The organism is Janthinobacterium sp. CG_23.3, from assembly GCF_046115965.1.
Classification (GTDB): Bacteria; Pseudomonadota; Gammaproteobacteria; order Burkholderiales; family Burkholderiaceae_D; genus Janthinobacterium.
The window spans coordinates 1-53,413 of sequence record NZ_JBJXIB010000020.1; the positions used below are offsets into that span (position 1 = coordinate 1).

The 53,413-nt window shown below is 65.7% G+C and carries 47 protein-coding genes and 1 pseudogene; 19 read left to right on the forward strand and 29 right to left on the reverse strand.

All coding sequences use genetic code 11. The annotated features are described in order from the left end of the window. Positions 1–226: 226 nt before the first annotated feature. Both ACFDR9_RS07475 and ACFDR9_RS07480 read right to left on the reverse strand, forming a co-directional pair. Positions 227–679: a hypothetical protein gene (locus tag ACFDR9_RS07475; protein WP_409030583.1), complete on the reverse strand. Its 453-nt coding sequence runs from the start codon at positions 677–679 to the stop codon at positions 227–229. Positions 680–924: 245 nt separating this feature from the next. Next, on the reverse strand, positions 925–2,307 hold the full coding sequence (locus ACFDR9_RS07480; protein WP_409030584.1) for an AAA family ATPase: 1,383 nt from the start codon (positions 2,305–2,307) through the stop codon (positions 925–927). Positions 2,308–2,657: 350 nt separating this feature from the next. Between ACFDR9_RS07480 and ACFDR9_RS07485 the strand changes: the two genes are divergently transcribed. From ACFDR9_RS07485 to ACFDR9_RS07495, 3 genes are read left to right on the forward strand one after another with little or no spacing between them, the layout of a single operon-like run. Next, positions 2,658–4,709: a ribonucleoside triphosphate reductase gene (locus tag ACFDR9_RS07485; protein ID WP_409030585.1), complete on the forward strand. Its 2,052-nt coding sequence runs from the start codon at positions 2,658–2,660 to the stop codon at positions 4,707–4,709. Beyond that, a complete protein-coding gene (gene nrdD / locus ACFDR9_RS07490; RefSeq protein WP_409030586.1) occupies positions 4,706–4,900 on the forward strand; it encodes an anaerobic ribonucleoside-triphosphate reductase in 195 nt (64 codons plus the stop codon). The genes ACFDR9_RS07485 and nrdD overlap by 4 nt, the downstream gene beginning before the upstream one ends. A 1-nt stretch (position 4,901) precedes the next feature. Further along, on the forward strand, positions 4,902–5,609 hold the full coding sequence (locus tag ACFDR9_RS07495; protein WP_409030587.1) for an anaerobic ribonucleoside-triphosphate reductase activating protein: 708 nt from the start codon (positions 4,902–4,904) through the stop codon (positions 5,607–5,609). Positions 5,610–5,716: 107 nt separating this feature from the next. Here ACFDR9_RS07495 and ACFDR9_RS07500 read toward each other — a convergent pair whose 3' ends face one another. Continuing rightward, on the reverse strand, positions 5,717–9,490 hold the full coding sequence (locus ACFDR9_RS07500; RefSeq protein ID WP_409030588.1) for a response regulator: 3,774 nt from the start codon (positions 9,488–9,490) through the stop codon (positions 5,717–5,719). Between the two features lie 320 nt (positions 9,491–9,810). Here ACFDR9_RS07500 and nirK point away from each other — a divergent pair, with 320 nt between their 5' ends. The 3 genes from nirK to ACFDR9_RS07515 are packed head-to-tail and all read left to right on the forward strand — an operon-like array spanning position 9,811 to position 12,826. Next, entirely contained in the window at positions 9,811–11,301 is a 1,491-nt protein-coding gene (gene nirK, locus ACFDR9_RS07505) for a copper-containing nitrite reductase (protein WP_409030589.1), read from the forward strand. Between the two features lie 14 nt (positions 11,302–11,315). Continuing rightward, positions 11,316–12,104 carry a formylglycine-generating enzyme family protein gene (locus ACFDR9_RS07510; protein ID WP_409030590.1) on the forward strand — a complete coding sequence of 263 codons (789 nt, stop codon included), beginning with the start codon at positions 11,316–11,318 and terminating at the stop codon, positions 12,102–12,104. Further along, the gene (locus ACFDR9_RS07515; protein WP_409030591.1) at positions 12,101–12,826 is read left to right on the forward strand and encodes an SCO family protein; all 726 of its coding nucleotides are present in this window, start codon (positions 12,101–12,103) and stop codon (positions 12,824–12,826) included. Before ACFDR9_RS07510 ends, ACFDR9_RS07515 begins: the two co-directional genes overlap by 4 nt. 7 nt (positions 12,827–12,833) lie before the next feature. Here the strand turns inward: ACFDR9_RS07515 and ACFDR9_RS07520 are convergent, their stop codons facing one another. Further along, positions 12,834–13,541 carry a histidine phosphatase family protein gene (locus tag ACFDR9_RS07520; protein ID WP_409030592.1) on the reverse strand — a complete coding sequence of 236 codons (708 nt, stop codon included), beginning with the start codon at positions 13,539–13,541 and terminating at the stop codon, positions 12,834–12,836. Positions 13,542–13,664: 123 nt separating this feature from the next. Here ACFDR9_RS07520 and ACFDR9_RS07525 point away from each other — a divergent pair, with 123 nt between their 5' ends. Continuing rightward, the gene (locus tag ACFDR9_RS07525) at positions 13,665–14,585 is read left to right on the forward strand and encodes a LysR family transcriptional regulator (RefSeq protein WP_409030593.1); all 921 of its coding nucleotides are present in this window, start codon (positions 13,665–13,667) and stop codon (positions 14,583–14,585) included. 36 nt (positions 14,586–14,621) lie between these two features. Here ACFDR9_RS07525 and ACFDR9_RS07530 read toward each other — a convergent pair whose 3' ends face one another. Then, the gene (locus ACFDR9_RS07530; RefSeq protein WP_409030594.1) at positions 14,622–16,310 is read right to left on the reverse strand and encodes an AMP-binding protein; all 1,689 of its coding nucleotides are present in this window, start codon (positions 16,308–16,310) and stop codon (positions 14,622–14,624) included. Between the two features lie 370 nt (positions 16,311–16,680). Between ACFDR9_RS07530 and ACFDR9_RS07535 the strand changes: the two genes are divergently transcribed. Then, a complete protein-coding gene (locus ACFDR9_RS07535; protein ID WP_409030595.1) occupies positions 16,681–17,277 on the forward strand; it encodes a hypothetical protein in 597 nt (198 codons plus the stop codon). 10 nt (positions 17,278–17,287) lie between these two features. Here ACFDR9_RS07535 and ACFDR9_RS07540 read toward each other — a convergent pair whose 3' ends face one another. Then, positions 17,288–17,761, reverse strand: a complete 474-nt coding sequence (locus ACFDR9_RS07540) for a hypothetical protein (protein WP_409030596.1) — start codon at positions 17,759–17,761, stop codon at positions 17,288–17,290. Between the two features lie 89 nt (positions 17,762–17,850). Between ACFDR9_RS07540 and ACFDR9_RS07545 the strand changes: the two genes are divergently transcribed. Next, complete coding sequence (locus tag ACFDR9_RS07545) at positions 17,851–18,213, forward strand: DUF4870 family protein (RefSeq protein WP_409030597.1); 363 nt, start codon at positions 17,851–17,853, stop codon at positions 18,211–18,213. Between the two features lie 155 nt (positions 18,214–18,368). Here ACFDR9_RS07545 and ACFDR9_RS07550 read toward each other — a convergent pair whose 3' ends face one another. The 4 genes from ACFDR9_RS07550 to phaC all read right to left on the reverse strand — a co-directional run bounded on the left by ACFDR9_RS07550 (position 18,369) and on the right by phaC (position 23,810). Next, positions 18,369–19,538, reverse strand: coding sequence for a cystathionine beta-lyase (locus tag ACFDR9_RS07550; protein ID WP_409030598.1), 1,170 nt, complete (start codon positions 19,536–19,538; stop codon positions 18,369–18,371). A gap of 148 nt (positions 19,539–19,686) precedes the next feature. Beyond that, complete coding sequence (gene rimO / locus ACFDR9_RS07555) at positions 19,687–21,042, reverse strand: 30S ribosomal protein S12 methylthiotransferase RimO (protein WP_409030599.1); 1,356 nt, start codon at positions 21,040–21,042, stop codon at positions 19,687–19,689. A 245-nt stretch (positions 21,043–21,287) separates the two neighbouring features. Next, positions 21,288–21,842 carry a polyhydroxyalkanoate synthesis repressor PhaR gene (phaR, locus tag ACFDR9_RS07560; protein WP_017875269.1) on the reverse strand — a complete coding sequence of 185 codons (555 nt, stop codon included), beginning with the start codon at positions 21,840–21,842 and terminating at the stop codon, positions 21,288–21,290. A 216-nt stretch (positions 21,843–22,058) separates the two neighbouring features. Next, on the reverse strand, positions 22,059–23,810 hold the full coding sequence (gene phaC, locus ACFDR9_RS07565) for a class I poly(R)-hydroxyalkanoic acid synthase (RefSeq protein WP_409030600.1): 1,752 nt from the start codon (positions 23,808–23,810) through the stop codon (positions 22,059–22,061). A 51-nt stretch (positions 23,811–23,861) separates the two neighbouring features. Between phaC and ACFDR9_RS07570 the strand changes: the two genes are divergently transcribed. Beyond that, the gene (locus tag ACFDR9_RS07570; protein ID WP_017875267.1) at positions 23,862–24,053 is read left to right on the forward strand and encodes a hypothetical protein; all 192 of its coding nucleotides are present in this window, start codon (positions 23,862–23,864) and stop codon (positions 24,051–24,053) included. 121 nt (positions 24,054–24,174) lie between these two features. Here ACFDR9_RS07570 and pgeF read toward each other — a convergent pair whose 3' ends face one another. Then, positions 24,175–24,960, reverse strand: coding sequence for a peptidoglycan editing factor PgeF (gene pgeF / locus ACFDR9_RS07575; protein ID WP_409030601.1), 786 nt, complete (start codon positions 24,958–24,960; stop codon positions 24,175–24,177). Between the two features lie 2 nt (positions 24,961–24,962). Next, positions 24,963–25,985: an RluA family pseudouridine synthase gene (locus tag ACFDR9_RS07580; RefSeq protein ID WP_017875265.1), complete on the reverse strand. Its 1,023-nt coding sequence runs from the start codon at positions 25,983–25,985 to the stop codon at positions 24,963–24,965. 89 nt (positions 25,986–26,074) lie between these two features. On the opposite strand from ACFDR9_RS07580, the gene ACFDR9_RS07585 reads away from it, so the two are divergent. Further along, positions 26,075–26,878, forward strand: coding sequence for an outer membrane protein assembly factor BamD (locus ACFDR9_RS07585; protein WP_026132535.1), 804 nt, complete (start codon positions 26,075–26,077; stop codon positions 26,876–26,878). A gap of 134 nt (positions 26,879–27,012) precedes the next feature. Here ACFDR9_RS07585 and yaaA read toward each other — a convergent pair whose 3' ends face one another. Beyond that, a complete protein-coding gene (yaaA, locus tag ACFDR9_RS07590) occupies positions 27,013–27,783 on the reverse strand; it encodes a peroxide stress protein YaaA (RefSeq protein WP_409030602.1) in 771 nt (256 codons plus the stop codon). Between the two features lie 38 nt (positions 27,784–27,821). On the opposite strand from yaaA, the gene ACFDR9_RS07595 reads away from it, so the two are divergent. The 4 genes from ACFDR9_RS07595 (at position 27,822) to ACFDR9_RS07610 (ending at position 31,556) form a co-directional block, all read left to right on the forward strand. Continuing rightward, positions 27,822–28,256: a putative toxin-antitoxin system toxin component, PIN family gene (locus ACFDR9_RS07595; protein WP_409030603.1), complete on the forward strand. Its 435-nt coding sequence runs from the start codon at positions 27,822–27,824 to the stop codon at positions 28,254–28,256. Positions 28,257–28,337: 81 nt separating this feature from the next. Next, complete coding sequence (locus tag ACFDR9_RS07600; protein ID WP_409030604.1) at positions 28,338–29,516, forward strand: pyridoxal phosphate-dependent aminotransferase; 1,179 nt, start codon at positions 28,338–28,340, stop codon at positions 29,514–29,516. Positions 29,517–29,553: 37 nt separating this feature from the next. Beyond that, positions 29,554–30,657, forward strand: a complete 1,104-nt coding sequence (locus tag ACFDR9_RS07605; RefSeq protein WP_409030605.1) for an HD-GYP domain-containing protein — start codon at positions 29,554–29,556, stop codon at positions 30,655–30,657. Between the two features lie 158 nt (positions 30,658–30,815). Then, entirely contained in the window at positions 30,816–31,556 is a 741-nt protein-coding gene (locus ACFDR9_RS07610; protein WP_409030606.1) for a hypothetical protein, read from the forward strand. A gap of 260 nt (positions 31,557–31,816) precedes the next feature. On the opposite strand, the gene ACFDR9_RS07615 is transcribed toward ACFDR9_RS07610, so the two are convergent. The 16 genes from ACFDR9_RS07615 to ACFDR9_RS07690 form a co-directional block, all read right to left on the reverse strand. Next, complete coding sequence (locus tag ACFDR9_RS07615) at positions 31,817–32,929, reverse strand: tetratricopeptide repeat protein (RefSeq protein WP_409030607.1); 1,113 nt, start codon at positions 32,927–32,929, stop codon at positions 31,817–31,819. Beyond that, complete coding sequence (locus ACFDR9_RS07620; RefSeq protein ID WP_017875257.1) at positions 32,926–33,819, reverse strand: ExeA family protein; 894 nt, start codon at positions 33,817–33,819, stop codon at positions 32,926–32,928. Before ACFDR9_RS07620 ends, ACFDR9_RS07615 begins: the two co-directional genes overlap by 4 nt. A gap of 1 nt (position 33,820) precedes the next feature. Next, the gene (mshL, locus tag ACFDR9_RS07625; protein WP_409030608.1) at positions 33,821–35,617 is read right to left on the reverse strand and encodes a pilus (MSHA type) biogenesis protein MshL; all 1,797 of its coding nucleotides are present in this window, start codon (positions 35,615–35,617) and stop codon (positions 33,821–33,823) included. A gap of 32 nt (positions 35,618–35,649) precedes the next feature. Next, on the reverse strand, positions 35,650–36,036 hold the full coding sequence (locus ACFDR9_RS07630) for an MSHA biogenesis protein MshK (protein ID WP_409030609.1): 387 nt from the start codon (positions 36,034–36,036) through the stop codon (positions 35,650–35,652). Next, positions 36,021–36,776 (reverse strand): type II secretion system protein GspM, encoded by a 756-nt coding sequence (gspM, locus tag ACFDR9_RS07635; RefSeq protein WP_409030610.1) that lies wholly within the window; start codon positions 36,774–36,776, stop codon positions 36,021–36,023. Before gspM ends, ACFDR9_RS07630 begins: the two co-directional genes overlap by 16 nt. Beyond that, positions 36,773–37,459, reverse strand: coding sequence for an MSHA biogenesis protein MshA (locus ACFDR9_RS07640; protein WP_409030611.1), 687 nt, complete (start codon positions 37,457–37,459; stop codon positions 36,773–36,775). The genes gspM and ACFDR9_RS07640 overlap by 4 nt, the downstream gene beginning before the upstream one ends. Further along, positions 37,456–38,400, reverse strand: a complete 945-nt coding sequence (gene pilM, locus ACFDR9_RS07645; protein ID WP_017875252.1) for a type IV pilus biogenesis protein PilM — start codon at positions 38,398–38,400, stop codon at positions 37,456–37,458. The genes ACFDR9_RS07640 and pilM overlap by 4 nt, the downstream gene beginning before the upstream one ends. Positions 38,401–38,555: 155 nt before the next feature. Next, entirely contained in the window at positions 38,556–41,708 is a 3,153-nt protein-coding gene (locus ACFDR9_RS07650) for a DUF6701 domain-containing protein (RefSeq protein WP_409030612.1), read from the reverse strand. After that, on the reverse strand, positions 41,695–42,180 hold the full coding sequence (locus ACFDR9_RS07655) for a hypothetical protein (protein WP_017875250.1): 486 nt from the start codon (positions 42,178–42,180) through the stop codon (positions 41,695–41,697). The genes ACFDR9_RS07650 and ACFDR9_RS07655 overlap by 14 nt, the downstream gene beginning before the upstream one ends. Next, the gene (locus tag ACFDR9_RS07660) at positions 42,177–43,055 is read right to left on the reverse strand and encodes a prepilin-type N-terminal cleavage/methylation domain-containing protein (RefSeq protein WP_409030613.1); all 879 of its coding nucleotides are present in this window, start codon (positions 43,053–43,055) and stop codon (positions 42,177–42,179) included. Before ACFDR9_RS07660 ends, ACFDR9_RS07655 begins: the two co-directional genes overlap by 4 nt. Further along, positions 43,052–43,651, reverse strand: coding sequence for a prepilin-type N-terminal cleavage/methylation domain-containing protein (locus ACFDR9_RS07665; RefSeq protein ID WP_017875248.1), 600 nt, complete (start codon positions 43,649–43,651; stop codon positions 43,052–43,054). Before ACFDR9_RS07665 ends, ACFDR9_RS07660 begins: the two co-directional genes overlap by 4 nt. Next, on the reverse strand, positions 43,641–44,225 hold the full coding sequence (locus ACFDR9_RS07670; RefSeq protein WP_327075776.1) for a type II secretion system protein: 585 nt from the start codon (positions 44,223–44,225) through the stop codon (positions 43,641–43,643). Before ACFDR9_RS07670 ends, ACFDR9_RS07665 begins: the two co-directional genes overlap by 11 nt. A 104-nt stretch (positions 44,226–44,329) precedes the next feature. Then, on the reverse strand, positions 44,330–44,803 hold the full coding sequence (locus ACFDR9_RS07675) for a prepilin-type N-terminal cleavage/methylation domain-containing protein (protein ID WP_026132531.1): 474 nt from the start codon (positions 44,801–44,803) through the stop codon (positions 44,330–44,332). Positions 44,804–44,873: 70 nt separating this feature from the next. Next, the gene (locus tag ACFDR9_RS07680; protein WP_327075775.1) at positions 44,874–45,398 is read right to left on the reverse strand and encodes a type II secretion system protein; all 525 of its coding nucleotides are present in this window, start codon (positions 45,396–45,398) and stop codon (positions 44,874–44,876) included. Continuing rightward, positions 45,395–46,630, reverse strand: coding sequence for a type II secretion system F family protein (locus ACFDR9_RS07685; protein ID WP_327075774.1), 1,236 nt, complete (start codon positions 46,628–46,630; stop codon positions 45,395–45,397). The genes ACFDR9_RS07680 and ACFDR9_RS07685 overlap by 4 nt, the downstream gene beginning before the upstream one ends. Before the next feature lies 1 nt (position 46,631). Next, entirely contained in the window at positions 46,632–48,335 is a 1,704-nt protein-coding gene (locus ACFDR9_RS07690; protein ID WP_026132530.1) for a GspE/PulE family protein, read from the reverse strand. Between the two features lie 301 nt (positions 48,336–48,636). Between ACFDR9_RS07690 and ACFDR9_RS07695 the strand changes: the two genes are divergently transcribed. The 4 genes and pseudogenes from ACFDR9_RS07695 to ACFDR9_RS07710 all read left to right on the forward strand — a co-directional run. After that, complete coding sequence (locus ACFDR9_RS07695) at positions 48,637–49,353, forward strand: ABC transporter ATP-binding protein (protein ID WP_026132529.1); 717 nt, start codon at positions 48,637–48,639, stop codon at positions 49,351–49,353. A gap of 14 nt (positions 49,354–49,367) precedes the next feature. Next, positions 49,368–50,645, forward strand: coding sequence for an AAA family ATPase (locus tag ACFDR9_RS07700; protein ID WP_409030614.1), 1,278 nt, complete (start codon positions 49,368–49,370; stop codon positions 50,643–50,645). 139 nt (positions 50,646–50,784) lie between these two features. Then, positions 50,785–52,740: a type II secretion system protein GspD gene (locus ACFDR9_RS07705; protein ID WP_409030615.1), complete on the forward strand. Its 1,956-nt coding sequence runs from the start codon at positions 50,785–50,787 to the stop codon at positions 52,738–52,740. Beyond that, positions 52,737–53,413, forward strand: a pseudogene (locus tag ACFDR9_RS07710) (tetratricopeptide repeat protein); the annotation flags it as partial. The gene ACFDR9_RS07705 and the pseudogene ACFDR9_RS07710, both read left to right, overlap by 4 nt.

Genomic DNA, 53,413 nt, shown 5'->3' on the forward strand with positions numbered 1-53,413 from the left:
CTATCCAAAACACGCAAAGCCAGGCCGAAGCCGCACAAGCACATGGCCCAAAAACCATGTTAAAAGGTTGGAAAATCCTTAACTTGGGTGGATTGCAGGCAGCCCCCGCGCCACCATGCCGTCGCTGGTGCGGCGCGCCATCGCAACGAACTGGCTGGCCAGACGCGGTCTTTCGGCGACTTCTACGTCGCCCTCTGATGACGGCGTCCTAAATGCAGACAACTAACTAAGCCAAGCCGGCAAACACATGCTCGATATAAATGTATAAAATATTTAGCTTTCGCTTGGAAAATATTTTTATGTTTTCCCTGAAATGTTTATATGAATTTAACTGGCAGACAGGACCATTTGGATCAAGATCAACCGTTAAACGAGCGCGCATTTCAGGGAACCGGCTCTTAAATTTCTTCAGTCGCCCGCCTTGTGTTTGACTTGCTTCACAAAGGGCTTCGAGTAAAACTTGTTTACTATCCGGAATTTTTTCCAATTGACGCATTCCTGGAACACACTCCAAATTTTCTTTATATCCAACATTTCCTGCAACACGTTTAATTGCCTGTGAATCCGCTAACAGCCAGGTTTCCAACATTTTTAACGGCACTATTGGAATAATTCGTTCCGCATTGACAATATTTAATGCTGAGTACGAAATTTCCTGTTCTCTGACGAGTATTCCCATAGCATCGGCATCTCGGTGCACAAATATTACATCGGAGTGAGGGAAATATTTCTCTAAAACAATGAGCTTATCTCTAACGGAACGACCAACTGCGGACCTAAACAAGCTTAAATCAGGCGCTTCTCCTCTAACCTCAGAAAATCCTTCTTCTATTAAAAGACTTTCGATGTGAGTTACTAAACGCAGGTCCTAAGAGCCTTCGCCTATAATAAGAAAATTTATTTTCATGTTATACAGATCTTTGTTCAATCATCTAAATCAAGCAATATTTGACTACCCTGTGGCAGAGCAAGATAAGCAATAACAGAACCCTTATCTATACACTCAGTACCGGCTCTAGATCGCCAGCTATCTCTTAAACTTTTGCAACGAATGGTTGAGGCTGGCTTTCCATCCAATCCGCGAACCTTAACAATATCGGCATAAATCAGATCGTCTTGCGTTTCCAAGTTTACCAATACAGGAGAATGAGTTGCAATAAGAATTTGCCGCATCGGATTGTCTTCGCCTGCTGATAAAGTTGTATCAACAGCCAATTCTTTGAGCAAAGATAGCATGGCCCCCATTTTAGCTGGATGAATACCATTTTCAGGCTCTTCAAAGCACAAGAGACCTCTGAAATCTGGATCCTCAGCCATAATGCACAAAGCAAGAAAGCGTAACGTCCCATCTGAAAGTGCGCGGGCTGGTAAAAAAGCACCGGAACGTTCTTTGACTTCTACAGTTAACAACTGCCGAACTTGATCAACATCAACTCGAACATCGGAAGTCGGCACAATTTCTGATAGTCGACTCGCCACCCGTGAGTAGACATTTTCGTCGCGGCGATATAACTTGTGAAGAGCTGCGGCTAATCTACCTCCATCTGAGCCGACGCTACCATCTTCATGCATTCGATTTGATCGGCGCATGGCGCTAGGTTCAAGAGAAAGAAAACGCCACGACTGCATCTCCCGTCGTGCAGCTAAAATGGTTGGCCAAACAGCGCTATTTGTATTGGCGATTACAGTCTTAGGGATATTGCGAGCAGGGATTTTTTGAGGTTGGCCGCTGCTACCGCCATCTTGATGCATGTGAATTTCTATAACACCATCATCTAGCACTTGTGTAGAAATAAAACCTGCACCCTTTCGTTTATTTACCACCGCTTGATCGCGAAACAATGCCGCACTAAGTGGGAAATGCAAATAATTTACCGCATCACCTTTTTTTATATGAGTAAGGGTCTGGCGGACAAGATAAAGTCCCATAGAACCAGAGGCCTCTTCCTCCGGATCACGCTTGAGTTCCACTTCATAACGCAGAAAGGTAGAGGTAGCCTGCGATTTTCGACCAAAATCATCAATAATATCTAATGGCACGATCATCTCAACCGCGAGTTTCATGTGTTCTGCCCTATAACTGCCATTGGCCCAAAAAATATCCAACGGCTCAGAAGATACGGAATCGCGCACGGCTAAAGCGGCCTCTACAATAGATTTATCACTAAGCAGCGACAAAAATTTTATAGCATCAAAAATATTTGACTTCCCCACTCCATTCAGACCTGCAATGCAGTTAAAGGCACCAAATGAAACTGAGAAATTAAGGAGATTCTTAAAGCCATGGGCTTCTAATTTGGTTAGCATGTTTACCTTCTATAGAGCCAATTCGTAAGATTATAGTGTAGTTTCCCAAGTAAAATGTCTTATTCTTTCAAGCGACGCCACTATTTTTCATCTGTAAGTTCTATCATAAATACTTTGATGCACGTCAAAGTATTTATTGTCATCCATGAGAGCTGACCTTGAAGGGATGTAATGATGGTGACACAATCTACTGAGATCAGTTCGACGTTCCACTACAATCTATCGTCACCCTCCCCTCAAATTAACCCAAGTCAAGGATTTTAAAAACAAGCCGCGCTTCCGTTGACGACACTACATCTAGTGGCTATTCTCCACCTCAACACCACATCTTGTGTTCATACGGAGCCACAATGTCAGCCACAGCAGCAATTTCCACCCTCAGCAGCATCATCAAGCGCGACGGCAGCTTGCAGCCTTTCGACGCCGGCAAAATCGAGTCGGCGCTGCTGCGCGCCGGCCTGGCCAGCGGCGAGTACGACATCCACGAAGCGGTTTGCCTGGGCGCCAGCGTGCTGCTGCAGCAGGTCGCCGGCCACGGCCGCGACACCGCGCAGATCGAGCAGATCCAGGACGCGGTCGAGGCCGTGCTGTACGACGCCGGCTACCGCCAGACGCTGCGCGCCTTCATCCTCTACCGCGAGCAGCACCACGCGCTGCGGCGCGAGCGCCAGAGCCAGATCGACGTCGAATCGTCGATGAACGAATACCTGAACCAGCTCGACTGGCGCGTCAACGCCAACGCCAACCAGGGTTATTCGCTGGGCGGCCTGATCCTCAACGTCTCGGGCAAGGTCATCGCCAATTACTGGCTGAACCACGTCTATCCGCCGGAAGTCGGCGCCGCCCACCGCAACGCCGACCTGCACATCCACGACCTCGACATGCTGTCGGGCTATTGCGCCGGCTGGTCGCTGCGCACCTTGCTGCACGAGGGTTTGAACGGCGTGCCCGGTAAGATCGAATCGAGCCCGCCGAAGCACATGTCGAGCGCCATCGGGCAGATCGTCAATTTCCTCGGCACGCTGCAAAACGAGTGGGCCGGCGCGCAGGCCTTCAGTTCCTTCGACACCTACATGGCGCCTTATATCCGCAAGGACAATCTGTGCTACGCCGACGTCAAGCAGTACATCCAGGAACTGATCTACAACCTCAACGTGCCGTCGCGCTGGGGCACGCAGACGCCGTTCACCAACCTGACCTTCGACTGGGTCTGCCCGGAGGATTTGCGCGAGCAGGTGCCGCTGATCGGCGGCGTCGAGATGCCGTTCACCTACGGCGACCTGCGCCCCGAGATGGACATGATCAACCGCGCCTATATCGAGATCATGATGGCCGGCGACGCCAAGGGCCGCGTGTTCACCTTCCCCATTCCGACCTACAACATCACCGAGGATTTCGACTGGCACAGCGCCAACGCCGACCTGCTGTTCGAGATGACGGCGCGCTACGGCCTGCCCTACTTCCAAAACTTCATCAACTCGGAGTTGAAGCCGAACATGATCCGCTCGATGTGCTGCCGCCTGCAACTGGACCTGCGCGAATTGCTCAAGCGCGGCAACGGCCTGTTCGGCTCGGCCGAGCAAACCGGCTCGCTCGGCGTGGTGACGATCAACTGCGCCCGCCTGGGCCACCTGTGCCAGGGCGACGAGGCGGCGCTGCTGGCACGCCTGGACGTGCTGCTGGACCTAGGCAAGACCAGCCTGGAGATCAAGCGCAAGGTGATCCAGCGCCACATGGACGACGGCCTGTTCCCCTACACCAAGCGCTACCTCGGCACGCTGCGCAACCATTTTTCGACCTTGGGCGTGAACGGCGTCAACGAGATGGTGCGCAACTTCACCGACGACGCGCACGACATCACCAGCGAGTTCGGCCACGCGCTGGCGATCCGCCTGCTCGACCATGTGCGCGCGCGCATGCTGGCGTTCCAGGATGAAACCGGCCACATGTACAACCTGGAGGCGACGCCGGCCGAGGGCACCACCTACCGTTTCGCCAAGGAGGACCGCAAGCGCTACCCGGGCATCCTGCAGGCGGGGACCAAAGACATGCCGTACTACACCAACTCGTCGCAGTTGCCGGTCGGCTTCACCGACGACCCGTTCGAGGCGCTGGAGCGCCAAGACGATTTGCAGCGCAAGTACACCGGCGGCACCGTGCTGCATTTATACATGACGGAGCCGCTGTCGAGCGCCGACGCCTGCCGCACGCTGGTCAAGCGCGCGCTGAGCCGCTTCCGCCTGCCCTACATCACGGTGACGCCGACGTTTTCGATTTGCCCGCGCCACGGCTACCTGGGCGGCAAGCACGAGTTTTGTCCGAAATGCGATGAGAAAATCATCGCCCGCAAGCGGCGCGAAGGCGCGTCGCCAACCTTAACCACCAAGAAGGAAACAGCATGAACAACCCGAGCCATCCCGTTTTTATCGCGCCGCAAAGCACCACCCTGGCCGATTCCGAGCGCCAGCCGTGCGAAATCTGGACCCGCGTCATGGGGTATCACCGGCCGCTGTCGTCGTTCAACATCGGCAAGAAGGGCGAGTTCCACGAGCGCACCTACTTCGATGAGCAATGTTCGGGCATGATCAGCTAGCATGGGCGCGCGCTTGCTGAAGGTGGGCGGCGTGACCGCGTTCACCGCAACGGACTATCCCGGCCAGTTGGCCGCGGTGGTCTTCGTGCAGGGGTGCCCGTGGCGCTGCGCTTATTGCCACAACCCGCATTTGCAGGCGCGCCCGCCGCGGGGCGCGCTGCATTGGCCGGCGCTGCTGGCCAAGCTGGCGCGCCGCGTCGGCCTGGTCGACGCCGTGGTGTTCAGCGGCGGCGAGCCGACCATGGACCCGGCGCTGCCCGACGCTATCGCCGAGGTGAAGGCGCTGGGGTTCAAGATTGGCTTGCACACGGCCTGCGTTTACCCAAAACGGTTGGCGGCGGTGCTGCCGCTGGTCGATTGGGTGGGCTTTGATATCAAGGCGCCGTTTGACCGCTATGCCCGCATTACCGGCGTGGCCGACAGCGGCGCGCAGGCGCGCGCCTGCGCCGAGGCAATCATCGCCAGTGGCGTCGAGTACGAGTGCCGCACGACGATTCATCCAAGCTTGCTGGCCGAGGCGGAGGTGCTGGAGCTGGCCGATACCCTGGCCGGCATGGGCGTCGACAATTACGCCTTGCAGATTTTCCGGCCGCAGGGCTGCGGCGACGGCGCCTTGAACGCGGTGGCGACGGCGGGCTATCCGAGCCAGGCCGCGCTGGCGCGCATCGGCGCGCGGTTCGCCCGCTTTACGCTGCGCCGCAACGGCTAGTCGCGTATTTCCGCAGGTCGGATCGGCGCAACGCCTCATCCGGCGCCGGGCCGCCGCCGGCGCCAGTCGGGTTACGCGTTGCGCTACCCCGGCCTACCAATGCCCATTCACCCGGAAATGCCGCTGACGCGCTTTGCCGCGTCCTGGAAGTCGAGGCTGTCCATGGCGCGGTCGAGGGCGGCGGCGTCCGCCGCGTCCAGGCGGACGTGCAGCGCCAGCCGCAGTCCCGCGTACAGCTCGCACGCGGCCAGGTCGCGCTCGGCCAACAGGCGCCGGAAGCGTTGCAGTTGCGCCTCGTCCGCCGTCACGGCGGCATACGCCTGCCCTTCAACCCCTTGTTCGTTCAACCACGCGCGCGCCGCGCTCAGCGTCGCGGCGAATTCCTGCTCGACGCTGAACAGCAGCGCGGCCAGCGCGGCCGGTTCGGCATGGCCATCGCTTAACGCCTCCTCCAGCGCCAGGGCCACGTGCACGAAGCGTTGCGCGCCCAGCGTGCCGATCACGCCGCGCATGGTGTGCAGCAGGCGAACGGCGTCCTCGCTCCGCCCGGCGTTCCACGCCTGGCGCACTTGCGCCAGCCGGTCGGCGCCGTTGTCGGTAACCCGGCGCACCAAATCGGCGGTGTCGCGCAGGTGGGTGGGCTTTCCCTCCGATACCGACAGCAGCGTCGCAACGTTGAACACGCCGCTGCGTTCCACGCCGGCGCGCATCGGCGCCGGCGGCGCCTCGGGCGAACTGTCCGGCAAATGCCGCAGTATCGTGTCGAGCAATTGTTCGACGTCGATCGGCTTGCCGATAAAATCGTTCATGCCCGCCGCGATGCACTGCTCGCGCTCGTATTCCAGGACGCCGGCCGTCATCGCCAGTATCGGCACGCTCAGCCGCAGTTCCTGGCGGATCAGCCGGGTCGCGCTGAAGCCGTCCATGACCGGCATCTGCACGTCCATCAGCACCAGGTCGTAGGCCGCCCCGTTGGCGCGCAACAGCTCCAGCGCGATCTGGCCGTTGTCGGCGACGTCGACGGTGGCGCCGGCGTGCTCCAAAATGCCTTTCGCCACCATTTGGTTGATCGGATTGTCCTCCACCAGCAGCAGGCGCGCGGCCATGCGCCTGTCCATCAGCGGCGTCGGCCTGCGCTCGGTCGCCGTGCCGCCGCGCTGCGTTAGCGCTTCGTGCACGGTGTCGAACAGGCTCGAGGCCGTGACGGGCTTGGTCAGCAGCACGAACGGGTCGTCCGTCGCCTGCTCCTGCAGCAGTTTGCCGCGGCCGAAGGCGCTCGCCATGATCACCACCGGCATCGCCGACGACGGCAGCAGGGTGCGGATCGCCTGCATCGTGGCCGCGCCGTCCATGCCCGGCATGCGCCAGTCGACCAGCACGACGTCGTAGCCGGCGCCGTCCGCTTGCAGCCGGCGGATGCTGTCGAGCGCCTCCGGCCCCGAGGCCACGCTGTCGACGTCCCAGTTCCACGCCCGGATGGTCATGCCCAGATAGGCGCGGCTGGTCGGGTTGTCGTCCACCACCAGCACGCGCAGGCGCCCCAGGTCGGACGACGGCGCGCGCGCGACCCCGCCGGCGGCCAGCGCAAACGGCAGCGTGACGCAAAATTCGCTGCCCTCGCCCGGCGCGCTGCGCAAGGCGACGGTGCCCTGCAACAAGTCGATCAAGCCCTTCGAGATCGTCAGGCCCAGCCCGGTGCCGCCATAGCGGCGCGTGGTCGACGAGTCCGCCTGCGTGAAGGGCGAGAACAGGCGTTCCTGTTGCTCGGCGCTGATGCCGATGCCGGTGTCGCGCACGATGAAGCGCAGCGTGGCGCCGCCGTCGCCCTGCCCGGCCAGTTCCACCAGCACCGACACTTCGCCCTCGTGGGTGAATTTGACGGCGTTGCCGGTCAGGTTGACCAGCACTTGTTGCAGGCGCATGGCGTCGCCCACCAGGGCGTCGGGCACGTCCGGCTGCACGCCGATGGCCAGTTCCAGGTCCCTGTCGCCGGCGCTCACGCTCATGATCGCCGCCACCTCGTGCAGCACCTCGCTCAACTGGAACGGCGCCGGCGACAGTTCCACCTTGCCCGCTTCGATTTTAGAGAAGTCGAGGATGTCGTTGAGTATCACCAGCAGCGAATTGCCGGAGCTGCGGATCATGTCGAGGTAGCGCCGCTGTTCCATCGACAGCCGCGTCGTCCCCATCAGGTGCGCCATGCCCAGCACCGCGTTCATCGGCGTGCGCAGCTCGTGGCTCATGTGCGCCACGAAAGCGCTCTTGGCGCTGTTGGCCAGTTGCGCCTGTTCCATGGCGACCCGCACGTCCTGTTCGGCGCGCTTTTTCTCGGTAACGTCGCGCACGATGCCGACGAACAGGCCGCGCCCCTGGATTTCAATGGCGTTGACGGCCAGCTCCAGCAGGAAGGTGCTGCCGTCCTTGTGCAAGCCCGGCAACTCGACGCGCTCGCGCCCGACCACCCGCGGCGCGCCGCCGGCCAGGTAGCGCGCCATGCCGTCCCGGTGCATGGGGCGCATCGCCGGCGGCATCAGGCGCTGGATGTTGGCGCCGATGATTTCCTGCGCCGCGTAGCCGAAAATGCGCGACGCGGCGCGGTTGAACGACTCGATGTCGCCATGTTCGTCAAGCGTGATGATGCCTTCGCCGACGTTTTCAACGACCGTGCGTATGCGCAATTCGTTGTCGGTTGCCTCGCGTTCGGAGTCGAGCAGCTTGCGGTTGCTGTCCTCGGCGGTGTCGCGCGCCGCCTGCATTTGCTCGTTGGCCTCCTTCAGTTGCAAGGTGCGCTCGGCGATCTGGCTTTCCAGGTGGTTGCGGTGGCGCAGCAATTCCGCCTCGACGTTGAGCAAGGTCGCCGCCGCCTGGTCCGCCTCCAGGAACACCGAGTTTTCAATGCTCAGCGGGCGGCCGGACCCCAGCGCCGCGGCCGAGGTCGACAGCGCGCGCACCGAGCGGCTGATTTTTCCGCCGAGGAACCAGGCCATGCCGAAGCCGGCCGCGAACAGCAACAGCACCGTCCAGCCGATCCATTCCAGCGACGCCAGCATGCCCGTCAGCACGGCGCTGCGCGGCACGCCGACGACGACGGTCCAGCCCGATGTCGGCGAGCGGCTGAACATCGAGTACACCGGAATGCCTTCCAGCGTGGTCGCTTCGATGGTGTCCTCGCCGGCGTGGCGCAAGCGCTCCAGCAGCGCGGGCGCGGCTTTTTTGCCGACGAACTTCTGCGGGTCGTGCGTGCGCGCCACGATCACCCCGCGGCTGTCGAGAATGGCGACGACGCGGTTGGCGGCAAGGCGCTGCTCGGAGATCGCCTGTCCCAGGCGTTCCGGCACCAGAGCGATCGACAGGCAATACACCACCGCGCCGTTGCGCACCACCGGCACGTGCACGGCGACCAGGGGCCGGCGCAGGGCGGCGCCGATGAACAGGTCGGAAATGACCGGTTTGCCGGTCTGGAACACGCGGCGGATGCGTTCGAGGCTGCCGGGATCGGGCATGGTCTCGCCGAACGGGCGCACGGTGTTGAGCAGTTGCAGTGCATCGCGGTCGCTGAGCACCACGTTGAAACCGGGGAATTGCGGGCGCAAGGCGCTTCGGGCTTGCGCGTAAAAGGCGCCCAGGTCGTTGGCGTCGAGGCTGGGCGAACCGGCGAGCGCGAACGCCACGCTGATGCCGGCGTTCAAGTCGCGGTCGACCGCTTGCACCAGCGCGCGGGCGGTGATCAGCGAGCCGGCCTGTATTTGCGCCCGTTCCCGCCCATAAAAATGATGGGTGAGCAGCGCGAATCCCACCGCCGCCGGCAACGCGCACACCAGTACCACGACCGCCAGTTTTTTGCGTATCGTCGGAAGCCGGTGCTGAAAACGAACTCGCAAAATAGTTCCTAAAATGGTCAACTGTCTTAATAGCCCGTAGTGTATCTGTTTCTGCGGCAAGATGGCTGACAGTTCAACCGTCCCCGCAAGCGCCGCCTTGCGCCGCCCCGCCGCGCCCGCTACTCCTTTCTGCCTAAGCACCTAGCCACCCTGCGTGGGCCGGCAAGCCGGTAGGCGAATGGTGCGTTTCCAACAAACAACATAATCTGATAACACGACGGTCGGTTTGGCAAAACGCCATCCGAGCAACCCGCGCGGGGCGGCCACCAGAACTGCGCCGGCGGCGTTCGCAGCGGTTTTTTTCACCACCAGGGGCATTTATGACACTGTTACCCAAATCCATCGCCGCGCTGTTTGCGGCTTGCACCATGCTGCTCGGCGCCAGCGCCGGCGCCGCCGCCGTGTCCGCCAAGGCCGGGACCGGCGGCGACTTCGGCCCGCCGCAGGGCATGCCGATCCAGGCGATACTCACCAGCCCGCCAATGGTACCGCCGCCGATCACGCGCAAGTATCCGGCCAAGGTCGTGGTCGAACTCGAAGTCATCGAGAAGGAGATGCCGATTTCCGAAGGCGTCGGCTATACCTTCTGGACCTTCGGCGGCACGGTGCCGGGCAGCTTCATCCGCGTGCGCCAGGGCGACACGGTCGAGTTCCACCTGAAGAACCACCCCAGCAGCAAGATGCCGCACAATATCGACCTGCACGGCGTTACCGGCCCGGGCGGCGGCGCGGCGTCCAGTTTCACCGCGCCGGGCCACCAGTCGCAGTTCACCTTCAAGGCGCTCAACGAGGGCATCTACGTCTACCACTGCGCCACCGCGCCGGTCGGCATGCACATCGCCAACGGCATGTACGGCCTGATCCTGGTCGAGCCGCCGGGGGGCCTGGCGAAGGTCGACCACGAATACTATGTGATGCAGGGCGATTTCTACACCGAGGGCAGATACCGCGAAAAAGGCCTGCAGGGCTTCGACATGGCCAAAGCCATCGACGAACGGCCTAGTTACGTGCTGTTCAACGGCGCCGAGGGCGCGCTCACCGGCGACAAGGCACTAAAGGCCAAAGTCAACGAATCGGTGCGCCTGTTCGTCGGCAACGGCGGCCCGAACCTGGTGTCGAGCTTCCACGTCATCGGCGCCATCTTCGACAAGGTGCGCTACGAGGGCGGCAGCAACTTCCAGAAAAACGTCCAGACCACGCTGATTCCGGCCGGCGGCGCGGCCGTCGTCGAGTACCGCACCCGCGTGCCGGGCAGTTATGTGATCGTCGACCATTCGATTTTCCGCGCCTTTAACAAGGGCGCGCTGGCCATCATGAAAGTGGAAGGCAAGGAGGACAAGGCCATCTATTCCGGCAAGGAAGTCGATTCGGTGTACCTGGGCGACCGCGCCGCGCCGGACATGAAGTCGATCGCCACCGCCACCGCCAACGCCGCCAGCGGCAAGCTGACCCTGCAAGACCAGATGGCCGCGGGCAAGTCGCTGTTCAACGGCACCTGCTCGGTGTGCCACCAGTCGAACGGCGCCGGCATGGCGGGCGTGTTCCCGCCGCTGGCCAAGTCCGACTATTTGAACGCCGATCCGAAGCGCGCCGCCAGCCTGGTGCTGCACGGCCTGTCCGGCAAGGTCAGCGTCAACGGCAAGGAGTACGACTCGGTCATGCCGCCGATGAACCAGCTGAACGACGACGCCGTGGCCAATATCATCACCTACGTGCTGAACAGCTGGGACAACAAGGGCGGCAAGGTCTCGACCGAGGAAGTGAAGGCGATCCGCGCCAAGGGCGGCCCGAAATCGACCGCTGAACACTGAGCCGGGAGCATGCCGTGACCCTCTACGCGATATGCGCGGCGGCGCTCGCCGCCACCCTGCTGGCGCCGGCCGCGCCGGCGTCGGCGGCGACCGGCGGCGACTATGTGCCGGTGGCCGCCGGCCGCTTCGCCAGCGTGCTGTCCGGCGGCGGCAACGCCAACGCCCCGGTCGACGTGGCGGCGTTCGCGCTGCGCGCCGCGCCGGTCAGCACCGGCGAATTCATCGCCTTCACCGCGCGACACCCCGAATGGCAGCGCGGCCGGGCGCCGGCGATCTTCGCCGACGCCAGTTACCTGCATGCCCTGGACACCGCGCCCGCCGCGGCGCGGCAAGCCGTCACCAGCGTCAGCTGGTTCGCCGCGCAGGCGTTTTGCGCCAGCGAGGGCGCGCGCCTGCCAAGCTGGTACGAGTGGGAATATGTCGCCGCCGCCGACGCCAACAACGCCGACGCGCGCGGCAACCCGGCCTGGCGCGCGGCGATTTTGGCGTGGTATGCGCAGTCGTCCAGCGTGGCGCGGCCGGGCGTGGGCGGCGCCGCCAATTTTTACGGCGTGCGCGACATGCACGGCCTGATCTGGGAATGGGTCGACGACTTCAACGCCCTGCTGGTCGCCGCCGACAGCCGCAACCAGGGCGACCCGGAGCAGTTGCAATTTTGCGGCGCCGGCGCCATCAGCCTGCAGGACCGCGACAACTACGCGATTTTGATGCGCATCGCGCTGCTATCGGCGCTCAACGGCGCCGACACCACCAACAACCTGAGCTTTCGTTGCGCCCGCAACCTTATCAAGGAACTACCATGAACGCTACGATGACGACGCGCCGACGGCCCACCCTGCCGCTACTGCCGCTGCTGATGCTGGCCGCGCTGGGATGCTCGGCGCCGGCCACGGCGCAGGCCGACGCCGCCGCCGCGCATGCCGACCATGCGGCGCATATGGCGCATATGGCGCATATGGCGCAGGCCGACGCGGCCGAGTCCGCCGCCGACGCCAAGCCGGCGGCCGTGCCGGGCGCCTCGCTTTACCATTTGAAGGGAGCGCTGGTCGACCAGGACGGCCGCTCGTTCAAGCTGGAACAGCGGCGCGGCCAACCCATGTTGGTGAGCATGTTCTACAACTCGTGCAAATTCGTCTGTCCGATGTTGATCGACACGCTGCGCGCCACCGAGCAGACGCTGACGGCCGAGGAACGGGCCAAGGTGTCGGTGCTGCTCATTACGTTTGATCCGGCGCGCGACGACGTCAAGGCGCTGAAGGCGGTGGCGCGGCAGCGCGGCCTGGCGCCGGGACATTGGACGCTGGCGCGCACCGACGCCGGCAACGTGCGGCAGATCGCCGCCGCGCTCGACATTCAGTACCGCCAGTTGGCCGACGGCGAATACAACCACACCACGGTGCTGCTGTTGCTGGACGGCGAGGGGCGCATTGTCGGGCGCACCAAAAAGCTGGGCGCGGTCGATCCCGCGTTCCAGAAGCTGCTGCGGCAAACCATCCGGGCCGCGGGCAACGCCAAAGCCGGCTAACCCGCGCCTAGCGGTAAGTGACGGCGTCGGCCTCCCCCAGCCACTCCAAATGCGAGAAGTTGTTCAGGTAGCTCAGGCCGACCTTGCCCGGTTGGTACTGCAGCTTGGTCACCGAGCAGTTGGCCAGCGAACTGGTCAGCTCGAACAGGCCGTCGTCCGGCAGGCCCAGCAGGTGATGGCACAGGGTCGCGATGGTGCCGCCCGAGGTGAACACGACAATGGTCTGCGACGGCGCGGCGCTTTCCGCCAGCCGCGTCAGCGCGCCAACGCAGCGGGCGCGGAACGCCGGCCACGATTCGCTGTAGTCGGCGTCGTGGGCGCCGCCCATCCAGCGCGCCATCGCCGCCTCGAAAATGCCGCGAAAGACGCGCTCGCCGTCGCCCTGCCGCGCCAGGAAGGGCTGGTAGCCGGCCGGATCGGCGAAGTCCGGGTGGTGCCGCACCAGCACCTGCTGGTGGTCGAACTCGTCGAACCCGGCGTCAGTCTGCCAGTCGGTCTCGGTCAGCAGCGCCTTCGGCAACTGCGCCAGGCAGGCGTCGGCGGTCTGCCGGTGCCGCTTCATGGCGCCGGTAACGACGCGGTGGAACACCTGGCGCGAGTTGGCGAACCACTGCCCCAGCAGGCGCGCCTGTTCGACGCCCAACGTCGAGAGCTGGTCATAATCGGCGCTGCCAAAGGAGGCTTGGCCGTGCCGTACCAGGTAAATTTGTCCCATGGCGGGTATGCTTTCGTCTAGGTACTGGAGAGGAGGCGCCGCGCGGCGCCCATTTGTACAAAGCTTAGCGCACACGGGTACAATTCATCAAATGAATAGTATTTATCCACTAATATCAATCCCGTGCATATATCCAGAGTCGACCTGAACCTCTTCATTGTCTTCGAGGCGATTTACGACGAGGGTAGCATTACCCGCGCCAGCCAGAAGATGAACCTGACACAGCCGGCCATCAGCCACGCGCTGGGGCGCCTGCGCGAGCTGTTCGGCGATCCGCTGTTCGTGCGGCGCGACAAGACGATGGTGCCAACGCCGCTGGCGCGCAGCATCATCGAGCCGGTGCGGCAGTCGCTGCGCGGCTTCGAGCTGACCTTGACCGGCCTCGACCGCTTCGACCCGGCCAGCGCCAAGCGCCAGTTCACGCTGGCGCTGCGGCCGGTGCTGGAGCCGAGCCTGCTGCCGCCGCTGATGGCGCGCCTGGCCGCCAACGCGCCGCAGGTCGACCTGGCGGTGCTGCAAAGCGAACGGGGCGCGCTCGAAAGCGAACTGGCCGCCGGCACCCTCGACGCCGCCATCGACGTGCTGGTGCCGCTGTCGGGCGACATCCGGCACAGCCGCATCGGCACCGACAACACCGTGGTGCTGGCGCGCCAAGAGCACCCGCGGGTCGGCGCCGGGCTCGACCTGTACACGTATCTGCAACAGGAACATATATTAGTCAGTTCGCGCCGGCGCGGGCCGGGCTTCGAGGATTTCGAGCTCAGCCGCCTGGGGCTACAGCGCCGCGTGCGCCTGCGCTGCCGGCATTACTTCGCCGCCTGCCGCGTGGTCAGCCAGACCGACCTGGTGCTGGCGATGCCGGAGCGCTACGCGCGCGTCGTCAACCAGCAATTCGGCAACCAGATCCTGGCGTTCCCCTTGCCGATGCCGGCGATCGACAACCACCTGTACTGGCATGCCAACGTCGAGCACGATCCCGCCAATATTTGGCTCAGGGAGCAGGTGCTGGCGGCCATGCAAGGGCTGGGGCCGGCCTTGACATAAGCCACACCAAGGGCCTAGCCCCGGGGTCTAAGGAACTCAAGCGCCGGCCTCCTCGCGGTATTCGACGACGGCGATGCCGCCGGCGTGGTTCGCCGCCTCCTGCTTGCGCAGTTCGACCCGGCGTATCTTGCCCGAGATGGTCTTCGGCAGCTCGGTGAATTCAATGCAGCGGATGCGTTTGTATGGCGCCAGCTTGCCGCGCGCGAAGCGGAAGATGGCGGCGGCCGTCTCGGCGTTCGGCGCGTAGCCGGCGCGCAGGCTGACGTAGGCTTTCGGCACATACAGCCGCAACGCGTCCGGGCTCGGCACGACGGCCGCCTCCAGCACCGCCTCGTGCTCGATCAGCACGCTTTCCAGTTCGAACGGACTGATCCGATAGTCCGAGCTTTTAAAGACGTCGTCGTTGCGTCCGACATAAAAATAATAACCGTCGGCGTCGCGCGTGGCGGTGTCGCCGGTGTGGTAGTGGCCGGCGCGCATGGCCTCGCCGGTCTTGGCGGCGTCGCCCTCGTAGGCCAGCATCAGCCCGAGCGGGCGCTGGTCGAGGGCGATGGCGATTTCGCCGCCGACCCCGCCGCCCGCCTGCGCCAGCGGCGCGTCGTCGGCGTCGAGCAGCACGATGCGGTAGCCCGGCAGCGGCCGCCCCATCGAACCCGGCTTGAGCAACTGGCCCGGCGTATTGCCGATCTGCGCCGTCGTCTCGGACTGGCCGAAGCCGTCACGGATGCGGATGCCCCAGGCCCGCTCGACCTGGTCGATCACCTCCGGGTTGAGCGGTTCGCCGGCGCCAACCAGCTCGCGCAGCGGCACTTTGTACGCCGCCAAGTCTTCCTGGATCATCATGCGCCACACGGTCGGCGGCGCGCACAGCGAGGTGACGGCGCAGCGGCAGATGACTGCGAGCGCGCTCTTGGCGCTGAAGCGGGCGTAGTTGTAGACGAACACGGTGGCGCCGGCGTTGAACGGCGCGAAGAAGCAGCTCCACGCGTGCTTGGCCCAGCCGGGCGAGCTGATGTTCCAGTGCACGTCGCCGGGCTGCAGGCCGATCCAATACATCGTCGACAGGTGGCCGACCGGGTAGCTCTGGTGGCTGTGCAGCACCAGCTTGGGCGCCGACGTGGTGCCGGAGGTAAAGTAAATCAGTAGCGGATCGCTGGCCAGCGTCACGCCGTCGGGCGCGAAGTCGGCAGGGGCGGCGGCGCCGTCCTCCAGCGCCAGCCAGCCGTCGACGCGGCCGCCGACGGCGATACGGGTGTAGTCGCCGGCCACGCTGGCGAACTTGCCGGTCTCCGAGGCCAGCGCGACGACGTGGCGCGCCGAGCCGCGGGCGATGCGGTCGGCCAGGTCCTCCGGCGTCACCAGGGTCGTGGTCGGCACCATCACGGCGCCCAGCTTGATACAGGCCAGCATGACGTCCCACAGCTCGACCCGGTTCGGTAGCATCAGCAGCAGGTGGTCGCCACGCGCCACGCCGAGCGCGCGCAGGTGGTTGGCCATGCGGTTCGAGCGCGCCGACAGCTCGGCGTAGCTGATTTTCTGCTCGGCGCCGCCCTCGTCGACGACCCACAGCGCGGCCACCGCGTTGTCTTTGGCGTGGACGTCGAAGTAGTCGAGCGCCCAGTTGAAGCGATCCAGCACCGGCGCGCAGTAGTCGCGGTAGGCGGTGTCGTAGTCTTCCCGGTGACGCTGCAAGAAGTCGCGGGCTTGGATGAACGCTGCACTCATAAAGTTTACCTTGTCTCGGAGGGGGAAAGCCCGGTCGCTGCGCCGCGGCGGCTTTCACGGGCGCCGAATGGATTATAACGTTGAGGGAAATGCAAGCAAAACCCTTTCAGCATAAACACATCCGGCACCGCGAGCGTCGCCCGGCTCAGCCTTCGGTGCTGACGCGACGAGGACGGGCCGCGCCGGCTACCTCGCCGCCGTGCCGCCAAGCAGCGCAAGCCCACGCTAGCGCAAAGAGTGATATTATTGCAATGTTTGGCGGCGCTAGACGCGCCGGACAGATGACGACTTTTTGAATCCAGAGTGCCACATTCCCATGCATAGCTACAGCCCGGATTACCCAGCGCACGGCGGCCGCCCTCAAGTTGTTTTGCTGGGCGCCGCCCTGTCGCTGATGCTGCACGCCGGCCTGCTCCACTACTTCGGTGCGCCGGCCGCGCGCGTGCCGGTACCGGACAACGGTCCGGGCACGCCCTACTCGATCATTTGGATGGCGCCGCCGAAAGCGGTCGAGCCTTTGCCGGCGCGCCCGCCCATGCCTGCGCAGATGGCCAGCGCGGCGCCGAAGCGGGAGGCGGCAAAACGTGCCGCCGGCCGGTCGGCGCGGCCGGACCATGCGGCCGCGGCGCTGTTGCCGGAGCCGATTTCGGCGCCGGTGGCGCCAGGGCCGCAGCAGGCCACGGCCAGCTCCGATGTCGGCGCGCAACCCAAGTTCGACGTGAACGCCGCCTTGAAATCGGCCCGCAAACTTGCGACCGAGCGCGCCCATCCGGGCGATCCGCCTGTCGCGCAACTACAGGACAAGCCGATTAACGAGCCGCAAAGCGAGAGCCGGCTGGCGCGCAACATCCAACGCGCCAGCCGCGCCGATTGCAAAGACGTGGCCAGCGGCAGCGGCTTGCTGGCGCTGCTGGTGGTCCCCTATGTCGTTCTTACCGACAAGAAGGATTCCGGCTGCAAGTGGTAGTTGCGATGCGCTACCCGCCGTCATTCTTCATGATGCCGCGCACGTTGGTCGCGGCCAAGCAACAATTCAAGATGATCAGCGCCCACGCGCCATCGTTCCAGCCCCACATCACCCACAAAACGTTGCTGAACAAAAAAACCCAGAAGCCGAGCAGCCTCCGCCTGGCGCTGCGCGAACCCACCAGCCACGCCGCCAGCAGCGACGCCCCCATTCCCGGCCATTGCAATAGTTCGATCAAGTCCCTCATGCGCGTTCCCCCCTGTTGCGAGGAGTGCAGCAATGCCGGCGTTTTCGCAGCGCGCAGCTTGGCGATTCGGCCCTGCATCGCTTGACGCACATCTTTATCGGAATACAAGATGTAGCTGCGCACCGCGCGCGCCACCCGGTTCACGCTGCCCTCCATTTTGGTCGACGCGGCGATCCTGGCGTTATTTTGGTTGACGATCAGGTCGACCTCGGCTTTCGTATATATGCGTGGAAACACCGCCCCGCGCCGACGCCCGCTGTGCGCGCGATGGCGCGTCTTATTGCTATAATTGAAATTCGAATAAACGGGCAAGGACAGGACTATATATGTCGCAAGAAATCGTAGTGGACACCAATCTGCAGTCGGCGAAAACCGTGGCCTGGTGGTTGTATCTTTTCCACGCCGCCAGCTTTATCTTCACGCTCGGCGCCATTTCCTTCATCCCGCTGATCGTCAACTACATCAAGCGCGACGAGACCAGCGGCACCTTCGTCTACAGCCACCACACCTGGCAAATCCGCTCGTTCTGGTGGTACGTGTTCTGGGTGGTGCTGGGCGCGGTGTTGTTCCTGACCTTCATCGGCATTCCGCTGGCGTGGCTGATCTGGGGCGGCGCCTGGCTGTGGAAGGCCTACCGCCTGATCCGCGGCTTCCTCGACTTGAACAACAACAAGCCAATGCCGGTGTAACACACAATCCGCTGCCCAATCCGCCTGTTGAAATCGCTTAACCCGTATCTGTAACGCCGGCGGGCACCGTCGAACCGGGCAACCATGCCGGGCCGATGACGTGCTTGACCGCCACCGGCTCCTTGCCCCGGGTTTGTACCAGCGTTGCCGACCCGTTACGACATCGCGGCAAACGCCCTTTCGATGTCGGCAATGAGGTCGGCCGGGTCTTCCAGGCCGATATTGAAACGCACCAGTTCGCCCGGCGCCTGCCAGCCCTTGCGCATCGCGCCGATGCGGTACGGTACGCACAGGCTGTTGGCGCCGCCCCAGCTGTAACCGATTTTGAACAGGGTCAGCGCGTCGACGAAGCGGTCGGTCTGGGCCTCGCTGTAGCGGGCGTCGAACAGCACTGAAAACAGGCCGCCGGCGCCGCTGAAGTCGCGTTTCCATATCGCGTGGCCGGGACAATCCTCGAAAGCCGGATGCAACACCGTGGCGATCTCCGCTCGCCCCTTGAGCCAGGTCGCGACCGTGCGCGCGGCCGCGTCGTGGGCGTCGAAGCGCAGCTTCATCGACGCCAGGCTGCGCAACACCAGGTAGGCATCGTCGGCGCCCACGCCCATGCCCAGGCGCATGTGCGCCATCGCCAGGCGCTCGTGCAGCTGCCGCTCGCGCGTGATGAGCGCGCCCATCAACACGTCCGAGCCGCCCGACTGGTACTTGGTCAGCGCCTGCATGATGACGTCGACGCCGAGGTCGAAGCCGCGCAGCGCCAGGCCGGCCGACCAGGTGTTGTCGAGCGCGACCAGCACGCCGCGCGCGCGCGCCGCCTGGCAGATCGCCGGCAGGTCCGGCACTTCCATCGACACCGAACCCGGCGCCTCGGTCCAGATCAGCTTGGTGTTCGGCTGGATCAACGCGGCGATGCCGGCGCCGATCAGCGGATCGTAATAGCGCGCGGTGATGCCGAAGTCTTGCGCCAGCCACTTGCCCAGTTCGCGGTTCGGGTTATAAACGTTTTCCGGCAGCAGCACGTCGTCGCCGGTGTTGAGCAGCGCGAAGTCGACCATGGCAATCGCCGCCAGGCCGCTGGGCGCCAGCAGGCAATATTTGCCGTCTTCGATCTCGGCCAGGCGCGCCTCCAGCGTGAAGGTGGTCGGGGTGCCGTGCAGGCCGTAGGTGTAGCCGTTCTTTTCCTTCCAATCGCCCGAACGCATGGCCGCGACGTCCTTGAACAGGATCGTCGAGGCGTGGTGGATCGCGGCGGGAAAGGCGGCGAAGCCCTCCGGCGCCTTGTAGTCGGTGTGGACCAGGGCGGTTTGAAGCGATTTTTTGATGCTCATGGCAGCCTATAAAAAAAGGCGGATACCGCTTACGCCGATCCGCCTTGTTATCAATGACATGTTTCGCGGCCCCGGTCAACACCACATGCGTGGGGCGGCGGCCAGCCCCCCGGGGTCTGACCCCGGGTGCCCGCCGCGAGGCCGCTTTTTACGCGGCGGCCCACAGGTCGTGCGCGTCGGCGGAGGTGACTTCGACGTCGTAGAACTCGCCGACCACCAGTTTGCGGTGCGGTTCGAACGGGCGCTTGACGTAGACCACGCCGTCGATTTCCGGCGCGTCGGCGCTGGAGCGGCCGATGGCGGCGCCGCTCGCTTCGACTTCGTCGATCAGCACGCGCACGGTCTTGCCGACCTTGGCCTGCAGGCGCTTCTTCGAAATCTCTTCTTGCAGCAGCATGACGCGGCCGCGGCGCTCTTCGCGCAGCTCTTCCGGCACCGGGTTGGCGATGGCGTTGGCGGTCGCGCCGTCCACCGGCGAGTAGGCGAAGCAACCCAGGCGGTCGATTTGCGCCTCCTTCAGGAACTCCAGCAGGTACTCGAATTCCGCCTCGGTCTCGCCGGGGAAGCCGGCGATGAAGGTCGAGCGGATCGTCAGCTCGGGGTTCATCGCGCGCCAGGCCTGGATGCGGTCGAGGTTTTTCTCGCCGCTGGCCGGGCGCTTCATGCGCTTGAGCACGTCCGGGTGCGCGTGTTGCAGCGGCACGTCGAGGTAGGGCAGGATGTGGCCGCCGCTCATCATCGGGATGATTTCGTTGACGTGCGGGTAAGGATAAACGTAGTGCAAGCGCACCCAGGCGCCGTATTGCGCGGCCAGTTCACCCAGCGCGCCGACCAGCTGCGTCATGTGGGTCTTGACCGGGCGGCCATTCCAGAAGCCGGAGCGGAACTTGACGTCGACGCCGTAGGCGCTGGTGTCTTGCGAAATGACCAGCAATTCCCTGACGCCGGCCTTGAACAGGTTTTCCGCCTCCAGCATCAGTTCGGCGATCGGACGCGAGACCAGGTCGCCGCGCATCGACGGGATAATGCAGAAGCTGCAACGGTGGTTGCAACCTTCGGAGATTTTCAGGTAGGCATAGTGCTTCGGCGTCAACTTGACGCCCTGCGGCGGCACCAGGTCGAAGAACGGCGCGTGCGGCTTGGGCAAAAATTTGTGGACCGAGTCCATCACCTCGCCCAGCGCGTGCGGGCCGGTCACGGCCAGCACCTTCGGGTGGATCTTCATGATGATGTCGTCGCCCGCGGCGTCTTTTTTCGCGCCCAGGCAACCGGTGACGATGACCTTGCCGTTTTCGGCCAGCGCTTCGCCGATGGCGTCGAGCGACTCCTGCACGGCGGCGTCGATGAAGCCGCAAGTGTTGACGATCACCAGATCGGCCCCGTCATACGATTTCGCCGTCTCGTAGCCTTCGGCGCGCAGCTGGGTCAGAATTTGTTCGGAGTCGACCAGGGCTTTCGGGCAGCCGAGGGACACAAACCCTACTTTCGGCGCCGCGCCGGTCATGGCCAGAACGTTTTCTGGCTGGGCGGATACTACGGGAATACGGGAAATTGAGGACATAGGTAGATGCGAGGAAAAATATGAGGCGAATCTGCTATTGTACCTCGTCCGCCGCATGCCTTGCCGAACTAGTGTGACAAACAGCGCCGGTTGACTGCCAAGGCGCCGCTAGCGTCAAAAGAACCACCGGCCTGGACCGGCGTCAGGCCGCGGGGGTGCGACCGCGGATCGCAGCCGCGGGCATCCATTTACTTCTTGTCCGTCGGGACCGGGAACGGGAAGGTGCCAAACAGGTTCTTGCTCTGGCTCTGCATTTGCTCTTGCATCTGCACGAACAGGCTTTTGCTCTGGTCGATGTAGTTGTTCATCATTCCCTGCATCATCGGCCCTTGCACGCTCATGAACTGGGTCCACATTTCGGGGCTGAACGGCTTACCTTCGAAGGTGCCGGCCGAATTGCCGGTGAATTTGTGCTGGATGTCGGTGAAGGCCTGGACGTTTTTCTCCAGATAGGAACCCATCATGCCCTGCATGGCGTGGCCGTAGTAGCGGATGATTTGCGACAGCACGACGCTGGAGAACATCGGCGCGCCGTTTGCCTCTTCCTCAAGAATGATTTGCAGCAGGATGCTGCGCGTCAGGTCTTCGTTCGACTTGGCGTCGACGACGGCGAACTCCTCGCTGTCGAGCACCAGTTGTTTGACGTCGGTGAGCGTGATATACGAACTGGTTTGCGTATCGTACAGACGGCGGTTCGGGTATTTCTTGATCAGGCGTTCAATGTTTTTTTTTGCACTACTCATCTCAAGTCCACTTATTGCGCCGCAGCGCGTACTGATATATTCCTAAAAAAAGCGCACTTCGGTCCGCTTTCGCACATACCTACAAATTCTATTATAGAGTGGAAGACAAGGGTTTTGCACATCCCACCATAAGTTTCCCACTTTTATTGCAACGCAACCTAAATGACCGAAAAGCAAGGCGCCGGACCGCGCGCCCCGCCCCGGCCACCGGCTAGCCTACGCCTTTTCGGCGCGCACCTTGACGTAACGCCCCGGCGCCGGCTCGATCGCCTTGTAGCGACGGCTGCCCGGCTTGGCCGGCGCCTTGACGTCGTCGCCGCCGTGCTCGGCCAGGAAACCGGCCCATTCGGGCCACCAGCTGCCCGGGTGCTCGGTGGCGCCGCTGAACCAGTCGTCGGCGCTCAGCGTCTTGGCCTTGGCGCCTTTGGCCGGCTTGGCCGCGACGTTGCTCCAATAGCTGCGTTTTTTCTTCGACGCCGGGTTGATCACGCCGGCGATGTGGCCCGACGCGCCCAGGATGAAGCGGTTTTGCTGCGGTTTTTTGGTATTCAGCAAAGCGGTCGACGCGTAGGCCGCGCCCCACGGCACGATGTGGTCTTCGCGCGAACCGAAGACGAAGGTCGGCACGTCAATGCTGGACAGGTCGACCTTCGCGCCGGCGACGGTCAGCTTGCCGGGCACGCACAGGCTGTTTTCCAGGTAGGTGTTGCGCAGATACCAGCAAAACATCGGGCCGGGCAAACCGGTGCTGTCGGCGTTCCAGTACAGCAGGTCGAAGGCCGGCGGCTCGTTGCCCTTCAGGTAGTTCGACTGCACGTAATTCCAGATCAGGTCGTTCGGCCGCAGGCTGGAAAAGGTGCTGGCAAGGTCGCTGCCGGGAAGCAGGCCACCCTTGGCCAGCGCCTTTTCGCGGCGGCCGACCTGCTCTTCGTCGATAAAGACGTCGAGCACGCCGGTGTCGGAAAAATCGAGCAAGGTGGTCAGCAACGTCAGGCTGGCCGCCGGGCTCTCGCCGCGCGCTTTCAAGACCGCCAGCGCGGTCGCGGCGATGGTGCCGCCGACGCAAAAGCCGAAGACGTTGAGCTTGTCCTGACCGGAAATTTCCCGCGTCACGCGGACCGCCTCAATGGCGCCCTGCTCGATGTAGTCGTCCCAGGTAAGCTGGCCCATCGACTTGTCGGGATTGCGCCACGACATGAGAAATACCGTGTTGCCCTGCTCCACCGCGTAGCGCACCAGCGAGTTCTCCGGCTGCAGGTCGAGGATGTAGAATTTGTTGATGCACGGCGGCATCATCAGCAGCGGCCGCTGGTGCACCGCCGGCGTGGTCGGCGTGTATTGGATCAGCTGGAACAAATTGTTTTCAAACACCACCGTGCCGGGCGTGGTGGCGACGTTGCTGCCGACCTCGAACGCCGATTCGTCGGACTGCGAGATGCGGCCTTTTTGCATGTCGGCGAGCATGTTGGACAGCCCCTTGGTCAGGCTTTCGCCCTTGCTTTCGATGACTTTTTGCTGCGCCTCCGGATTCGTTGCCAGGAAATTGGCAGGCGACATCGCGTCAATCAGTTGCTGCACGGCGAAGCGGATTTTCTGCTTCTGGCGCGCGGTGGCCTCGACCGACTCGGCCAGCGCCATGAGAAATTCGCCGTTAAGCAGGTATGATGCGGCATTGTAGGCCGACAGCGGATTCTCGCGCCACGCCGGCGCCGCGAAGCGGCGGTCCGCCAGCTGCGGGGTTTTGCCCGCCAGGAAGTCGGCCCAGAGCGCGCCCAGCTTGCCCATGTACTCGCTTTTGAGCCGGTCCAGCACCTCCGGCTTGATGTTGGCGCCGGCATCTTGAAGCACGGCCGCGATCGGGTTTACCGGCGCTTCGGGTACCGCGTTAAACCAGGCTTTCCACAGGTTCGGGTCGTTCATCTGCGCTATCCACGCGTTGGTCATCACTTGAGGATCGGGCATATTCATATGTTTGAGTCCATTTAGAAATTAGAAATCTATCTTTACCAAGGCCGTTTTATGCTGATCGTCGCAGTTGCATGGATTTACGTGGTCGGGCTGATGGCCCTGACCGAACCGTCCATCGTCGCCGGGATGATGACCTTCCTCATCTACTGTGTGGTCCCTCTGTCAATACTATATTACCTGACCGGTTCGCGGCGGCGCAAAAGCAAACGCGACGCGGCTGAAAAAAAGATTCCCGAGGAGTGAAGGCGCAGCCCCGCGGGTCGGCTGAACGAACGCGTCATCCGACGCCGAGCCGTCGCCGACGCCATCAGACCATCGAAGAGTGAGACAGAAGCCCGGCACAATAGTCCGCTTTTCCGCCGGACTATTTGCGCCAGATCAAACTTGCTTGCCTTCCCGTCACGCCGTCGCGGCGATACGAGTAAAAACGCGCCGTTTCCGACGCGGTGCAGCAATCGCCGCCGGCGACGCGCTCGACGCCGACGCCGCGCAGCACGTTGCGCGCCAGCGCGTAGATGTCGGCCAGGTATTTGCCCGGCCGCGCCGCCAGCGGCGCGAACGCGGCGTCGACCCGCTCCAGCGCGGCCGCGTCGGCGGCGCCGTCGCGGAACGCTTGTAGCACATCGGCGCCAACCTCGAACTGGCCCGGCCCGATCGCCGGCCCCAACCAGGCCAGCACGTCGCCGGCGCCGGCGCCGCGCATCGCTTGCACGGTGCGCTCCAGCACGCCGCCGGCCAGGCCGCGCCAGCCGGCATGCGCCGCCGCCACCACCTTGCCGCCGGCGTCACAGAACAGCACCGGCAGGCAATCGGCGGTCAGGACCGCGCAGACGGCGCCGCGCGCGGCCGCGAAACTGGCGTCCGCCACGGGCGCCGCGGCGTCCGCGACCACCCGCGCCGCGTCCAGCACCACGCTGCCGTGCACCTGCGTCAGCCAGGCCGGCGACGCCGGCAACACGCCCTGCAACAAATAGCGGTTGCGCTGCACCAGCTCGGCCTGGTCGCCGACGTGCACGCCCAGGTTCAGTCCACCGCCACCCCGGCCGTCGCCGTACGGGGCCGGGCTGACGCCGCCGCCGCGCATGGTCGTCAGCGCGCCGATGTTGGCGGGCGCGTCCGGCCAGTGCGGCAACAGGAACGGCGTCGCCACCGTTACACCAGCGCCGGTTCGTCGATGCCGGCCTGGGCGATCAAGCCGGCGAAGTCGGCGGCCAGCGGCACCAGCCACTCGACCGCCTCGCCGCTGCCCGGATGCACCAGGCCCAGGCGGCGCGCCTGCAAGGCCTGGCGCGGGAACACGCCGACCAGATGTTGTTTGCCGTACAGCGCGTCGCCGACCAGCGAAAAGCCGAGCGACTGCATGTGCACGCGGATCTGGTGGGTACGGCCCGTTTCCAGGCGGCACTGCACCAGACTGACCGGACGGCGGTCGAGCAGGCCCGACTGCAGCAATTCGTAGTGGGTGATCGCCGGCTTCGCCGAGAAGTTCTCCGACACGGCCATTTTGATGCGGTCGCGCGGGTGGCGCGCCATCGACGCGTCGATGGTGCCGCTCTGCTTCGGCGTGCCCCACACCAGCGCGAAGTACTCGCGGCGCACGGTGCGCGCGGCCAGCTGGCGCACCAGGTCGGTCTGCGACGCCAGCGTCTTGCCCACCACCATCAGGCCGCTGGTGTCCTTGTCGAGCCGGTGCACGATGCCCGCGCGCGGCACGCCGGCCAGTTGCGGGCAGTGGAACAGCAGGCCGTTGAGCAAGGTGCCCGACCAGTTGCCGGCGCCGGGATGCACCACCAGTCCGGCCGGTTTGTTGACGACGATGATATGCTCGTCCTCGTGCACGATGTTCAGTTCGATCTGCTCGGGCTTAAAAGCCTCGTCTTCCGGCGCGCTTTGCGGCAGAATGACAACCTTTTCGTCGCCATAGGCGGTGCCCTTGCTTTTCGCGACCTTGCCGTCGACGGTGACGAAGCCGGCGTCCATCCACAGTTGCAGGCGGCTGCGGGAGAATTGGGGAACCAGTTTTGAAATGACTTTATCGAGGCGTTGGCCGCAAGCGTCCGGCGTCAATTCCAGTTCAATCGGCGCCATCGAGTCGGTGACGTCGTCGGCGTCGTCGGCAGTAAAATCGACATCGAACTCGTCGTCGAGTTCGGGGTGAGACAGGGGGTCAGCCAAATTCGGCTTCGGAGTTAATATCACAGCATTCCCATCGGCTATAATCAGCCTATTGTAAAAACTTGGTTAAAACCTTCTTGCAAAACGTCATGCAAAAAAAATTATCGTTGGTTGTCGCTTCATTCGTTCTGCTCGGTTTGTCCGCTTGCAGCTTGTTGCCCGAAAAAGTCGATGAGACCAAAAACTGGTCAGTGTCGAAATTATACTCGGAGGCGCGCGAAGAAATGGCTGGACAGCACTATGAACGTGCCATCCAGCTGTTTGAAAAGCTCGAATCGAGCTATCCGTTCGGCACCTACGCCCAGCAAGCGCAGATGGAAATCGCCTACGCGCACTACAAGGCCGGCGACCAGGCCCAGGCGCTGGCGGCGGTCGAGCGCTTCATCAAGTTGCATCCGAACCACGCCAACGTCGACTACATGTACTACCTGCGCGGGCTGATCAACTTCAACGACCAGATCGGCTTCCTGAACTTCATCTACGAACAGGACCCGACCGAGCGCGACCCGAAGGCGACGCGCGAAGCCTTCGCGGCGTTCAAGCAACTGGTCGAGAAGTTCCCGAACAGCCAGTATACGCCGGACGCGCTGCAGCGCATGAACTACCTGATCAACGCGATGGCGCAGTACGAAGTGCACGTGGCGCGCTACTACTACCGCCGCGAGGCCTACCTGGCCTCGGTGAACCGCGCGCAAGGCGCCATTAACGACTTCCGCGACTCGCCGGCCGTCGAGGAAGCGCTGTTCATCATGTCGCGCGGCTACGACAAGATGGGCATGACCGACCTGCGCGACGACACCCTGCGCGTGTTCAACAAGAACTATCCGAACAGCCGCTTCCTGACCGCCGGCGGCGGCAAGGCCGAGCGGAAATGGTGGAAGTTCTGGCAATAACGACAAACCGGGGCGCGCCCCGGTTTTTTGTTGCAATAAAACCGGGGACAGACCACGATTTCCGGGAAATACTTTCCCGGAAATCGTGGTCTGTCCCCGAAGCCGTGGTCTGTCCCCGAAGCCGCCTATGCCGCTCAGTCGGCGACGCGGCGGCGGAAGATCCAGGACTTGTCGGTCGAGTCTTTTTTGTCGAAGGCGTAGCCGTCCACCGTGAAGCCCTTCAGCTTTTCCGGGTCGCGGATGCCCTTGACCGCGGCGTAGCGCGCCAGCATGCCGCGGGCCCGCTTGGCGTAGAAGGAAATGATTTTGTATTTGCCGTTTTTCCAGTCCTCGAACACCGGCGAGATCACCGGCACCGACAGCTGGCGCGGCTTGACCGACTTGAAGTATTCCTCCGAGGCCAGGTTGACCAGCACCTTGGCGCCCTGCTCCTCGGCGCTGCGGTTGAGCGCCTCGGTGATGGTGTCGCCCCAGAACGCGTACAAGTCCTTGCCGCGCGCGTTGGACAGGCGGGTGCCCATTTCCAGCCGGTGCGGGTGGATCATGTCGAGCGGGCGCAGCAGGCCGTACAGGCCCGACAGGATGCGCACGCGCGCCTGCGCGTAGTCGAGCTGGGCCGGCTTGAGCGTGCGCGCGTCGAGACTGGCGTAGACGTCGCCGTTAAAGGCCATGACGGCCTGGCGCGCCTGGTCCAGGTTCGGCGTCCACGACGCGTAGCGCGCCACGTTGAGCGCCGACAAGGCGTCGGAGATGCCCATCAGACTGCCGACCTCGGCCGGCGTGAACTGGCGCATGCGGTCGATCAACACGGCCGAATGCTCGAGGAAGTCGGGCTTGCTGTGCAGCTTGGTGGTCGGGGGCGTCTCCAAATCGAGACTTTTGGCGGGCGAAAGCACAATCAACATAAGATTCCAATACACATCCATAGAATAGAATTGCCGACATGATACCCGCTCCGAAACGCATCGTCCTCGATACCAATGTTTGCCTCGACCTGTTCGTCTTCCACGACCCGCGCTGGGCCGCCCTGCTGGCCGCCATCGAAAGCGGCGCGGTGCTGGCGATCACGCGCGAAGACTGCCGCGCCGAGTACCTGGTGGTGCTGCACTACAAGCACCTGCCGCTCGACGAGGCCAGCCGCGCCGTCAGCGCGGCCCGCTTCGACGCCCTCATCAGCGTGGTGGCGCCGCCGGTGTCGGGCGTGCGCCTGCCGGTGTGCACCGACAAGGACGACCAGAAATTCCTCGAACTGGCGCGCGACGCCAACGCCGACATCCTGATCACCAAGGACAAGGCCTTGCTCAAGCTGGGGCGCAAAACCGCCAAGGCCGGCATGTTCCAGATCATGGTGCCGGAAGCCTGGGCGTTGACGCCGTAATACACGCGGCGGGAATGCCACACCGAACCCGGCCGGCTGCGCTAGAATAGGCAAACCGAGCCATCCCACCGTCCCGCACCCATGAACAGCCGCCACACACCGCCACTGACGCCGACCCTGCACAGCAAGCTGCCGGCCGTCGGCACCACCATTTTCACGCGCATGTCGAGCTTGGCGGCCGAGCACGGCGCCGTCAACCTGGGCCAGGGCTTCCCCGACTTCGACTGCCAGCCGCGACTGCTCGACATGGTCGACGCGGCCATGCGCGCCGGCCACAACCAATACCCGATGATGGCCGGCGTGCCGGCGCTGCGCGAAGCCATCGCCCACAAGATCGCGGCGCAGTACGGCCACGCCTACCACGCGGGCGCCGAGATCACCGTCACCGCCGGCGCCAGCCAGGCCTTGATGACGGCGATCCTGTGCTGCGTGCACCCGGGCGACGAGGTGATCGTCATCGAGCCGGCCTACGACAGCTACCTGCCGGCGATCGCGCTGGCCGGCGGCGTGCCGGTGCCGGTGGCGATGCAGGTAGGGCCGCGGGGCTACCACGTGCCCTGGGACAAGGTCGGCGCCGCCGTCACCGGCAACACCCGCCTGATCATCGTCAACTCGCCGCACAACCCGACCGGCTCGATCCTGCGCCGCGCCGACATCGACGCGCTGGCCGACATCGTGCGCGGCACCAACGTGCTGATCCTGTCGGACGAGGTCTACGAGCACATGGTCTACGACGGCGTGGCGCACGAATCGCTGTGCCGCCACCCGGAACTGGCGGCGCGCAGCTTCGTCGTCTCCAGCTTCGGCAAGACCTACCACGTGACCGGCTGGAAGGTCGGCTACGTCGCCGCGCCGGCCGCGCTGAGCGCGGAATTTCGCAAGGTCCACCAATACAACGTCTTCACCGTCAACACGCCGATGCAGCACGGCCTGGCCAGCTACATGGCCGACCCGGCGCCCTACCTGGAATTGCCGGCGTTCTACCAGCGCAAGCGCGACCTGTTCCGCGAGGGCCTGCGGGATAGCCGCTTCGAACTGCTGCCGGCCGACGGCACCTATTTCCAATGCGTCAAGTACGCGGCCATTTCGGGCGCGGACGAGACCGCGTTCGCCGAATGGCTGGCCAGTGACATCAAGGTGGCGGCGATTCCGGTGTCGGCCTTCTACCAGCAGGGCAAGGAATCGGGCATCGTGCGCTTTTGCTTCGCCAAGAAAGACGCGACGCTGCGCCTGGCGCTGGAACGGCTGGCGCGGATATAAACCAAGGCCGGCGGCGACCGGCGAAACGGGAAACATCATGGTTCAACGGCGCATCATTTTCTCCGACCTCGTCCCGGGCGCACCGCTGCCGTGGGACCTGTACAGCTTCGACCGCAACGGCGGCCCGCTGCTGCGCAAGGGCCAGTTGCTCAACGACCAGGGCCAGATCGACACGCTGCTGGCGGCGGGCCTGTTCGTCGTCGACGAATCGCCGCCGTCGGTGCTGCACCTGCTCAACGAAGCCAACAAACGCCTGGAACGGATGCTGCACGAATTGCGCGACAAACACAACGCCGAGCACGAACTGCGCGACGTCGCCCGCGACGTGCTGCGGGCTTTCGAACTGAACCCCGACATCGCGCTGGCCTGCCTGTTCCTGAACCAGATCGCCGGCACCTACGCGGTGCGCCACTGCATTGAAACAGCGCTGGTGGCGATCCTGGTGGCGCGCGGCATGCAGAAAACGCGCCAGGAAACCCTGGTCATTACCGCCGCCGCCCTGACGATGAACGTCGGCATGCTGCGCCACAACGACAGCTTCCAGAGCAAACACACGCCGCTGACGCGCGAGGAAATGGAAATCGTCCGGCGCCACCCGGAGGAAAGCGCCGACCTGCTCAAATGCGCCGGCATCGACGACGAGGAATGGATTTCCTGCGTCATGCTGCACCATGAAAACGACGACGGCAGCGGCTACCCGGGCGGCAAGACCAGCGACGAAATCACCCAGAACGCCAAGCTGATCGGGCTGGCCGACCGCTACTGCGCCCACGTCTCGGCGCGCAACTACCGGCGCTCGGTGCTGCCCGACCAGGCGCTGCACAAGATCTTCCTCAACACCGAATACAAGATCGACCCGGCGCTGGCCGAACAATTCGTGCTGCGGCTGGGCAAATATCCGCCGGGCAGCCTGGTGCGCCTGCGCAACGGCGAAGTCGGCGTGGTTACCGCCGCATCCGGCAGCCACGTCCACGCGCTGCGCGACGCGGCCGGCATCGTGATCCCGGCCGCGCTGCTGGCGTCGGCGCCGCTGCGCAGCACCAGCGAACCCGAGTTCGCCATCGCCGAAGCGCTGCACGAAGACCAGGCCGGCGTGCGCTTCAGCATGAAAAACGTCTGGGGCGACCAGGCCCGGCTGTAAAAACAAGCACGCCGCGGACGCGCGCCCAATACCCGCGGCGCCACAACGGGGCACCTGTCGGGGGACATGGGTAACACCTTGATGAGGCTGGCGGACGGCCTCATACGCGGCCTGGGCGGTAGAATACTGCCGACTTTATAAAACAACATCGAATCGCCATGATGAAACCCCTCATTCGCACTGTCTTCCTCACCACCCTGCTCTCGCCTGTCCTGGCCGTGGCGTCCTGCGAGGATATTGGTGGCAGCCCCAGCCTGCAAGAATATGCCGGCGACATCGACGGCAAGTATAAGATCCAGTTGACCCTTGCTTTTAAGGGTGACTCCGTCTCGGGAGAATATTTCTACCTGTCGCAGTTGAAGGGCATTCCGCTGCGCGCCGTATCGGGCGATAGGAACAAGCTGGTGCTTGAGGAGCGCGGCGCCAACGGCGAGGTGACGGCAAGCTTCACCGGAGCGCTTTCCGCCGATTGCGGCAAGTTCGACGGGACGTGGCAAAAGACCGGCTCAAGCAGCAAGCTGCCCTACAGCCTGAAACACACCGAAAGCAACAGCGGCAGCCTGGGACATCGTTATTACACGGCGGGCGCCGAGTCGGACGACATCGTCTATGCCAACGCCTACAAGTTCTGGCTGGGCGTGAAAAATGGCGACAAGAAAGCTGTTACATCCGTTCTCGCCTATCCGGTGCGGGCGCAGATCGCCGGCAAGAAAACAACTTTTCGCAATGCCAGCCAGTTCAGCGCCAGTTATGACGCCATCTTTACGCCCGCGTACCGCCAAGCCGTCATCGACGCCGTTCCACGCAACATGGGCTCGTCGTGGCGAGGAGTCATGTTAGGCGAACAAGGCGAGGTCTGGCTCAATCACCTGGGCAAGCCATTCGCCCTGAACAACTGATTCCATACGGGCGACAAGCTTGCCAACTGCTCCCGCAGCGCCTCGTGGGCAGGGGAAAGCATGTCCCAATTCAATAGCTATTCGTTGGCTACATGCAAGGGGTTGGGTAGGAATGAAATGTTCAGCGTTGTCGTTCTGGAAGGTCAGCGCGTACAGGCGCGTGTGGCTGGAAAACCCGGCCCGTGGTGGAGTAGGACTTCCGCGCTCTGGCGGAAGAGTTTAGGCAGGCGGCGCCGCGCGCGGCGGCGATGCTTCAAGCCTCAGTGCGGTAGTTGCTGCAACTTGCGTTCGACGAAGGCCTGCAACTCGGGCGACAGACTGGCGCTGCCCTTGGCACGAGCGAAGGCGTCTTTCGCTTCGACTAGACGCTGTTCGGCCTGCAACGAGATGCCCAGGCCCATCCACCAGACGCCGTTTTGCGGCGCGCCGCGCAGGGCCAGCTCGTATTGCTCCGCAGCTTCCTTGTGACGCTGGCCGCGTTGCAGCACCGCCGCCAGGAAGGCGCGGTAGTCGCCGTCTCCGCCGGCGAAAGGCAGCGTACGCATCAGTGTTTCAACGGCCGGGCCACCGCTCTCCAGTTGCAGGCGCGCCAGCATCATCGCCATGGCCGGCTGGGCCGGGTCGAGCGCCAGCCCCAGTTGCAGGTGGCGTACGGCGTCGTTCGGCCGCTTGCCTTCCAGTAGCAGCCGGATCAGTGTCTCGCGCGCGGCCTGGTGCCGCGGATCTATCGCCAGCGCTTGCTCCAACCCGGCGATGCACTCATTCACCCGCCCTTCCTGCAAAGCCGCCAAGGCGCGCCGATACTCGTTTTCGGCGCGCTGCTGGACATTGCTTTCCTTGCCCTGCAACGCCACTGGCGCCGCGTTAATCGTCGCGCGGGTGGCCTCGGCGTCGGCGCGGGCCGGCGCGGGCTTTGCCGTTTGCGCCGCCTTGACGCGCCTGACGGATTTGAGGGATTCGTCTGTCTGAATGCGCTCGCCCGCCGTGGCGCCTTGGGCTTTGACCGCTTCGATTGCCGGCGCGGCCGGTTCTGGCGCGGCCGGCGCGGCGGCAGCGGCCACTGGCTCGGCGGCAACCGCGACCGGCAGCGGCGGCGTTGCCGCGGCGGGCGCTGGCGGCGACGCCGCCGCTACCACTACCACGGCGGGCGCGGCTGCACGCGGCGGCACCGGCGGCGCCGGCTTGTGCAACACGCGCCAGCCCAGCGCGGCGCCGCCGGCGCCGACCAGTACCGCCAGCGCGCCAATCATCACCATGCGCGGCGCGGCGGCGCGCTCGCGCCCGGGCACCGGCCGCACCGCGTCCTGCGCCCCGGCGGCGCCCTGCGAACCGCGCGCGTCCAGGTCCTGCAGCATTTTGTTAATCAGGCTCATTTACTTAGGGTCCAGGTTAGGCCGCACGCGGCAATCAGCAGTCCGGCCCCGGCGCCGGCCAGCCATGGCCAGCGCGGACGTTTGCTCGAGACGGTGTCCTTGGCGGCGGCGCGCACGTGGCCGCGTCCCACTTGCTGGCGGCCTTCGCCGTAGCACAGCATCAACGCCTTGTGCGCCAGGATGTTGACCAGGCGCGGAATGCCGCCGCTGGCCGAATACAGTTTCGCCACGGCGGCGCGGCTGAACAGGCGGCTGCCGCTGAAACCGGCCACGCGCAGCCGGTGCGCGATGTAGTATTCGACGTCGTCCCGGCTCAACGGCCCCAAGTGGTAATGGAAGGTGATGCGCTGCGCCAGCTGGCGGATCGAATCGAGTTCCAGGTGGCGGTTCAGCTCAGGTTGGCCGAACAGGACGATTTGCAGCAGTTTGCGCTTTTCCGTCTCCAGGTTGGTCAGCAGGCGCAACGCCTCCAAGCTCTCCAGCGGGATCGCCTGCGCCTCGTCCAGGCACAGCAGCACGCGCTTTTCCCCGGCCGCCAGGTCCAGCAGGCGCTGCGTGATCGACTTGAGCAACTGGTGCTGGTCGACGTCCTTCTCCAGCTTCAAGCCCAGCTCGTCGGCCAGCGCCAGCATCAGCGTGCGCGGCTCCAGATACGGATTGGGGATGTAGGCGGTGACGAATTCCGGCCCCAGCGTGGCCAGGAACTTGCGGCACAGCAGCGTTTTGCCGGTGCCGACCTCGCCGGTGATCTTGATGAAGCCCTCGCCGTTCTTTGCCGCCACCAGCAGCGTGTTGAGCGCCTCTTGCGAGTGCGGGCTGGTGAAGAAGAAGCTGGTGTCCGGCGTGATGCTGAACGGCACCTCACGCAAGCCGAAGTGGGCCTTGTACATATTAGTTGCGCTCCGCCGGACGGCGCGGGTCGAGCGCCTCCATGCGCCGCCCGGCGTCGAGCAGGTCTTCGTTCCAGCTGCTGGCGCCCTCGACGATGGTGGGCTTGATCAGCACCACCAGTTCGCGCTTTTGCGTGACCTGGCCGGTGTTGCGGAACAGCGCGCCGAGCACCGGCAGCCCGCCCGCGCCGGGCACCTGCGAACGGTCGGAAGTCGACGACTGGCGCATCAGGCCGCCGATGGCGACGATGCCGCCGTTCTGGCCGCGCACCATGCTGTCCATTTCCGAGGTGTTCGACGCCGCCAGCGGCAAGGTCAGCCGACCGGCGCTGCCGAGGTCGATGTCCTTGCTAACGGTGGTGACCTGGCTGACCGACGGGTGCACGTGCAGGATGATGTTGCCGCGGTCGTCGATCTGCGGCGTGACGTCCAGCACCACGCCGGAAAAGAACGGTTGCAAGGTCACGTTCGGGCTGGTGGTGGCGCTGGCCGCGCTGGTGTTGGTGGTGGTGCTGACGCCGGTGACGTAAAACTCGTCGGTGCCGATCTTCAGCACCGCCTTCTGGTTGTTCAGCGTGGCGATGCGCGGACTCGACAGCACGTGCACCGTGCCTTGCGATTCGAGGAAGGAAATCATCGCGGCGAAGTTGCTGGTCTGGAAGGCCAGGCCGAACAGCGAGCCGGCCGCCGTCGCCGCGCTGCCCAGCGCGAAGCCGGTGCTGGCGGCGATGGCGGTCGCGCCCGTCGAACTCATCGTCGGCGGTTGGCCGCCGGCGAACGGCAGCGGCGCCAGCGTGGTGCCGGGCGAGACGAAGCCGGTCGAGACGCGGTTGCCGTGGCCGCTCTTGATGGAGGCGAACGAGGCCCAGTTGATGCCGGTCTGGAAGCCGTCGTTGAGCTGCACCTCGAGGATCTTCGCCTCCAGGATCACCTGGCGGTCGACCGACAACTGGGTCGCCTTCAGGTACAGGTCGACGTTGCGCAACTCGTCGGGCATGGCACGGATCACCACGACGCCGGACTGCGGGCTGAGCACGACGTTGCGCCCGTCCTTGCCGGCGCCGACGATGGCTTCCAGCGACGCCTTCAGCTCGACCCAGAAATCGCTGTTCGAGGTGGTGCTGACGTTGCTGCTGTCGCGCGCCTGGCCCGCCTGCGGGCCGCCGCCGCCGTTGTCGTTGGCGCCGTTGTTGCCGTTGTTGCCGCCGCCGCTATTGTTATTGTTGTTGCCGCCCTGCCCGGAGCCGAGCGAACTGGCGTTGCCAACCGAGGTCGACGACACGCGCAGGTTGGAGCTGCCCTTGCGGTTGCCGGTCAGGTAATTGACTTGGAACATGCGGGTCTGGATCGTCGCCGGCTTGATGTAGATGCGGCTGCCGTCGACCCGGTAGTCGTAGCCGTACAGTTCGCGCACCGCGTCGAGCGCCTCGAACAGGGTGACGTCCTTCAGGTTGGCCGAGACGGTGCCGCCGATGTCGGGGTGGACCAGCATGTTGTAGCGCGTGCCGGTGACGAGGGAATTGAAAAACTGCTGCGCCGGCACGTTGTTGAAGGACACGTTGAAGCGCTCGTCGAGCGCGGCGCGGGTACGCGGCAGTTGCCCGGCCAGCGCGCTGAGCGGCGGCAACAGGGCGTTCTCGACCGCCGCGGGCTGGCTGGCCGCCGGCGCCTGCGCGGCGGCGCTCTTCATTTGCGCATTGATGGCGTTGAAGGTGTCGCGCTGCGACTGCGCGCTATTGCAGCCGCTTAAGCCGGCGCCGACGCCCAGCGCGCAGGCGATGATCAGGTTTTTTTGCATTCTCGTCCGCTCTGTATTGTTATGCATATGCTTTATGGCTTCGCCGGGCCGGCGCCGTCGTTCACCTTGCTGGGATACAGGCGCAGCGTCTCCAGCGCCTTGCCGCGCCTGAGCACGACCTCGGTCTGGCTGATGCGCACCAGCACGGCGTCGCCGACCTTGCCGCCCAGGCGCACGGTCTGGCCGCTGATCACCGCCACCGCCCTGCCGCCGGGATTGCGCGACACCAGCACCGATTGCAACATCGGCGCGCCGGGAACCCCGAGCGCGCCGTCGGACGGCGCCGTCAGCGCGGCCGGCGGCCGGGTCGGATCGAACAGGCTTTGGGCCGCCACCGGCGCGCCGCCCAAGACCAGGCTTAAGCCGCAAGCGAGGCCGAAGCGTAAAGCAGGCCGGCGCGCGCTCACAGCGCGATCCATTTCGGCGCCAGGCTCAAGGTGTACAGCGTCAGGGTCAGGCGCGCGTTCGGGTAGTCGCCGGCGTGCAAATTGGCCTTACCCCAGAACAATTGCGTCGGCATCGCTTCCAGCGCCTCCATATAATTCACCATGTCGAGATAACCGCCCTGCAATTCGAGTTCCACGCCGTGCCGGTACAGCAGCGGCGCCTGTTTGACCGGCGCCGCCGGCGGCGCCGCCGGACTTGGCGGCTGCGCGATCTTGAGCAGCAGCTTGCCGCCGGCATGCATCGGCTCGGGCGCGTCGGCCGGGACCGGATCGGAAAAGCGGCCGTCGGCCAGGCCGGTGGCCGGCAGCGTCTTCAGCGACACCAGGCGCAGCTTGGTATTGCTCCTCAACAGCTGCTCCAGCAGCAGCACGATGCGCTCCGGCGCGACCAGCCCCTTCTGCATGGCGCGCAGCGCGCCGCCCAGTTGCGCGACCTCGCCGCGCAGCGCCTGCAGGCTGGCCCGGCTGGCGCTGTCGGGGTCGTGCGCGTGCAGCAGCACCGCGTTGGCCACTTCGGCGTCGATGCCGGCCATCTGGCTTTGCTGTTGGCGGAACTGCGCGACGAGCTTTTTCTGCTTGGAGAACATCGGGTCTAGCAGCAGCAGAAACGCCAGGAACAGCAGCACGACCATGCCGGCGGCGAAGGCCATGACGCGCTCGCGCAGACTGAGCGCGTCGATTTTGGCGGCGAGTTTCAGCCAGGACTGTTTCATTTGGCCACCTCCGCAGGCGTGGCCTGTAGACTAAATTCAAGAAAGCCCGGCGCGGCGGGCGTGGCCGAGGTGGCGGCGCCGGCGGCAGCCGCGGCCGGCGCCGCCGGCACCGGCGCGTCGGCGCCGGCCGGCTTGGCGGGCGGCGCCAGTTCCAAGCGCGCGAACGTCTTGCCCTTGAGCACGGGTTCGCCGGCCAGGCCACCGATGTAGCGCGGCAGCAGCGCCGGCGACAGCACCCTGCCCTGCAAGCCGATGGCGTTGCCGGCGCCGAGGATGTCGACCTCGGTCAGCCACAGGCCGTCGACGCGGGTGCGGGCGAACGCGCGGAAGTAGGCCGAGTAGCCGCGCGTGTTGCCGAATTCGCCGCGCGCCAGGATCGACTGCAACTGCAGCAGCGACTGGCGTTCGGCGCCCGCTTGAACGATGTCCTGTTCGATGTCCTGGTCCTTTTTCCGCGGCGCGTACGCCACCATCACCTCGGCCTGGCGGGCCTGGCGCTTGGCCAGTTCGAGCTTGCCCGCGGCCACTTGCCGCTCCAGCGCGGCGACCTGGCGGTTGCCGTACAGCGCCAGCAACGCGGCGCCGAGCAGCACCGCCAGCATGGCTTGCGCCATGGTCTTCGCCGACAGGTAGTTCTTGCGCTTTTGCAGCAGCGGGTTGAAGAGATTGATTTGCTGGCTCACGGCGCGCCCCCGTCCAGGCGCAGCGCCGCGCCCAGCGCCATGAAGTGGCGCGCCTGCTGCGCCGCCTCGCGCAGCGCCGGCGCCTTCGACAGGTCGAACACGCTGTCGAGGTCGAGCGCCTCGACCGGCATGTACAGATTGCCGGCCAGGTAGGTATGCAGACCGGGGGCGCCGGTTGGCGCCAGCACCAGCTTGGCCACCGCGATGAAGTGGAACTGGCGCTCGAAATGGTCGAGCGAGCGCTGCAGCTCCAGCGTGATCTTGTCGTGCACCTGGCGCTGCTTGTCCTCGTCGCCGTCGAGCAACTGGGGCAGGCGCACGTCGATGCGCCGCGACAGGTACAGCTCGGCGTTGAAGGTGACGGTGAGCAAGCCGCCGTCGGCGTCGAAGGACAGCATGGCCAGGCCGCGCCCGGCCGGCTCGAGCAGGGCCGAGATATTGCGTTGCGCCATGTCGGGGATGTCGATCGCGTCCAGCTTCAGCTTGTGCTCGCTGAACAGCAGCTGGCGCGGCGCGATCACGCTGTTGCGCGCGGCCACCGCGAACAGCGTGCGGTTGCGCACCGGCGCGTTGGCGTCGGGCGGGATGTCGAGCAGGTCGATGGTCGCCTCGGCCACCGGAAAGTCGAGCATGTCCTTGAGGCGCCAGCCGAGCGCGGTTTTCAATTCGGCCGGCGGCACGTTGGGCGCGTCCACCGACAGCAACTGGTAGTCGGCGGCGGCGAGCAGGCTGGCGCACTGGTAACGGGCCGGATGGGCTTCCTTCTTGACGCGCTCGAGCGCGCCGCCCTCGCCCTTCTCGTCCGGATAGAAGGCGGCCCATTCCACCACCGGCTTGGCGTTGACGACGCGCTTGACGGCGGCGCCGACGACGCCGTCGGCGCCAAAGGCGATCGCCAGCCAGCCATCATTATTTTTTTTTGCTTTAGCGAATAGACCCATGCCGACGTCTCAATGATTAGCGCTGCGCGAAGAAAACCCGGCAGATGCTTGATTATATTCAAGTTCCAACGATTTACCCGCCATATTTGCACAGGAGCAAAAATACCCGGCGATTTTTTGCGCCCAGGTCACACTTTCACTCCCTTGTCGCCCGTTCAATGCAGTTCGCGCAGGTAAATCAGCGGGCTGCGGTATTGGCCGAACACCAGCCGCGCGACCGTGCTGGGCAGCCAGAGCGGATCGCCCATGCGCAACTCGGCGCCGCCGCCCACGCCGGGCGCGCGCAGTTGCAGTGTGGCGAGCCCGGCCGCCATCGGCAGCGTCGCCGGCGCCGCGGCGGCCGCCAGGGCGCCGACCTTGCAGGCGCCGGCGACGGACAAAAACTTGGAACAGTTGCCAAACACGGCCCCGGCCGCGGTCACCGCGCTGGCCTTGGCGCCGCCGTCGCCGTCATGCAGACGCCAGCCCTGGTTGGCCGCGTAGCCGGTGAAATACTCGGCCCGCAGCGCAATGCGCAGCGGGCTCAATTCCGAACCGTAGGCGTTGCCCAGATTCAGGCGGCCGCTGGCCACCGTCACGCCGCCCTCCTTGCTGGCGGCGCCGCGCGACGAGGTCGCGCCGTCGCCGCCGGCGCTTTCGGCGGCGCGCAGGTAGACCGGCGTCGGCGCCGCCAGGCCGGTCGCGTGCGGCGCGGCGCCGTCGAAGGCGCGCGCAAACGCGTAGCTCGCCTTCAGCTTGGCCACGCCCGGCCCCAGCAGCGGGTCGGCGCCGAAGCTGGCGGCCGCCAGCGTGGCCGGCGCCAGCAGCGCGCCGGCCGGCGTGGCCGGCGGATTTTGCGTGGTGGCGCCGCTGCCGGCGCCGTTCCACGCCGTCAGCGTGGCGGCGCGGGCGAACGGGCCGCTGTAATTCAACAGCGTGGCGCCGGCCGCGTTGACCGCCGTCACCTGCAGCTCGAATTCCTGGCGCGAATACACCATCGTCGGCGCACCGGCCGGGCACACCATGCCGGTGCTGGCGCAGGGCAGCGGCCCGCTGGCCTGGGTTTCGAAGTGGTCGGCGACGAAGCGTCCGACGTTGAGCGGGGCGCCGCTGACGTTGCCGGCGCCGAGGTAGTCGGCGCTTTCCAACTGCGCCGTCAGCTTGATGACGCCGACGTCGCCGAAGGAGAAGCCGCTGCCCTCGGCGGCGCCGCCGCTGACCGCGCCAAACACCCCGCTCAGGTTCGGCAGGTTGACCATGCCGGCCAGCGGCGCGCCGGCCGCGTCGGTCGCGGCCTCGACCTTGAGCTTGATCCTGGCCGGGATTTGCTCGCGGCCGAAGCTGCTGGCCAGCACCGGCGTGACGCCGCCCGTCATCGCGCTCCAGCCCAGCTTGAAGGCGGCGCCGGCGGCAACGAAGGCCGGGTTGCTGGCCAGCGCCGGGGTGGTGGCCTGGTTGGCTCCCAGCCCCAGCGTGCTGGCCGTCAACAGGAAGGTCTGCGGCTTGGAGACGAAGGCGCCGGTGCTGCCGAGGCGGTTGCCGGCGTCGCTCATGTACATTTCGATGCGGCCGACGTCGGGATACAGCAGCTTGTTGTTGAGCCCGGTGATGGTGGTCGTGCCGCCCGACGTCGTCGCCGTGCCGACCGTCGGCGAATTGCCGGGGAAGCTGACGTTGACGGCCGCCGACCAGGCGCCGCTGGTGGGTCCGGGCATGGCGCCGGCGCCCACGCACAAGGGCATTTTATTGCTGGCCGTGGCGACGCTGGTGAAACTGGCCTGCTTGCCGGCGTTGGCAACCGGGTCGTGGCAGGACAGCGCGAAGCGCATTGGCACGTTGGTCGCGCCGCTGCCGAGCGCGGTCGGCACGCCCGCGCTGACATAGGTGATGTACAGGCCGGCGATGTCGACGTTGGCGATCGAGGAGGTCAGCGTGACCGGCTTGCACGGCTGGCCGGCGTTGCCGAACGGCACGTTGTGCACGCACAGCGCGTCGGTCAGCATATACGCCGGCACGAACTGGGCGGCGCCGACGATGGCGCTGACGCTGGCGGTGTTGTTGCCGTCGTAATAATCGAACAACGCGCCGCCGACGCTGGCGCTGTTGGTGATCGAGCCGCTGGCGTTGGCCGCCGCCGTCACCGTCACCACCAGCGGCGCCAGCGTGGCGCCGACCGCCAGCGGGCCGGGGTTGCTGCAGGAAACCAGTTGCCCGGCCACCGTGCAGCTCCAGCCGCTGCCGCCGGCGCCGCCGACGATGAAGGCGGCCGGCAGCGTGTCGGTGACGGTGATCGGGCCGCTTTCGCTGAGCGGCCCGTTATTGCCCACCGTAATGGTGTACTTGCTGGTTTTCGATTGCGCCAGCGGGCCGTCGAGCACCATCGCGATCGAGCGGTCGGTGGCCGGCACGTTCGGCGCGGCGATGATCTCGGCGTTCAGCAGCACCAGGTCGGCGCCCGAGCTGTAGGCGGTGCTGGCGCTGGTCTGGCCGGACAGGATCACCGGCGACTGCACGGTGTAGGCGTCGAAGTCGATGCCGTAGGAGGCGGCGTCGGCGTTGATGTTGCTGGCCGAGTTGAACTGGTTGCCGGAAACGTTGCTCGCGTCGACCTGGCCGACGCCGTTGTAGCGCAAATCCTCGCCGCCGCCCGACAGCGTGGTGTCGCCCTCCCAGGTGATGTGGCCGACCCGCCCGGTGGCGCTGCCGAGCGGATTGGGAATCTGGAAATTGCTCAGGTTCAGCGACAGCGACGAGTTGCGGATGTACTGGAAGCCCTCGTACAGGTTGAGCACGCGGAAGGTTTCGCCGGCCTTCGAATAGATCACCAGCAGCTGGAAGCCGCCCAGCACGCCCTCGACCGCGCAATGCGGCGCGCCGTTGTTAAAGCTCAGCCCGGACAGCAGATAGGTGTTGTTTTTTTTCGCATTGACCTGGCTGGTGACGTCGGCGGCGCCGCTGAAATAGTCGTAACCCACCGTCGCCGAGGAAAACTGGCGGTTGCCCGGCGCCGCCACGGCGACGCCGTCGAGCAGCACCGAGTAGTCCGGCGTGCTGCCCGAACCGGCCCAGTACAACTGGGCGTTCAGCACCACCGCGCCGGTCGGAATGCCGTTCAGCGTCAGCGTCGCCGACGTCGTTACGTCGCAAGGGCCGCTGGCGTTCGATTTGGTGCGCAGGGTTTTTTGCGCGCCGGTGAAGTTGACGTTGCCGGCGAAGCTCTTAAACAGCGTGATCGGGGTGTCGGCGGCGCGCGCGGCGGCGCAGGCCAGGGCCGCCGCCAGCAGCAACGCGGCCGCGGCGCGCCGGCGCGGTGGTCTAAAACTGGACATTGAGGACACGCTGGACATAGTCGGGGTCGTTGCTGGGGTTGGGACACTGGCCGGCCGCCGGGCGGTTGCAGGCGGTCGCCGTGACCTGGCGCACCGTCACGGCGCCGGCGCCGGCGCCGGCGCCGGTGGTGAGCGCGTTGCAGCGTACCGTCACGCTGAAGGCACTCAGGCTGGTGCCGGTCGGCAGCGCGAAGCTTTGCGGGGCGGCGTTGCCGGGACAATTTCCCGCGCGCAGCGCCTGGTACACGCCGAATTCAATACCGGCGCGGGCGGCCTGGTAGGCGCGCGCGCCCTGCGCGTCCAGCGCCACGCTGGCGTTCTGGGTGGTGCTCAAGGTCATCATCGCCACGCCCATGCCGGACAGCACCACCAGCAGGAAAATCGCCGTCACCAGGCCCAGGCCGGCGCTGCGCCGGCCCGGCGGCGAGGCGGCGCCGCGGGCGCGCGCGGCTTGCGCCAGCGGGCGCGTCATGGCGTGTTGTCCACGTGAACCTGGTGGAACAGCTTGATGAACTCGGCGTTGCCGGGCCGCTGCAGCGTCAGGGTCATCTCCACCAGCGCGCTGCGGGTGTTGGCCGGCTGCACGTAATTAAACGCGCAAGCGCTGACGTTCTCGGCCAGCAGCGCGCCCACGCCGGGCGGCGGCAGCGTGCCGGCCGCGGCAAGCTGGCGGTCGGCCCAAAAGCGCGTCAGCGTCCGGTTGACGGTGTCGCACACGTAGGTGACGGTGCCGGTGACGACCTGGAAGCGGCTGGTCGGCGAACTCATGACCGGGTTCGCGCTGGCGAAGGGGTTCGCCGCCATCGTGATGACGTTGCCGGCCACCGCGGCCACGGCGGCGACGTTGAGGCTGGCGGGGGCGCCGCCGGCCGGATTGGCGTTGGCCGGCTCGTAGCCCGGGCCCAGGTTGTAGACGACGATGAAGTCGCCGGGCACGATGGCTTGCTGGCCGGCCGGCATCGCGCCCAGCACGTTGAAGTCGAGTACCGCGGCGTTCTCGAAGTCGAGCGGCGTACCGCCCGCCAGCGCGTCCTCGACGGCCTGGTAGCGCCCGCCGGTCTTGGTCAGCAGGAAGCTCATCGTCCGGCCGTCGCCCGACGCCACCACGCTGTTGGGCAGCGCCAGGCGCACGTCGCGCCCGACGCGGCGCACCGCCGTGTCGGCGATGTCGCCCAGCTCGGCGCGCGCCGCCAAGTCGGTGTAGGCCTGCACCGGGACGCGGATGAACACCGCGACGATGCCGCCGATGATGCCGACGATGACGATCACCATCACCGCCTCGACCAGGGTGAAGCCCGCCTGCCCGCCGCGTCGGCCGCGTTGGCCGCGTTCCTTGGCGCCGTTCATATCGACCTCGGCGCGTAGCGCGTGCGGTAGCCGTCGAGCACGACGCTTTCGTTGCCGACGTTGACCGTGACGGTGATGCGCAGCACGTCCATCGTCGCCGGCGCCGCGCTCGAAACGATGGGCGCCGCGGCCGGCCCGAGGTTCTCGGGCGCGATGCGCAGCGTCGCGGTATAGCCGGTCACGGGCAGCGCCGCCAGGTTGACGTCTGCCAGGGCGCCGGCGGCGTTGTTGAAGGCCGCCTCGGCCGCGCCGAACTGGCCGACGTAATCGTTGACGTTATCGAACGGCCGGCTTTCACCGGCCAGCCGGCCGACCGTTTCGACGGTCGCGGCGCAGCCGGCGGCGCCGACCACGGCGGCGGTGGCGGTCTCGGCGTTGGCGTCGTTCGGGTCGCAAAACGTGAAATGGGCCAGTTGCACCTCCTCCAGCAGCGACTCGGCGATCAACAGCGCCTGCTTGCGCGCCAGCGGGTCGGCGCTGGCGCGCACCGTCAGGTTCATCACCTGCACCAAGCCGAGCACGGCGATGCCGACGATGACCATGAACATGATGAGTTCAACCAGGCTCAGGCCGCCCTGGCGGCGCTTAATGGACATAGCCGGTCTCCGCCTCGACGGTAATCGGATGCACGTCGGCGGCGCCGCCGCGCACCGTCATGAGCAGCGTGGCGAACGTCGAGACCCGGGCGCCGTCGGCGTCGAGCGCCGCGAAGGGCTTGCCGAGGGCGCTGAAGTAGAAGGAGGAGATGGCCGGCGCCTTCGTATAGCTGACGCCGGAGGGCGCGCCCTCGCAATGCCAGCGCGCGTCGCCGGCGCATTGAGCGACGGTGGCGGCGGCGCCGCTGTTGCCGCCCGAGGGCGGCACCACGCGGGCGGCGGCGGCGCAGGCGGCGTCGAAACACAGCGCCACGCCGCTGCCGTTAAGGCGCACGAACACGCGCCGGTTCTGCGCGATCGCCACTTTCTGCGCGTAGCGCAGCATGGACTGGCTTTGTTCGGCGAAGTTGCGCGCGTCGAAGGCCTGGCGCTCGAAAAAGCGCGGCATGGCCAGCGTCGCCAGGATGCCGGTGACAAGGATCACCGCGACCAGTTCGACGAGGGTAAAGCCGCGCTGGCCGAGGCCGGCCGCGCGCGCATGGTTGCGCATCTTCATGGCGATAGAACTCTGCATAGCGAAGCAAGGGCGCAACGCGCCGGCGGCCGACGCCAGCGGCAACGCCGTCGCAGGCGGCGCGCCGGCGCGGCCGCGCGTCGATACCCGACAATCGCCGCCGCTTACGGGGCGGGAGCGGCGGGGTTGGCGGCCGAACAGTTGGTCGCCGTCCCTTGCAGCGTGGTCGTGCCCGACGCCTCGACGTAGGTGACCGAGCAGGCCAGATGCTCGGCGTCGGCGGACACCACCGCGCCGGCGATGGAGTAGTCGGCAAGGCCGCCGGCGGCGACGACGATGCCCGCCGCGGTCGGCCAGCCCAGGGTCGTCATGCCTATGCTCTGCCCTTCCATCGTCACGGGGGTGTTGGCCGCGCCGCCCCGGGCCAGCCAGGTCGAATGGGCCAGCGCCGCGCCGCTTTGGATCGCCGCGCGCGCGGCCTGGACCTTGGCCAGGCGGGCGTCGCCGCTCAGATCGGCGAAACGCGGCAGGGCGGTCGCCGCCAAAATCCCCAGGATGACGATCACGACGATCAATTCGATCAGCGTGAAGCCCGCTTGCGCCTTGCCGGAAAAACCTTTCATTGACTGCCTGTTCATACTCGTCTCCAAATCATTTAACAATCCATTCGCACGGCGGAAAATCTACCATGCCATATATAACGACAAGTTATTCATAAACTTGATTCAAAACAATACTCATCCCCTTGGATTGCACAGGCAGGTTCTGGGCCGGGCCGGATAAGCTTACCTTGAATTGCAAGGCCTTTGGCTGGGATCCGCTAAAAATTTTTCCCTCGGCCAACAAATACACCAGCTTGCCGGCGCCGCGGTCGAAGTACCACTGGCCGGCGGCCACCTCGCCGTTGGCCGGCGCGGCGTATTCGCCGGCGTAGTTGGCCGGCCTCGCGGCCAGCCATTCCATCGGGTTTTGCCGCGCCAGCGCCGGCATTTCGGCCTGCCGGTTGCCGGCGTAAAGGTGCGCCAGCTTCAGCGCCAGCGCGGCCCGCAGCAGGTTCGCCGTGCGCGCCACGGCGGCCAGCTCGGCCTGCTCCTGGTAGTACGCCAGCCGCGTCAGCAGCACCGCGCCGAGCACGCCGACGACGATCGCCGCCACCGCGCTTTCGAACAAGGAGATGCCGCGTTGCGCGCCGCGCCGTCTGTTGTTCCAGCGCAACAATGGCCGGCGGCTCATTTGCGCAGCGCCACTTTGCCCAGGTCCCAGACCGGCAGGAAAATCCCCAACGCCAGCACCAGCACCATCAGGCCCAGGAAGGTGATCAGGATCGGCTCGATCTGCGCCGACAGGGTCTTCAATTCATAGTCGACCTCGCGCTCGTACATCTGGGCGATTTCATCCATCAGCTCGTCGAGCGAGCCGGACTCCTCGCCGACGGCGATCATCTGCAGCACCACCGGCGTGAACACGCCGGCCGCCACCGAGGTGCGCAGGATGCTTTCGCCGCGCTCGACGCCGTCGCGCATCTGCTCGACGCGGGCGCACAGATAGGCGTTGTCGACGGTCTGCGACACCACCGTCAGCGCCTGCACGATCGGCACGCCGCTGCGGCTCGACAGCGAGAAGCTGCGGGCGAAGCGCGCCATCGTGCCCTTCAGGATGATCTTGCCGGCGATCGGCACGCGCAGCTTGTGCCGGTCCCAGGCGTAGCGGCCGGCCGTCGTGCCCAGCCAGGCGCGCACGCCCAGCACGGCGGCGCCCGTCAGCAGCAGCAGCAGCGGCCAGTAATTGACCATGAAGTTCGAGCTGCCGATCAGCACCCGCGTCATCAAGGGCAGCTCGGCGTTGAAGCTGGCGAACACCTTGACGAACTGCGGGATCACGAAGACGTTCACCACCACCATCGCGATCAGCATCGCGGCCACCACGAAGACCGGGTAGCGGGTCGCGCTCTTGACGCGGGCGCGCATGTCGCGGTCGAATTCGAGGTGGTCGAACAGGCGCAGGAAGACCTCTTCGAGGCGGCCGGTCATCTCGCCCACGCGCACCATCGACAGGTAGAAATTGGAAAACACCTCGGGGTGGCGGCGCATCGCCGCCGACAGCTCGCGCCCGGCGTCGAGCGACTCGCGCAAGTCCTTGATGACGCGCCCGAAGGCCTTGCTGATGGCCGACTCCTGCAAGCCGGCCAGGCCGCGCATGATCGGCACGCCCGACTTGAGCAGCGTGTAGAGCTGGCGGCTGAACAGTTGCACGTCCATCGAGTTGACCTTTTTCTCGGTCAGGCGCTGCCACAGGCCCTGGTCGGCGCCGGCCGCGCTGACGGCCTTGCTGGTCTGCGCGATCTCGACCGGCGTGGCGCCGGTGGCGAACAACTGGTCGGCCACGACGCCGCTGTCGGCGCCCTCCAGCACCCCGCGGATCAACTCGCCGGCGCCGTTGCGGGCTGTGTAGGCGAAAAAAGGCACGTCACTCCTCGATCTGGTTACTGATGCGCATCGCCTCGGCCACCGTCGTGCGGCCCTGCACCACCAGGTGCACGGCGTGCCGGCGCAGCGTCTCGCCGGCCATCTGCGCCGACGCCACCTTCAGGAAGTGCGCCGGGTCGGGGTCGTTGGCGGCGTCGGCCACCGCCTGCGTCATCTCCAGCAGCTCGTAGACGCCGGTGCGGCCGCGGTAGCCCATGCCGTTGCAGTGCGAGCAGCCCTTGCCGTGGAAGTAGTGGTGCTGGTCGACCAGCGCGCCCAGCTCCTGGCGCAGCCATTCGCGCTCGGTCGGCGCCAGCGGGTGCGGCTCGCTGCAGCTTTCGCAGATCACCCGCACCAGGCGCTGCGCCAGCACCGCCTGCAGCGCGCTGCCGACCATGTAGCGCGGCACGCCCATGTCCATCAGCCGCAGCGGCGTGCTACGGGCGTCGTTGGTGTGCAGCGTCGACAGCACCAAATGGCCCGTCATGGCCGCGCGCAGGCCGATCTGCGCGGTTTCCTGGTCGCGCATCTCGCCCACCAGCACGATGTCGGGGTCCTGCCGCAGCGCCGAGCGCAGCACGCGCGCGAAGTCGAGCTCGATCTTGTCGTTGACCTGCACCTGGTTGATGCCGGCCAGGCGGTACTCGACCGGGTCCTCGACGGTGATGAGTTTTTTCTCCACCGAGTTCAACTCGGCCAGCGCGCAATACAGCGTGGTGGTCTTGCCGCTGCCGGTCGGGCCGGTCACCAGCACCAGGCCGTTGGGGCGCTGGACGATGGCGCGAAAGCGCGTCACCAGCGCCGCCGGCATGCCGATGGCGTCCAGGCGCAGCGTGGTGCCGCCCTGGTTCAGCAGCCGCATCACCACCGACTCGCCGTACTGCGTCGGCATGGTCGAGATACGCACGTCGACGCGCTGGTTCTTGACGCGGATGGCGAAGCGGCCGTCCTGCGGCAGGCGCTTTTCCGAGATGTCGAGGTCCGACATCAGCTTCAGGCGCAGCGCCAGCGAACTGGCCACCTTGATGTCGGCCTCGGTCTGCAGGTGCAGCACGCCGTCGATGCGGAAGCGGATCTGCAGGCGCGCCTCCTGCGGCTCGATGTGGATGTCGGAGGCGCGCACCTGGGTGGCGTCGTCGAACACCGACTGCAGCAGCTTGACGATGGGGGCCTCTTCCAGCCCCGGGTTGGCGGCCAGCGCGCCGAAGTCGACGGCGCTGTCGCCCAGGTCCTGTTCGAGCTCGCGGGTCAGCTCGGTGATGTCCTCGGTGCGCCGGTAGATCCGGTCGATCGCCGCCAGCACCTCGCTCTCGTTGACCACGGCCAGCTCGATGTTGCGCTTGACCAGGCGCGCGATCTCGTCGTAGGCGAACAGGTCGGTGGGGTCGGACATGCCGACCAGCAGCGTGTCGATGCGCTGCTCGAGCACCAGCGCGCGGAAGCGCCGCGCCTGGGTTTCCGGCAGCAGGCGCACCACCTCGGCGTTGATGTTGTAGAACTTCAGGTTGATATACGGGATGTCGAACTGCTTGGCGAGCGCGCCGGAGATTTGCTCCTCGGTGACGAAGCCGTGCTCGACGAAGACCCGGCCGAGCTTGCGGCCGGTGCGCTTCTGCTCGGTCAGCGCCAGGCCCAACTGTTCTTCGGACAGCAGCTTTTGCTGCACCAAAATCTCCCCCAGCCGGACTTTTTCTGGCCTTGCCATACCCACTCCTCGGTTCGCGCACGTCGATTAAGCTGCCACAGCAGGCAGCGGCCCATTTTATGCCAGAAAGTGGCCGCGCCAAAACAATCGGCCGCGAATAGTCATCCACGGCAACAACAAACGCCAACGCGACGGGGACCAACGCGACGGGGACAGACCACGATTTCCGGGAAAGTATTTCCCGGAAATCGTGGTCTGTCCCCGGTTTGCGCTTGCCGCGCGTGGCCAGAAGTGACGATAATGCGCTACAGTCTGCTCCGGGCAGCCCCGCCCGCGCCAACCCCACAGCGTCCGGCCATCCATGAGTGTTTCAGCAGTGCGTTTTCAACAGGTAGTCAAGAGCTATGCCGGCGGCGCGGTGCTGCGCGGCGTCGAGCTGGAGGTGCGCGCCGGCGAAAGCTTCGGCCTGGTCGGCGTCAACGGCGCCGGCAAGACCAGCCTGGTCAAGTGCATGTTCGACTTTTGCGCGCTCGACGCCGGCGCCATCGCCATCTTCGGCCTGTCGCACCGCCTGCCGGCGGCGCGCGCGCCGCTGTCCTTCCTGCCCGAGCGCTTCAGCCCGCCCTACTACCTGAGCGGCGCCGCCTTCCTGCGCTACATGCTCAAGCTGCAGGGCCTGCCCTACGACGCCGCCCGGGTCGGCGCCATGCTGGCCGCGCTCGACCTGGAGCCGGCCGCGCTGACGCGCCAGGTGCGCGCCTATTCGAAGGGCATGACGCAAAAGCTCGGCCTGGCCGCCTGCCTGCTGTCGGACAAGCCGATGCTGGTGCTCGACGAGCCCACCAGCGGCCTCGACCCGAAGGCGCGCGCGCTGCTCAAGCGGCAGTTGCGCCTGCTGCGCGACGCCGGCCGCACCCTGCTCTTCACCTCGCACGCGCTGGCCGACGTCGAGGAGTTGTGCGACCGCATGGCCATCCTGCACGAGGGCCGCATCCGCTTCGTCGGCACGCCGCGGCAATGCCGCGCCGACTACGCCGCCGCCAACCTGGAGCAGGCCTTCCTGCACTGCATCGCCTGAACCGGAGCCACAGCATGTACCACGCCCACTTCGGCCTCGACGAGGCGCCCTTCAGCATCACGCCGAACCCGGCGTTTTTCTACAGCGGCAACACGCGCGGCGCCATCCTCGACGCCCTGCTCTACAGCGTCATCCACGGCGAGGGCATCATCAAGGTCACCGGCGAGGTCGGCAGCGGCAAGACCATGCTGTGCCGCATGCTCGAAAGCCAGTTGCCGCCGCACATAGAGGTGATCTACCTGGTCAACCCCAGCCTGGCGCCGGACGAGGTGCTGTTCGCCATCGCCGGCGAACTGAACCTGGCAAGCGGCGGCAAGCGCGCCGACGAGGTGCTGCGCCTGCTGCACGGCGACCTGATCGACAAGCACGCGGCCGGCCGCCAGGTGGTGCTGCTGGTCGAGGAGGCCCAGGCGATGCCGCTGGCCACGCTCGAACAGATCCGCCTGCTGACCAACCTTGAAACGGCGCACCACAAGCTGCTGCAGATCGTGCTGTTCGGCCAGCCCGAACTGGACGCCAGCCTGAACCTGCCCGAGATGCGCCAACTCAAGGAGCGCATCACGCACAGCTTCGCGGTGCCCTTGATGGCGCCCGAGCTGGTGCCGGAGTTCCTGGCCTGCCGCCTGGGCGCCGCCGGCCACCGCGGTGCGGCCCTGTTCGACGCCGAGGCGGTGCGCCAGCTGGCGGCCGTGTCGCGCGGCATCGTGCGGCGCATCAACATCCTGGCCGACAAGGCCATGCTGGCCGCCTTCGCCGACGACGCCGCCGTCGTCGGCGCCAAGCACGTCCGCGCGGCCATCGGCGACAGCGCCTTCGGCCGGCCCGCGCGCCCGGCGCGGCGCCGCGTCGCCGCCGCCGCGCTGGGCGCGTTGCTGCTGGCCGGCGCGGCGGCCTGGGCCTGGCTGCCGGCGGCGCCGGCGCCGGCGGCGGCGCGCGCCCGGGTGCAGCCGCTGCAAGCCTGCCTGGACGCCAGCCGGGCCTGGCTGGCGGGCGCGCCGGCGCAGCACCTGGCGCTGCAAATCATGGTCTTGCCGTCCAGCGACCGGGCCGGCCTGAACAACTTCCTGCGCGACACCGGCGACGCCATCGGCCTGCAGCAGGTGCACGCCTATCCGCTGCGGCTGGACGGCGCGGCCCACACCGCCATCGTCTACGGCAGTTTCCGCACCCGCGCCCAGGCCGAGGCGGTGCAGGCGCTGCTGTCCGAGCAGGGCCCGTACCGGCCGCGGATCGTCGACGTCGCCGCCATCCGCGCCGAAGTGGCGGCGTCCGGCGCCGGTCCACTGTGGTGATACTTGCCAATAAAGCCGTTTCCACCGGCTTATTTCACGCTTTGTCCGGCGACCATGCGCGGTACAATTGCTTTTATACGGCCAAGGTGGTTAAAATTTCAAAAGTACAACAATTAGCGGCCTCTAGGGCGGAACATCAATGAAAATACCTGCTGCCCCCCTTATGCCGGCCCTGTGCTGCGCGCTGCTCGGCGCGTGCGCCGGCCCATCGCTGCCGACCTCCCCCAGCCACATCAGCGAAGCGCCGCAAGCGGCCGGCGCCATCCCCGAGACGGTCCAGCAAAGCACCGCCCTGCGCCCGCCCGCCCCCGCCGCCAAGCTGGAAACCTACAGCGTGACGGTGCACAAGGTGCCGGTGCAGTCGCTGCTGTTCGCGCTGGCGCGCGACGCCGGCATGAACGTCGACATCCACCCCGGCATCGACGGCAGCGTCACGCTGAACGCGCTCAACCAGACCCTGCCGCAATTGCTGACGCGCATCTCCCGGCAAGTCGACATGCGCTATGAAATCGACGGCAAGAACCTGACGGTGCTGCCCGACACCGCCGTCTGGCGCCATTACAAGGTCGATTACGTCAACATCGCGCGCAGCACCAACAGCAGCGTCAACATCGCCACCCAGATTTCCACCGCCGGCGGCGGCTCCAGCGCCGGCGGCGGCGCCGGCGCGGCGGCCAACAGCGGCGGCGCCGGCTCGGCCGGCGGCAACAACAATTCGACGACCTCGGTGCTCAACAAGTCGGAAAACAATTTTTGGTACAGCCTGGAGCGCAATATCCGCGACCTGCTGCGCGAAACCACGCTGGGCGACCCGCTGACGGACCCGCTGGCGCAAATGGCCCAGAGCGGCGCCGGCCAGGGCCAATACCAGAGCCAGTACCAGAGCAACCAAAACAACCCGAACAACCAGAACCAGGGCCAGAACCCGCTCCAGGGCGGACAGCAGAACCAGGGCCAATACGCGCAGAACCCGCCGGCCGGCGGCCCGAACGCCGTCCAGGGCGGCCAGGGCCAACAGCCGGGCGACGCCTCCGCCGCGCTGAAGATGGCCAACAAGGGCAGCCCGTCGTCGGTGGTGGTCAACGTCGAGGGCGGCCTGATCGCCGTGCGCGCCACCGGCCGCCAGCACGAGAAGATCCAGGAATTCATGGACATCGTGCTCAGCAGCGCCAAGCGCCAGGTCTTGATCGAAGCGACCATCATCGAGGTGCGCCTGAGCGACCAGTACCAGCAGGGCATCAACTGGTCGCGCCTGCGCGGCCCGGACAGCGGCCTGAGCGTGACGCAAAAGCAGGTCGGCAACACCGCGCTGCTGTCGGCCGTCACGCCCGGCGCCACGCCGGGCTTGCTGGTGCTCGACTACCTGAATCCGACCAGCCGCCTGGGCAACATCGCCGCCACCATCCAACTGCTCGAATCGTTCGGCAAGGTAAAGGTCCTGTCGAGTCCGAAAATCAGCGTGCTCAACAACCAGACGGCGCTGCTCAAGGTGGTCGACAACCAGGTCTTTTTCACCATCAAGGTGACGCCGGCGGTGTACGGCCTGAACAACGTCATCACCACCCCGGCCACCTACGAGTCGCGCCTGGAGACGGTGCCGGTCGGCTTCGTCATGAGCGTGACCCCGCAGATCGCCGACAGCGACGAGGTAACGCTGAACGTGCGCCCGACCATCACGCGCATCGTCGGCTACGTGCAAGACCCGAACCCGGAACTGGCCCGCGGTAGCACGCCGGTGGTCAGCAAGGTGCCGGTGATCCAGGCGCGCGAGCTGGAGTCGATCATGAAGGTCAGCAGCGGCCAGGTGGCGGTGATGGGCGGCCTGATGCAGGATTCGGTCGACAACAACAAGGACAGCGTGCCGGGCGTCGGCAGGATTCCCATTTTGGGCGACTTGTTTTCGTACCGTAACGAAAGCAGCAGCAAGACCGAGCTGGTGATTTTCATCCGCCCGGTCGTCGTCAAGGACGCCAGCATCAACGGCGACTACAAGGACTACCGCTATCTGCTGCCGAGCGCGGCGCCGGCCCAGCCCGCGCCCCGGACAGCCCCGGCCGCGCAGGCCTATCCCGCCGTGAGGGCAGACGGAACATGAGCCTACTGATGCAGGCGTTGAAGAAGGCCGAGCGCGCCAAACAGAATAGCGCGCACGAGGACGAGCTGGAAAAGCCGTCCGAGGCGTACGACCAGATCCTCTCGCTGTCGCCGCGCGAGCGGCAGGACGCGCCGGCCGCCGCGCCGGCGGCGCTGGCGCTGGAGCCGGTCGACGGCTTGAGCCTGGCGCCGCTGGGCACGGCCGCGGCGGCGGCCGAAGCGCCGTCCTTCGCCGGCCCCGCGGCGCAGGCGCGGTTCGCCGCGCCTGCGCCGGACGCGCCGCGCCCGGCCGCCGCCTTCGAGGCGCCGCGCCAGGAGAGCGCCCGCGCCAAGCCCGAGCCGCCGCCGCGCCCGCGCGCGACGCCGCGCGCCAAGCCGGCCGCCGCCGCGCCCGCGCCGATGTCGGTCGATCCGGCGACGCTGCGCCTGGCGGGGCTGTGCACCGTGCTGGCGCTGGTGCTCGGCGGCTTCGGCTACTGGTACTGGCACGCCACCAACGGCGGCGCCGGCGCCAACCTGCCGATGGTGCCGATGCCGCTGACGGAAGCGCCGGCCGCGCCTGTCGGCGCGCCGGGGGGGGCCCCAGAGGGCGGCGGGTCTAGCAAACCACCGGAGAGGGGGGATGCGGGTGGAGAGGAGCCCAGGGTGCCGTTTTTCTGCGATGATAAACAGCG

What these genes read in the sequence shown, in the direction of transcription:
- ACFDR9_RS07655 (WP_017875250.1), bottom strand. Translation starts at nt 42,180, where the DNA reads ATGACGCGCCCGCTGGCGCAAGCCGCGCGCGCCCGCGGCGCCGCCTCG.
- yaaA (WP_409030602.1), bottom strand. Translation starts at nt 27,783, where the DNA reads ATGTTGATTGTGCTTTCGCCCGCCAAAAGTCTCGATTTGGAGACGCCC.
- ACFDR9_RS07545 (WP_409030597.1), top strand. Translation starts at nt 17,851, where the DNA reads ATGTCGCAAGAAATCGTAGTGGACACCAATCTGCAGTCGGCGAAAACC.
- ACFDR9_RS07595 (WP_409030603.1), top strand. Translation starts at nt 27,822, where the DNA reads ATGATACCCGCTCCGAAACGCATCGTCCTCGATACCAATGTTTGCCTC.
- ACFDR9_RS07690 (WP_026132530.1), bottom strand. Translation starts at nt 48,335, where the DNA reads ATGGCAAGGCCAGAAAAAGTCCGGCTGGGGGAGATTTTGGTGCAGCAA.
- ACFDR9_RS07630 (WP_409030609.1), bottom strand. Translation starts at nt 36,036, where the DNA reads ATGGATCGCGCTGTGAGCGCGCGCCGGCCTGCTTTACGCTTCGGCCTC.
- ACFDR9_RS07585 (WP_026132535.1), top strand. Translation starts at nt 26,075, where the DNA reads ATGCAAAAAAAATTATCGTTGGTTGTCGCTTCATTCGTTCTGCTCGGT.
- nirK (WP_409030589.1), top strand. Translation starts at nt 9,811, where the DNA reads ATGACACTGTTACCCAAATCCATCGCCGCGCTGTTTGCGGCTTGCACC.
- ACFDR9_RS07515 (WP_409030591.1), top strand. Translation starts at nt 12,101, where the DNA reads ATGAACGCTACGATGACGACGCGCCGACGGCCCACCCTGCCGCTACTG.
- ACFDR9_RS07480 (WP_409030584.1), bottom strand. Translation starts at nt 2,307, where the DNA reads ATGCTAACCAAATTAGAAGCCCATGGCTTTAAGAATCTCCTTAATTTC.
- ACFDR9_RS07615 (WP_409030607.1), bottom strand. Translation starts at nt 32,929, where the DNA reads ATGAGCCTGATTAACAAAATGCTGCAGGACCTGGACGCGCGCGGTTCG.
- mshL (WP_409030608.1), bottom strand. Translation starts at nt 35,617, where the DNA reads ATGCAAAAAAACCTGATCATCGCCTGCGCGCTGGGCGTCGGCGCCGGC.
- ACFDR9_RS07650 (WP_409030612.1), bottom strand. Translation starts at nt 41,708, where the DNA reads ATGTCCAGTTTTAGACCACCGCGCCGGCGCGCCGCGGCCGCGTTGCTG.
- ACFDR9_RS07700 (WP_409030614.1), top strand. Translation starts at nt 49,368, where the DNA reads ATGTACCACGCCCACTTCGGCCTCGACGAGGCGCCCTTCAGCATCACG.
- ACFDR9_RS07620 (WP_017875257.1), bottom strand. Translation starts at nt 33,819, where the DNA reads ATGTACAAGGCCCACTTCGGCTTGCGTGAGGTGCCGTTCAGCATCACG.
- ACFDR9_RS07475 (WP_409030583.1), bottom strand. Translation starts at nt 679, where the DNA reads ATGGGAATACTCGTCAGAGAACAGGAAATTTCGTACTCAGCATTAAAT.
- ACFDR9_RS07695 (WP_026132529.1), top strand. Translation starts at nt 48,637, where the DNA reads ATGAGTGTTTCAGCAGTGCGTTTTCAACAGGTAGTCAAGAGCTATGCC.
- phaR (WP_017875269.1), bottom strand. Translation starts at nt 21,842, where the DNA reads ATGAGTAGTGCAAAAAAAAACATTGAACGCCTGATCAAGAAATACCCG.
- ACFDR9_RS07485 (WP_409030585.1), top strand. Translation starts at nt 2,658, where the DNA reads ATGTCAGCCACAGCAGCAATTTCCACCCTCAGCAGCATCATCAAGCGC.
- pilM (WP_017875252.1), bottom strand. Translation starts at nt 38,400, where the DNA reads ATGGGTCTATTCGCTAAAGCAAAAAAAAATAATGATGGCTGGCTGGCG.
- ACFDR9_RS07605 (WP_409030605.1), top strand. Translation starts at nt 29,554, where the DNA reads ATGGTTCAACGGCGCATCATTTTCTCCGACCTCGTCCCGGGCGCACCG.
- ACFDR9_RS07600 (WP_409030604.1), top strand. Translation starts at nt 28,338, where the DNA reads ATGAACAGCCGCCACACACCGCCACTGACGCCGACCCTGCACAGCAAG.
- ACFDR9_RS07530 (WP_409030594.1), bottom strand. Translation starts at nt 16,310, where the DNA reads ATGAGTGCAGCGTTCATCCAAGCCCGCGACTTCTTGCAGCGTCACCGG.
- ACFDR9_RS07675 (WP_026132531.1), bottom strand. Translation starts at nt 44,803, where the DNA reads ATGAACAGGCAGTCAATGAAAGGTTTTTCCGGCAAGGCGCAAGCGGGC.
- ACFDR9_RS07520 (WP_409030592.1), bottom strand. Translation starts at nt 13,541, where the DNA reads ATGGGACAAATTTACCTGGTACGGCACGGCCAAGCCTCCTTTGGCAGC.
- ACFDR9_RS07550 (WP_409030598.1), bottom strand. Translation starts at nt 19,538, where the DNA reads ATGAGCATCAAAAAATCGCTTCAAACCGCCCTGGTCCACACCGACTAC.
- ACFDR9_RS07680 (WP_327075775.1), bottom strand. Translation starts at nt 45,398, where the DNA reads ATGAGCCGCCGGCCATTGTTGCGCTGGAACAACAGACGGCGCGGCGCG.
- ACFDR9_RS07610 (WP_409030606.1), top strand. Translation starts at nt 30,816, where the DNA reads ATGATGAAACCCCTCATTCGCACTGTCTTCCTCACCACCCTGCTCTCG.
- rimO (WP_409030599.1), bottom strand. Translation starts at nt 21,042, where the DNA reads ATGACCGGCGCGGCGCCGAAAGTAGGGTTTGTGTCCCTCGGCTGCCCG.
- gspM (WP_409030610.1), bottom strand. Translation starts at nt 36,776, where the DNA reads ATGAAACAGTCCTGGCTGAAACTCGCCGCCAAAATCGACGCGCTCAGT.
- ACFDR9_RS07495 (WP_409030587.1), top strand. Translation starts at nt 4,902, where the DNA reads ATGGGCGCGCGCTTGCTGAAGGTGGGCGGCGTGACCGCGTTCACCGCA.
- ACFDR9_RS07570 (WP_017875267.1), top strand. Translation starts at nt 23,862, where the DNA reads ATGCTGATCGTCGCAGTTGCATGGATTTACGTGGTCGGGCTGATGGCC.
- ACFDR9_RS07660 (WP_409030613.1), bottom strand. Translation starts at nt 43,055, where the DNA reads ATGAACGGCGCCAAGGAACGCGGCCAACGCGGCCGACGCGGCGGGCAG.
- ACFDR9_RS07705 (WP_409030615.1), top strand. Translation starts at nt 50,785, where the DNA reads ATGAAAATACCTGCTGCCCCCCTTATGCCGGCCCTGTGCTGCGCGCTG.
- ACFDR9_RS07665 (WP_017875248.1), bottom strand. Translation starts at nt 43,651, where the DNA reads ATGTCCATTAAGCGCCGCCAGGGCGGCCTGAGCCTGGTTGAACTCATC.
- nrdD (WP_409030586.1), top strand. Translation starts at nt 4,706, where the DNA reads ATGAACAACCCGAGCCATCCCGTTTTTATCGCGCCGCAAAGCACCACC.
- phaC (WP_409030600.1), bottom strand. Translation starts at nt 23,810, where the DNA reads ATGAATATGCCCGATCCTCAAGTGATGACCAACGCGTGGATAGCGCAG.
- ACFDR9_RS07670 (WP_327075776.1), bottom strand. Translation starts at nt 44,225, where the DNA reads ATGCAGAGTTCTATCGCCATGAAGATGCGCAACCATGCGCGCGCGGCC.